Source organism: Rathayibacter sp. AY1B4 (assembly GCF_002932815.1).
Classification (GTDB): Bacteria; Actinomycetota; Actinomycetes; order Actinomycetales; family Microbacteriaceae; genus Rathayibacter.
The window spans coordinates 1-55,765 of record NZ_PSWN01000020.1 but is presented as its reverse complement, the minus strand read 5'-3'; the positions used below and the strand labels follow the sequence as shown (position 1 = coordinate 55,765).

Sequence of the window (55,765 nt, the reverse complement as noted above, 5' to 3'; positions counted from 1 at the left end):
GGCGATCGCGGCGATCACCGGACTCAGGGGTCCCTTCCGAGCGACGTCAACCACGCAGTGCACACTATCCGCGCGTCGCTAAGCCCCCCCTGCGAGCGGGCCGCTCGTCGTCCGGCATGGAGACGCCCTGCCGGACGCCCGCTGGACCATCCCCATACGGGACGCGCACAAGGCGCTCGGGTTCGCGAGACTGAACTGATGTCGGGGTTGCTGGTCATCGATCTCGTGTCGCGCGTGATCAGAGCCCGCTGCGGCCGAGCCGCGGCGCATGAGAGGTGACGCGCCCGACGTCGGGAATCAGCACGCCTCATGATTCACGGCGACGGAGAACAGGACATCAACCGGCCGATCTGCGGCGTCGGCTCAGTGCCCAGACGAGCGCGCCCGCGAGGAGCACCCCGCAGGTCAGCCCGGCGACGTGCAGGCCCAGCGACGGCACTCCGTTCTCGGGGAGCAGGAAGCCGTACGGCACCCACCCGTCGGTCGCTCCGCGGACGAGCACGACGACGACCCAGACGATCGGGTAGGGCAGGACCACCCACAGCCGGCGCCAGGAGAGCGGTCCGCGGTCGGCGACGACTATCCAGTCGAGGAGGACGAGCGCGGGGAGCACCACGTGCAGGACGGCGCTGACCCAGGGCGGAGCCGTCCCGGTACCGGGAACGAGGGTGTTGTAGATCACGGCGACGACGATCGAGTAGGCCGTCGCCGCGCCGCGGACGTAGCTCAGCCACACCGGCGTCGGACGGCGGGCGAGCGCGACCGATCCGGCGACGATGAGCACCGCGCTCGCGAGGAGGCTGGTCTGGTTCGTGAAGTAGCCGAAGTAGTCGAACGGATTCGGGTCGCCGGCCACGATGCTCAGCGCGTAGGTGTGGAGGATCACCGCGACCGCGGCTGCACCGACCGCGATGCGCGCAGCGCCCACGAGTGGGCGGGTCGATGCCGGGGAACTCATCGGGTCAGCCTAGGAGCCGTGGGGCTTCCTGATGGCCCGCGACAGACGCTCCCCCTTCGGAACGGTGCTGAGCATTTCAGGCCGAGACGCGACCACGAGGAAAGCGGTGACGTCACTTAACCTGAGCCGGTGGGGACGTTCTCGAAAGTGCGCAACACGGTCGCGGTCGCGGCATGCCTGGCGGTCGTGACGGGATGCACGGCGCAGCCTGCACCACCGACTCCGCCACCGGCGACGAACACGGACGACGGCTTCACCTCCCCGCTGACCGGCGATCTAGGCGTGGCGACGTTCACCGGGAGCGACGGGACCACCGGCGCCGTCCAGTTGAGCGCGGCGGACGGCCGGCTGGCCCTGACATCCGACGAGCTCGTCATCCCCGCCGCGTCCTCCGGTTCCGACGATTCGGCATGACGGCCGACGACCTGTTCTACCTCAACCCGTTCCGGTTCCCCTCGGACGAGATCCTCCGCGTCGGTGAGGACCTGAATCTCACCGTTGCCGCCCGATGACCGCGAGCCAGACGGTCGCCCTCGACGGAGGAGCGTGATGGTCGCCGTATCGGCCGCGGCGCTCTTCCTGCCCCAGCTGCGGATGCTGCCGCGGCCCGTCATCGACCAGGAGCACCCGTGTTTCTAGCGTTCCTCGCTGGCGCTCCGGCCGTCATCGGAATCCTGTGGCTCGTCAACCTCTCAGGCGACGGGTCCCAAGAGAAGGTGCGGCGGGACACCTGCATCGGCGCTCTCGTCGTCAGCCTGCTGTTCATCGTCGGAGCCGTCGTCTACTGGTTCGTGCCGGTGGAGACGAGCAACGATGCTCAGGGATCGTTCGGCGGTTCCGCCTTCGCCGTCGCTGCGCTGGTCGTCAGCGGCATCCTCGGCCTCCTCCTCACCTTCATCCTCTGGCTCACGATGCCAAGAGGGACAGGGGTGGAGCGCGACTGATGTCCGGCGCTGCTCGCACGACGATGTGATCGACAGGCGTTCACACCACTGACCCCGCGGAGACACTTCGACAGGGCGATGAGAATCGCGCCCTGCGTAGGCTGAGCGACAGTCCGACGGACGGAGCAGCGCACACCATGACAGACACGAACGCGATCGGCCGGCTATCCGTCATGGCCGCTGCGACCGGGCTCGTTCTGGCCCTGGCCGGGTGCACGGCACCCCTCGATGGAACCGCCGTCGCCAGCCCCTCGGCGACGTCCGCCGCTCCCAGCCTTCCTACGAACAGCCCCACGGATGACTTTGATGCAACGGACGCTCCCGCCGCCCAGTCGCTTCTGGAGCAGCTGCCCATCCGCACGTCGCTCGAGAGCGTGTCCAACGATGCGAGCGGCGATCTCCTGATCGAGGAGCGAGAGGACGGGACAGTGTGGCTGTCCTTCAGCGGGCTGAACCTGACCGGAGCAGTGGAACCGCGAGTCCTTCTCACGAGCGCTCCACTCGAGGACAACGACGGCGAGTTGAGGTTCCCTGCGGACGTCGGAAGCGAGGTCGGCTCGCTGACAGCGGATGCTGATCCGGAATTGCAGATCATCGATCCCGACACGATCGGCAGCATCGAGAGCGTCCTCATCCTGGGTGTCGGTGATCCCGGCACCCGTCAGCTCGCAGCCGCTCGAGTGCCGCCCTCCAGCACGGAACAGTGACGCCGCTGCGCCGCGAACGGGCATCGCCAGGCATCGCTGCCAGCACCCGCGTCGCCCCAGGAGCATCACGAGCGCCCCGACTCGTCGTGGAACGCGCACGAGCTCTCATGGTGTTCTCCGCGTGAATCACCGGTCATCGATTCGGAAGGAACGCGATCCGCGCACTCCGGTTGCGATGCTCGCTGTGGCCGCCGTCGGCGTGCATCTAGTTCCCGGCTTCCTACTCGTCCACGCGTTCCACATCGGGCTCTTCGGAATCGACATCGGAGCAGGAGCCGCCTACCCGAGCAGTCACGACGTTCCCCGAGCCCGCTTTGAAGCAGACCTGGACCACGTTCTTCGCTGGCCGAGTGAACGCACGCGAAGCGTGGGCCGGCTCGTCGGCGCACTCCGGCAGCCTTTTCGAGAGGAACGCCTGACACGCTGAACGTCCGCACCCGGTAGACCATCCCCTACTGGGACGGCGACTCGCCGCGCGATGGCGTCCCGACGTCATCGCGGCCGACGCCGGAGTCGGGGACAGTCAGCGTGTCGGAAGCGAGTTCGATGGCTTGCTCGCGGGTGAGGTGCTGCGGGAAGTTCACGTGAGCGAACCGGCCCGTGGGATCGTCGGAAGAGGACGGCATCGAGACACTGCTTCCCTGGAGGAACGTCACGATCGCGTCCTGGGTGTGGTCGGTGGTGACTCGGCCCAGCCTGTCGCGCAGTTCGAGGAGCACCTTCTGGCCTGGCGCCGACACCTCGAGGACGACCTGTTTCGACCGACCGGTCTCGATCCTCCGTGCCGTGGTGAACGACGCGAAGGGCGTGACCCGCGAGCGCACGCGAACCGTCTCGGCTGACAGGTCGGCGTACGGTGCAGGTTGGCGAATCGCGTGCACGACGAGCGGCAGAACGTTCAACACGACGAGCGCACCGACGAGTACCGCCAGGCGAGCAGCAAGGTGAACGGCGTCCGGGTCCAGTGCGTCGAAGATGACGTTGCCGCCGATGATCGCAACGACAGTGACTCCGATGAGAACACGCTCCGTCGGCGCTCCTGCGCGACTGAACCAGTTCCATTGAGTGAGTCGCACCTCGGACGCCGAGCGTCCACTTGTGAACCCTGCCGCCATCGCTCACCCCTTCGGTTTCGTTCAGCCTGTCCTACGGCCTGCGGTACTGGCCACTGGACGCTCAACCCCGACCGACGATCCTCAATCGAGACGGCGTTCTGTTGCCATGAAGCTCGAAGGGCCTCGTGACTCGCACCGACGAGCAGGTGCGAGAAGGTCACTCATGAGCACTGACGAGGAGCGGTGGAACCACACGGGGCTGATTCGAGTGTTCACCATCACCGCGTGCGCCTCTCTCGCCGCCGCCATCGCGTTCATGATCCTCGAGCTCACGACGGACCTCGACGCCGCGACGGGCGCGTTCATCTTCCTGACGCTGTTTGTCCTGAATGTCGGGCTGATTCTCGCCCGGCGACGACAGGAGGTTGCAACGGACACACCGGTCGTTCCCTTCTGAAGCGCATTGCTCCGTATGGGGATCCTTCAGCGGAACGATCAGGCGTTCGGTGCGGGTGCGAGTGTTGCGCTTCCGGAGACGACCATCCAGCGCCCGGCGATTCGTCGCCATGCGCGGACGTAGTGAAGCCGAGCCTCGATCCGTGTGCCGTGGTCGATCACAACGACGTCTACGACGGACGTGGTCTGGGCGCCGCCGGCAGAGGCCAGCGTGCTGCGACTGATTTCATCGATCGACTCGAACTTCGTTGTGCCCGACGAATGTGCTCCGAGATCTTCGTCCCGGCTGATGATCGAGCCTTCGGGTGTCGTGAAGATCAGCTCGGGTGCGAGCAGTCGACCAAGCGCATCGACGTCACTTGCGCGCATCGCGTCCAGCAATCGATCCTCGGCAGCATCGACGGTTTCGTGGAGCATGGATGGGAACGACATCCGGAAAGAGTATCTCTGCTCGTTGCGCGGCCTGCGTCCGTAGGGGGATCAGGTGCCGGGACCCTCTTCTCTCAGGCAGGAGTGTCGGAGCTCGATACTGATGTCATGGCATCACCGCTCGTCTCCGACGTCGCTCACTCCGGTCTCACCGTGGCCGACCTCGACGATGCGCTGGTGCTGTGGTGCTCCGGTCTCGGGTTCGTGCTCGAGCGCACCTTCACGCTCGACGTGGACGTCACGGCGGCGACCACCGGCGTCCGTGGAGCCGTGATCCGGGCAGCGACGGTGACCCTCGGCCCCCACCGGGTGGAGCTGCTGCAGTACGACCCGCCCCGACAGCTCGAGTCCGTCGGCTCGCCCGCACAGATCGGCACGGTGCACATCGCGCTCACGGTCTCGAACCTCGATCGTGTCCTCGAGCTCTGCGCTGGACACGGCTGGAGACCGGTCGGGACGCCTCACCGGATGACCGGTGGCGCCCGAGCCGGCACACGCATCATCTACCTCGAAGGTGCCCTCGGTGGATTCCTCGAACTGATCGCGCCCCCACAGCTCCCGTAGTCCGCGTCGGCCGATCGCGTCGCGCGCCCGACCTCTCAGCCCGCCAGCCTCCCCATCCACTCCTCCACCGCGTCGGGCGTGCGCGGCATCGCCGCCGAGAGCAGGATCGACGACGTCTCCGTGACCACGAGGTCGTCCTCGATCCGGATGCCCAGGCCCCGCAGCTCGGCGGGGACCGTCAGGTCGCCCGGCTGGAAGTAGAGGCCCGGCTCCACGGTGAGGGTGTGGCCGGCCGCGAGCACTCCGCCGAGATACGTCTCGTGCGGAGCGTGGTTGCAGTCGTGCACGTCCATCCCGAGCATGTGCCCGGCGCGGGAGATGCTCCACCGGCGGTGGTACGACGCGGACGGGGCCATGGCCTCGTCGACCGAGCAGCGGATCAGGCCGAGGTCGATCAGCCCCTCGGTGAGGGCTCGCCCGCACGCGTCCTGGTAGTCCTGGAAGCGCACTCCCGCGCGCAGGGAGTCGATGCCGGCCTGCTGCGCGCGCAGCACGATCGAGTACACGTCCCGCTGCAGCGGAGTGAACTCTCCGCTGACCGGGAAGGTGCGGGTGATGTCGGCGGCGTAGAGCGAGGGCAGCTCGACGCCCATGTCCATCAGGACGAGGTCGCCGTCGGCGAGGGGCCCGGTGTTCCGCGTGTAGTGCAGGGTCGTGGCGTGCGCTCCCGAGGCGACGACCGATCCGTAGGCCGGCCCCTGCCCCTCGACCAGGGCGCGGCGGGCGAAGGTGCCCTCGAGGTAGCGCTCGCCGCGCGGCATCCCGCGGGCGACCGGCCACGCCTCGAGGCAGTCGTCGAAGCCCCGCGCCGTGCCGTCGACGGCGAGCTGCAGCCGTCCGATCTCCCAGTCGTTCTTGATCAGGCGCAGCTCGTCGAGCGTCGCCTTGAGCACGAGGTGCGGTCCGAGCTCCGGCCCGCAGATGCTCCGCACCAGCTCGTCGACGCTCTCGTCGAGGGTGGGCAGCACGCGGATGCGCCGGGCCCGCCGCGCGGCCCGCTCCACGTCGCGCGTGAAGTCGGCCAGCGGCCGGGTCTCGACGCCCAGCGCCGCCTGCGTCTCGGCGAGCGACGGCCGCGGCCCGACCCAGAGGTCGCCGAGGGCGTCGTTCTGCCAGAACTCGTCGCCGTCGCGGCCCGAGGGAGCCCGCAGGTACAGGATCGAGCCGGCCTCCCCTCCCGTCGTGTCGACGACGAGCACGCTCTCGGCGACTCCGTTGCCCGTCAGCCACACGTGGTCGGTGCCCGGGCGGAAGCGGTGGTCGCTGTCGTTCGAGCGCACCCGCGGCAGGCCGGCGGGGATGATCAGCAGCTCGGCGGGCAGCGCCTGCGCCAGTCGCGACCGGCGCTCCGCGGTGTAGGCGAGCACCGGGTCGTCGGGGTCGATCACCGGCTCCGGATCGGCCCAGCCGGCGGTCATGAACGCGCCGTCCCCGGGGAGCGGGCTGCGGTTCACGGCCCTCGGCATGCTCCAGAGTGCGGACTCCCCTGCCCGGGCCTCCTCCACCGCGCTCACGCGCCCGTCCGCTCCAGCGCGTCGGGCAGCTCCTCGAGCCAGGCCGCCCGGTCGGCGTCGAGTGGAGCCAGCGGCAGCCGCCCCAGCCCGTCCGGCAGCGGGATCGCCGCGAGCAGCGCCCGCGTGTACGGGTGCAGCGGGCTCTGCCACACCGTCTCGGTGTCCCCCGACTCCACGACCCGGCCGCGGTACATCACGAGCACCCGGTCGGCGATGCGCCGCACCACTGAGAGATCGTGCGAGATGAACAGCATGCCCGCGCCGGCCTCGACGCTGAGCGAGCGCATCAGCGCGGCGACGCTCGTCTGGGTCGAGGCGTCGAGGGCCGAGATCGGCTCGTCGGCCACGAGCATCCGCGGCCGCGCGGCGAGGGCCCGCGCGATGGCGATGCGCTGCTTCTGGCCGCCGGAGAACTCGTGCGGGAACCGGCTCGCCATCGCCGGGTCGAGCCCGACGCGGCGCAGCCAGTCGGCCGGATCCGAGCCCTCGGCGCCCCGGGCGAGAGCCGCCCGGACGCCGTCGCCGATCTGCTCGCCGATGCGGCGACGGGGGTTCAGCGAGGAGTTCGGGTCCTGGAAGACCATCTGCATGCCGGTCATCACCGGAGTGCGCCGGCGGAGTCCGAGCGCGGGCACGTCGACGCCGTTCAGGCGCACGTCCCCGCCGCGGCCCTTCTCGATGCCGACCACCGCGCGTGCGAGGCTCGACTTCCCGCAGCCGCTCTCGCCGACCAGCGCGACGACCTCGCCCGCCGCCACCCGGAAGCCGACCCCGTCGACGGCACGCAGCGGCGGTCTCCGCCCGTACTCGACCACGATGCCGTCGGCCTCGAGAACCACTCCCGCGCTCATCGCGCACCCCTCTCGACGTCGCCTGCCGTGGCCGCGCCCGGATCGTCCGCGGCGGCGGCCCTCTCGTGCCCCTCGACGAGCTCGGCGACCAGCTCCTCCGGGCTCTCCTCGAAGCTCGAGCCGGGCAGAGCCGCGAGCAGCGCCCGGGTGTACTCGTCCTCGGGCGCGGTGAACAGCCGCTCCCGCGGAGCCGACTCGACGACGAGCCCCTGGCGCATCACCGTCACCTCGTCGGCCACGGCGCTCATCACGCCGAGATCGTGGGTGACGAGCAGGATGCTCAGCCCGCCGTCGTCGACCAGCTCCCGCAGCAGCTGCAGCACTCCGGCCTGCACGGTCACGTCGAGCGCGGTCGTCGGCTCGTCTGCGAGCAGCACCGAGGGCTCGCACGCGAGAGCCACCGCGATCGCGATGCGCTGCCGCTGACCCCCGGAGAACTGGTGGGGATAGCGCCCGAGGGAGGCCCGGGCGTCCGGGACCCGCACCCGCTCGAGCAGGGCCTCGGCCCTGGACCGCGCGGCCTCCTTGCCGAGACCGAGGTGGTGGCGCAGGTGGTCGGTGAGCTGGCGGCCCACGGTGAGCTGCGGGTGCAGGCTCGTCGACGGGTCCTGGAAGACCATGGCGACCCGGCGTCCGCGCACCGCGCCGAGCACCTGCCGGGACGCGCCGACGAGCTCCGTCGTGCCGTCGCCGGTGTCGTCGGCGAGGCGGATGCTCCCGCTGGCCGTCATCGCTCCGGGCAGCAGTCCGAGCACCGCCAGGGCGGTCATGGTCTTGCCCGAGCCCGACTCGCCGGCGAGACCGTGGATGCCGCCGCGGCGCAGCGCCAGATCGATGCCGTCGACGACGGCGTGGCTGCGGGTGCGGATGCGCAGCCCGCTGATGGTCAGTGCGTCGCTCACAGCGTGGCGCCTCCTCCGCGGATCGTCTGCGACCGCGGGTCCAGGGCGTCGCGCAGGGCGTCGCCGACGAAGTTGAACGCGATGACGACGGTGAGGATGGCCAGGCCCGGGAAGACCCCGATCCACCACGCGTCGAAGTTCTGGATGGCGTCCGACACCATCGAGCCCCACTCGGCGGTCGGCGGCTTCGCGCCGAGCCCGAGGAACGACAGGCCCGACAGCAGGAGGATGGCCGTGCCGATGTCGAGGCTCGCCAGGACGAGCACCGGGCCGACGATGTTGGGCGCGATGTCGCGGACGAGGGAGCGCAGCGGCGAGAAGCCGAGCAGCTGGCCAGACACGACGTAGTTCGACGAGCGGAGGCCGAGCACGAGACCGCGGGTCAGCCGGGCGTAGGACGGCCACGACACGATCAGCGCCGCGAGCACCGCGTTCAGGAGCGAGGCTCCGAGCGCGGCCGCGATCACCATCGCCAGGATGACCGTGGGGAACGCCATCACGAGGTCGGTGATGCGCATCGCGACCTCGTCGACCGCACGGCCGAGGAATCCGGCGACGGATCCGACGATCGCGCCGATCAGCACCGACATCACGACGAGCAGCAGGGCGAGCGGGATGGTGACCCGGGCACCCCAGATCACGCGCGAGAACACGTCCCGGCCGAGCGCGTCGGTCCCCATCAGCGTGCCCTCGCCGGGCGCCTGGAGGAGGGGCAGGTCCTGCGCGAGCGGATCGTGCGGAGCGATGACGGGGGCGAGCACGGCGATGAGGATCCAGAGCACGCCGACGGCGGCGCCGAGGAGTCCGAGCGGCGCCGACCAGCGGCCCAGGCGCAGGCGGGGGCGGCGCAGGCGGAGGCCGGGGGCGGCGACCGGGTCGAGGACTCCGGCACCGACGCCGTCGCGCGGACCGGCCGGAGCGCCGTCGCGCGGGTCGGACCGGGTGGTTCGCGGATCCGTCACGAGGCCAGCCTCACTCTCGGGTCGAGCACGCCGTACAGCAGGTCGACGATCAGGTTCACGAGCAGGTACATCACGCCGATGAGCAGGCCGACGCCCATGATGCCGCGCAGGTCGAGGTGCGACGCGGCCTGGTAGGCGTAGGAGCCGATCCCGGGCCAGCCGAAGACCGCCTCGACGAGCACGGTGCCGCTGAGCAGGCTGCCGAAGGCGAGGCCCACGACGGTGAGGATCGGGATGCTCGCCCCGCGCAGCACGTAGGAGAAGGTGACCGCGCGGTTCGGCAGCCCCTTCGCGCGGGCGGCCCGCACGTAGTCCTGGTCGAGGATCTCGAGCACCGCGGTGCGCACGAACCGGGTCAGCAGGCCCACCGTGTAGAGCGTCAGGACGAGCACGGGGAGGAAGAGGTGCGACGCCGCGTCGAGGAAGGTGTCGAGCTGGCCGGCGAGCAGGGCGTCGACCGTGTAGAGGCCCGTCACCGTCGGCGGCGTGGTGAAGTCGCTGCTCAGCCGACCGGATCCCGGCGCGATCCGCAGCTGGAAGTAGAGGACGTAGTAGAGGACCAGCGCGAGCCAGAAGGTCGGCACGCTGAGGCCGGCCAGCGACACGACGCGCAGAACGTGGTCGGAGGCCCTGCCGCGCCGGTAGGCGGCGACGGTGCCGAACAGCACGCCGACGATCACGCTGAGCACGATGGCGCCGAAGGCGATCTCGAGGGTGGCCGGCAGCGCCTTCGCCAGGTCGGCGACCACCGGGTTGTGCGTGGTGGTGGAGACGCCGAGGTCGCCGTGCAGCAGGTTGCCGAGGTAGGTGAAGTACTGCACGACGAGCGGCTGGTCGAGACCGTACTGGGCGCGGAACTGCGCGACGATCTCCGGATCCTCCGCAGCGCGCTGGCCGAGGGCGGCCGCCACGGGGTCGCCCGGCACGAGGTTGGTCAGGATGAAGGTGACGAGGGTCACGCCCACCACCAGCAGCAGCGAGGTGAGCACGCGGCGGAGCGCGTAGCGGAGGAACGGGTGGGCCGCCCGGCCCCCGCGCTGACGCGGGGTCCGGACGGCCGTCGTGGTGGTGGACACGGGCTACTGCGCGGTGAGGGCCGCGATGTCGATGGTCCACACCGCGTTGTAGACGACACCCGAGACGTCCTTCGCCGCGGCGATGTTGTTGCCGGGCTGGAGCAGCGGGATGAAGGGGCCGTCGGCGTTCAGCGCGGTCTGCAGCTCCTCGAAGCGCGACTGGCGCTCGTCGTCGCTGCCGCCGGTGGCCGCGGCGTCGGCCAGCGCCGAGATCGCGGGGGCCGCACCGTCGGTCCAGCCGGAGCGGAGGCCCACGACGTCGCCCGGGGTGAAGACGAGGTAGTCGCTCGGGTCCGGGTAGTCCGGGCCCCAGTACCAGAGGCCCATGGTCTCGGTGCCGTTGCGGTAGGCGTCGAGCTCGGTAGCGACGGGGGCCGGGGCGAGCTCGACGGTGATGCCGGCGTCCTTCAGCTGCGACTGGATGCGCTGCGCGATGGTCGGGAAGTCGATGCCGTTCAGGCTGATGTCGCTCGGGAAGTTGAGCGTCACGGACTCGCCGGCGTAGCCGCTCTTCGCGAGGTCCGCCTTCGCGGCGTCGAGGTCCTGGGTGAGCGCGCCGCTCTCGGGCAGGGCGCCGAGCAGCATGCTCGGGATGACGCCGGACGCCTGGGCGGTGCCGTTGCCGGCGATCGAGACGAGGTCGTCGTAGTCGACGGCCTCCTTCACGGCCTTCACGAAGTCGGGGTTCGACGTGATCGCCGAGACGCTCGGGTTCTGGTTGAGCAGCAGGAAGATCACGTTCGCCGACGGGTCGCTGGTCACCGCGACCGAGTCGCCGAGCGCCTCCGCCTGAGTGCCCGAGAGGTCCAGCGCCACATCGGCGCTGCCGCCCTCGACGTTGATCTTCTGGGTCGCACCCTCGACGTTCTGGATGACCACGCGGCCGTAGCCCGGGGCGTCGCCGTCGTAGTTCTCGTTCGCGGTCAGCACGACCTGCGAGGCGAGGTCGAGCGTGTCGAGCACGTACGGGCCGGAGCCGGCGGAGGTGGTGTTGAGGAACGTCTCGGCGGTGTCGGTCTCGTCGGTGGTGCCGCCGTTCTCCTTCACGACCTTCGAGTTCAGGATGCCGAGCGCCGGGTTCGCCAGGATCGCCGGCAGGGCGGGCGTGGGGTTCTCGGTGGTCAGCACCACCGTCGTGTCGTCCTTCTTCGTGACGGTGACGCCGTCGAGGAGGAACGAGGGGTTGCCCTTGAGGCCGATCACGCGCTGCAGCGAGAACACCACGTCGTCGGCGGTCATCGCGGTGCCGTCCGAGAAGGTGTGCTCGCCGTTCAGGGTGAGGGTGAAGGTCTTCGCGTCGTCGGACTGCTCGAGGCTCGCGAGGCCGTCGACGACCTGCGAGACGTCGCCGCCCTCGAAGGTGAGGAGGGTCTCGTAGAGCGCCTTGTCGACCATCTGGCCGGTCGGCTCGTACATGCGGCCCGGGTCGGCGGTCTTGAGGTCGAACGCCTTGTTGATGGTGAGCGTCGCGCTGCTGCCGTCGGCGGTGTCGACGCGGCCCGAGGAGCAGCCCGCCACCAGAAGGGCGAGGGAGACCGCCGCAGCGGCGATCACCACTCGCGTCGGGGCGGAGCGCGGGGTGCGGGTGGAGCGGACAACCATGGAGGCCTCCTGGCGAGGGTTCGGCTGGACGTGTTGCGAAACGATGGCACATCGCGACGCACTCCGTTTCCAGAGGGCCGCTATCGTGGACGAACTGCCGCCCGCAGCGACGAAGGAGCAGATTATGTCGATCACCGATCCGGCCGCCGGTGCGGTCGCTGGACAAAGCGCGGGCGGGCTCGACGACCTCAATCTGCGCATCCTCGCCGTCCTGCGCGAGAACGGGCGCATCTCGATGTCCGCCCTGGCCGAGCGGGTGAACGTCTCGCGGGCGAGCGTCTACAACCGGGTCGAGCAGCTCACCGCATCCGGCGTCATCACCGGATTCTCGGCCCTGGTCGATCCCGGCAAGGTGGGGCTCGACGTCTGCGCCCTGGTGTTCGTGACGGTGCACCCGCAGTCGTGGCACCGGTTCCGCGAGGGCATCCTCCAGATGCCCGACGTCGAGTACTGCTGCATCACGACCGGCGAGCACGACGCGATGCTCCTGGTCCGCTCGCTCGACATCGGCGGCGTGCACGACTTCGTCACCGGCGTGGTCGCGGCCCGGCCCGAGGTGAAGTCGGTGGTCTCGGTCGTCGTGCTCGACGAGGTGGTGCGCAAGGCCTACCTGCTGCCCTCCGACATCCCCGACCGCTCCGGATCGACGAACCGGCTCGGCATGACGCGGTTCACCACCGCGGGGAACGGCCGCGACGCGGCGCGCTGAGCGTCAGACCTCGACGCAGATGCTGACGTGGTCGTCGCCGTCGATCTCGAACTCCTCGACGAGCCGCAGCAGGCCCTCGCCGTCGAGCTCGACGCGGCTGCCGCCGGTGCCACTGACCACGGTCCCGCCGTCGATCAGCTGGTGCACGAACGAGACCTGCAGGGCGTCGCCGGTGCGCGTGCCCACGAACCGGCCGAAGGTCACGGTGTCGCCGACGTAGTCGCCCCAGACCACTCCGTCGCGCTCGGAGTAGTGGAACCGCGACGGCGACTCGGGATCGACCGCACTGTTGGTCGAGGAGGTCATCACGAACTCGCGGCCGTCGAGACTGGGGGCGGTGGTGGCGTCGTTCACGTCATGGAGTATGCCGGAGAGGTCGAGGTGTCCTGGCCGCACGCCGGATTCGTCTCGTCCTTCGGGTCCGCGGCCCCAATGGCTGGACGAAAGCGCCGTCCGCACGTCCCTCGACGGTCCATTCGTCTGCGATCCGACGCCGTCCGTCCCGATCGACCGAGCGACTCCGGGATCGGACGGGCGATGTCCGCGGACAGGCGGCTGCGAGGCGTCCGGACTTCCCTTGCCGCCTCGATACTCCATCGACTCGTCCGTGATCGGAAACTTTCCCGTACTCTCAGGACCCGTACGGGGAATGAACCGGGGGCTCATTCGCATCCGGTTCGAATTCGACATCTTGGGGGCGCAATGGATCCGCAGCAATCGGTGAACAGTGATCGCGCCGTGTGCGCCCACGCGAGGAGCGGCGGATGACCGGGTCGAGTGCGACCGGCGCCGTGGTGAAGCGCCCCGAGTCGCGGGAGTGGATCGACTTCGCCAAGGGCGTCGCGATCAGCCTCGTCGTGCTCTACCACTCGTCGTTGTTCCTCGGATTCTTCGACCTCGCGGGGTACGTCCCGAAGCTCCGGACCGTGCTCCTCTACTTCCCCATGCCCGTGTTCTTCTTCATCGCGGGCCTCACGGCCGCCCGGATGCTGACGTGGACGTTCGCCGAACTGTGGCGCCGCCGAGTGCTCGCGCTGGTGTACCTCTACCTGCTGTGGTCGTTCATCCGGGTCGTCTTCTACCTCATCGTCCCGTTCTCACGGTCGGAGGCGACCTCGCCGACGGACCCGCTCAACGTGCTGGTGCTCCCCATCCTGCCGTCGAGCAGCTACTGGTTCATCTGGGCTCTCGCGATCTTCAGCATCCTCGCCTGGCTGATCCGCAAGGTGCCCCGATGGATCCAGCTCTCGGTGGCCGGGCTGCTGGCCGTCGCGGCGACGACCACCGGCCTGCTCGACACCGACAACATCGGCTGGGACCGGGTGCTCCAGAACTTCATCTTCTTCCTCGTGGCGATGTTCATCCCCCGCACGTTCTACCGCTTCGCCGCTCGCGTGAAGCTCTGGCAGGCGCTCGCGCTCGCGGTGGCCTACCTCGGCATCATCGCGGTGATCGTCGCCTTCGACGCCAACCGCATTCCGGGCGTCATCCTGATCGCCAGTTCGGTCGCGATCATCGCGGGCATCGCCGGCTCCCAGTACCTCGTCAAGGTCCGCGCACTGAAGATCTTCGTCACCATGGGGCAGCAGAGCTTCCAGATCTATCTCCTGCACCTCTTCGTGATCGCGGTCGTCGTCGCATTCGTCCCCCTGCTCGGCGAGACGAATGTCCCACCCCTTCCGGCGACGGTCTTCCCGGTCGCCCTGACGGTGTTCTCCCTCTGGGCGTCGCTGTTCATCTTCCAGTCGCTGCGGCGCTTCTCCTGGCTGTGGGTGAGCCCGTTCAGCACCGGCAAGTCCCAGAAGAAGCGCCTCGCCGCCAGGAATGCGAGATCAGCCGAGGTCCAGCCCACCGCGGTCGAGTCCGCAGCTCCTGTCGCCCCGGCCGATGAGCCCGCTGACGCGGGGACTGCGGGCAGACCGGAGAAGGACTGACCGGCGAGCACCTCCCGGGCGACTCCCCGGGCGACCCTTCTGCAGGCCCGAGTCGTCTCGGGCGCTGGTGAGTCCGCCTCAGACCGGGCCGGCCCGCGCTGCTCGGTCTCGGGCGAGCCGAGGGAGCAGTCGGACGAGGACGACCATGCCGACGAGTTCCACGAGAGTCTGCGTGACGACGACGACGGGCGCGAGCGACAGCGGTGCCGGGAGCGCGAGTGCGAGGGGCAGCACGACGAGCGAGTTGCGGGTCGCGCCGCTGAACACGAGGGCGCGCGTCGCGGGCACGTCGAGCCGGAAGACGCGTCCAGCACCCAGCCCCAGAGCGGTCATGACCACGAGGAATCCCGCGTAGAGCGGGACGAGGACGAGAAGCCGGCCGGCCGAGGCGCCCACGGCGCCGGCCTGGGAGGCGACGACGGTGAAGAGCGTGGCCGTCATGAGCGGCACCATGAGCCCGAGCATCGTGGACTCGACGATCCGGCCGGACACGTGTCGGCGCGCCAGGGCCTGCACCAGCCCAGCCGCAGACAACGGCACCACGATCAGCAGCAGGAACGCCCGCGCGAACGGACCGGCGTCGACCACCGCCACCCCCGCAGGACCGATGAAGAGCAGCAGATACACGGGGAGGAGGAGGATCTGCGCGAGCATCAGCAGCGGTGCGGCGGCGAGCAGCCGGTCGGACGCCCCTCCGGCGAGCCCGGCGAACACGATCACGTAGTCGATGCACGGCGTCAGGAGCACCAGGAGGACCCCGAACAGCAGCACCGGAGTGTCGGCGACGAATCGGGACAGCCCGTAGGCGACGAGCGGCACGACGACGAAGTTCAGCACCCCGACCGCGGCGAGGAAGCGGCCGTCGCGCAGAGACCGTCCGATCGCGGCGAACGGGACCCCGAGGAACGTGGCGAACAGCAGCAGCGCGAGCACCGGTTCGATCGCGACCTCGAGGTGGTGCGCGGCGGGCAGCAGCAGTCCGAGAGCGGCGCCGGCGGCGATCGCGGCGAGGTAGAGCGGGATCTGGCGGTGCTCGAGCCAGGCGACGAGTGCTCTCACGACAGCAGGTCGGCGAGAAGGAGGGGCACGGGTGCAACGGTAGAGGTCCGAACCGCTTGAGGGTCGCGGCTCTGCCGCTCGTCGCGGCGGAGGGGCTTCTCCCTCGACCCCGCCCCGGTGAACGGTCCGGGCCGAGACCTTGGACGATGCGGCCCAGCCAGGATCCGCTCCCGCACGGTCCTCCCCGTGAGACGCGCCCAGGACGAGACGCCGTCGACAGCTCTTTCCTGCGTCACTCGACGGTCCTCATAAGCTTTCGCAACTTCTGGTGCAGAGGTGTCGGAAAGATACGAACGCATCATGTCGCATCAGGCGCGAAAGGCTCGAAGAGCTCAGAGGTATTGAGGCCTCGGCCAGTTAATGCTTTAATCCACATCGAACCGGTTCGATGATCTATGCAGCACTGTGCGGACAGGTTCGACCAATCGCTCGATCAATGGAGATACAGCAGATGAACAGATCCATCGCTCTACGCGAGACGCCTCCCACGGATGCCGACCGGCGACAGCGCCGTCGGATCCGCGGGCGTCGTGTCCTCGCAGCAGTCGTCTCAGCGGCGGTCGTCGCAGCGGGGAGCGTCCTCGCCGTGGGCGCTCCCGCGGAAGCGGCACCCGGAGCCGCAGCCACGCTCGTCGTGGAGGCCGACCAGCCCTTCCGTCCCGTCACTCACATGGCCAGCGGGTCCCTGTACGGACTGGCGAGCGCCGGCGTCCCGTCCCTCGACAAGATCCTCCCCATCAAGCCGCACACCTTCGTGCAGAAGCCCGAGGGGGGCACCCAGCAGCCGACCGGTGACGCCCTGTCGGTCGCCGACACCGCGAAGTCGGCCGGTGCGGGCGTCGTCGTCCGCCTGGTGGACTACCTGCCCGGCTGGCCCTATCGATACGACAAGGCCTCCTGGCTCCCGGCCGTCGAGAAGATGGTCGAGGACACGCAGGCATCCGGCAAGACGAACATCGTCGCCTATGCCATCTGGAACGAGCCCGACATCACCTGGCAGGCGTCGAACGGCTCCTTCTTCGATCTCTGGACCGAGACCTACCGTCTGATCCGCACCCTCGACCCCGAGATGCCGATCCAGGGCCCTGCCTACTCCGACAACATCACGAACATGCGCGCGTTCTACGAGCACGCGAAGGCGACCGACACCCTCCCGGACGTCCTCGAGTGGCACGAGCTGATCCGCTCCTCGAAGATCAAGGGCGACGTCGAGAAGGTCCGGGCGATCCTCGACGACCTCGACCTCCCCGAGCCGCCCATCGACATCACCGAGTACGCGGCACCCGCCGAGGTCGGCCTGTCCGGCCCGCTGGTCGGGTACATCGCGAAGCTCGAGCGCTACGGGATCACCCGCGCCGAGCTCCCGTTCTGGAACCAGTCGGGCGCCCTGGGCGACCTCCTCACCGGACGGAACGGCGACCCCAACGGCGCGTACTGGCTCTACACCTGGTACGCCCAGATGAGCGGCCAGATGGTGACCACCACGCCGCCGTCGAACGAGAGCCCGCTCGACGGCGCCGCCTCCGTCAGCGACGAGGGCGACGAAGTGCGCGTCATCGCCGGTGGCAACACCGGAGCCACGTCCATCAAGGTCAACGGGCTCGACGAGCTGTCGCTCGGCTCGAAGGTCGACGTCCAGGTGGACTTCACCGCCTCCTACGGCCGCACGGTGAAGACCGACGGCCCGGTCACCATCTCGAACACGACCTACGAGGTCGCCGCCGACGGATCGATCACGGTGCCCATCGTGATGAACCCGACCTACGGCTACCAGGTGATCGTCACCCCGGAGAAGAGCCCGACCAGCCTGGCGGGCGACTACACCGTGGGCAACGCGAACTCCGGTCTGCAGCTCGCCACGCAGGGCGGCGCGACCGCGAACGGGACGCCGGTCGTCCAGGCCGACACCGCGACCGCGACCGGACAGGCGTGGAGGATCACGGCAGCGGGCCAGGGCCTCTACCGCGTCGTCCACACGCCCAGCGGACGCGCCCTGACCATCGCCGGCGCCGCGACGTCCAACGGCGCAGCCGCGGTGATCGCCGACGCGAACGGCGGAGACGAGCAGCTCTGGCAGCTCATCCCCGACGGGAAGGGGAAGGTCCGCCTCGCGAACTACGCGACGGGCAAGACGCTCGGGGTCCTCAATCTGAGCAAGGACGCGGGCGCTGCGGTCATCCAGTGGTCCGACGGCGCACCGACCTCCAACTGCCAGGTCAGCGGAGCCCGCCAGCCGGGCAGGTTCGGCACGGCACTGGACTTCTGCAAGACGGCGTCGTACGGGTCGCTCCCCAACGGAATCGTCAGCGGACTCACCGGCGACTGGTCCGTCTCGACCTGGATCAAGCCGGCGTCGCTGACGAACTACTCCCGCGTCTTCGACTTCGGCACGGGCCAGAACGTCAACATGTTCCTCACTCTCAACGCCGGGGGTGCCGGACCGCGGTTCGCCATCACGAACACCGGCGCCGGAGGCGAGCAGCGACTGACCTACGGCGGTCAGAACTTCCCGCTCAACCAGTGGTCGAACGTGGTCGTCACCGTCTCGGGCACGCAGGGCACGATGTACCTCAACGGCACGGTCGTCGCCACGAACCCGAACATGACGGTGAAGCCGTCGGCTCTCGGGAACACCAACCGGAACTACCTGGGCAAGTCGCAGTACGGGGACCCGGCCTACGACGGCGCGATCGACGACTTCGCCGTCTACGACCGGGCGCTGTCCGCGGCCGACGTGGCCGCTCTGGCCGGCGGCCGGGCGGCGGCGGGCACCGTCGCGCAGTACGCGTTCGACGAGGCGTCCGGAGCCGCGCTCCAGGACTCCTCGGGGAACAACCGGAACGGGACCATCGTGCTCGGAACCGACGGGGCCACGACCAGCACCGCGACCGACGCCCAGACCGCCGACCGGTTCTGGACGCTCACGCCGGTCGCCGTCGCCGACACGACCAAGCCGGCGGTCACACTGGTGTCGCCCACCACGGCGGGCCCCTTCTCCGCACTGGCCGTCCAGGTCGACGCGACGGACGACCGCGGACTGAAGCGCATCGTGGCCAACATCTACAAGGACGGCAAGCTCGTCAAGAGCACGCAGTCCCCGGTCGCCGGTGGAGCGAGGACCGGATCGCACTCGGCCACGGTGCAGCTGCCCGACGGGAACTACACCGTCAAGTACAACGCGGAGGATCTCGCGGGCAACATCGCGCCCACGAAGACCTTCGCGGTGACGCTGGACAGCACGGCGCCGACGGCCACGGTCAAGACCGAGCCCTCCTTCACCACCGGTGAGAAGGGCGTCTACGACCAGGTGAGCTTCAAGCTGTACGACGCGGGCAGGATCGACAGGGCGGTCATCAACGGTCGCGTGAAGGATCTCACCGACAACGCGTGGTCAGACGTGAACTTCATCAAGCCGGGTGTCTTCGGCGCGGTCAAGGGTGCCAACACCATGGTCGTCCACGACGTCGCCGGGAACACCACCACCGTCCAGTTCACCCTGAACTGACCCGGACCTCGAGGCGCCCCGTATCCGTACGGGGCGCCTCGAGCGTGTGCGGGGCATGCCACGGCAGGCTGGGCGCAGGTGGGGCGCCCCCCACCCGGACCGGCAGCGGCCCCTGGATGCAGGAGCATGAGGTGCGACCGCCGCGTGCTCTCCTGCACCTGAGCGGAGAGCCGGCAGCAGTCCGACCGGTCCTCGCCGTCCGACAGCCTCCGAGGAGAACGACAGTGGCCACCATCGCAGACGTCGCCCGCGAAGCGGGCGTCTCCCGCAGCACCGCGTCCTACGCGTTCTCGGGCAACCGCCCGATCTCGGCCGAGGTGCGCCGGCGAGTGCTCGCTGCGGCTCGTCGCCTGGAGTTCACGCCCAACGCGGGCGCGCGATCGCTGGCGACCTCGCAGACCCGGGTCATCGGCCTGCTGGCGCAGTTCCTCGAGGACGAGTTCGCCCCCGCGATGCTGCAGTACACCCTCGGCGTCTCGAACATGGCCCGCGAGCTCGGATACGACATCCTGCTGGTCACCGACGCCGACGGCACGAGCGCACTGCGACGCATCAGCGACTCGCGCATGGTCGACGGGATCGTCCTGCTCAACGTCGCCGTGGACGATCCGCGGCTGGACATCCTGCGCAACGCCCGGCAGCCGGGCGCCCTCGTCGGCCTGCCGAGGGACTGCTCCGGCGTCGACGTCTTCGACCTCGACTTCGAGGAGACCGGTCGCGCGATGATCGAGCACTTCCACGCCCTCGGGCATCGGGAGCTCGTGCTCGTCTCCCCGCCCCAGCACGTCGTCGATCGCGGCGGCGCCTACGTCTGGCGCCTGCAGGACGCCGCTCTCGAGGCCGCCGATGCCCACGGCATCCGACTGCACACGTCGTTCGCGCCCTCCACGCAGCCGGACGTCGGCCGGGCGCTCGGAGATCTGCTCGACGCGCACCCGCGGGCGACGGGGCTGCTCGTCAACAACGAAGCGGCCGCAGCGGCACTTCCGAGCGTTCTGGGAGCGCGGAGCACGAGGAGCCCGGAGGACGTCTCCGTGCTCGGCCGGTTCTCGGAGGAGTTCGCGCGCACCTTCTCGCTCCCCTACTCCTTCGTGGAGAGCGCACCCGACCGGCTCGGGAGCATGGCGGTGCGTCAGCTCGTCCGCCGGATCGAAGGCGCGACCGACACCGAGGAGGCGTACGTCGTGCGCCTCCTCGGCCCTGAGATCGTCGAACGCGGCAGCACGGCGCCTCCGCGTCCGGCTCCCGCGACCTGAGCGGACGACCTCGCCCAGGGGCCCTCCATCCACCCGGGACCACGACCACGAGGCGCACGACGGTGGCCTTCGCCGCCGCTGCTGTCGTGACGGCAGCCGCCGGAATCACCCGCCGCCAGAAGTCGCCGAATGATCGGCTGTCGGCACGGTCGTCCGGTTCGTAGTGTCGGACGTATGGATCCGCGACCGCTTCCCGCCGTCGGCGCCCCGGCCACCCGTGCGCTCGAGGACGCGGGCGTGCACGATGTGGACGACGTGAGGCGGGTGGGCCTCGACCGTCTCGCAACCCTCCACGGAGTCGGGCCGAAGGCGCTCCGGCTCCTCCAGCAGGCCCTCGACGCGGACGATCCCGCTCCGTAGCGATCCCTTCCCCGCACGGTCGCCTCGACCCGGAATGGTCGGAGACTCGGCGCGCCGGTTCCCGGGGGCGATCCGACCGCGGAGGCGGCCGCCGGGGGAACGGTGGTCGGATGGACCAGGAGGCGCGATGAAGGTCATGCTCGTGATGCGGTCCGACGGCAGCTACGCCGGGGGCGATACCCCCGAGGACTACGCGGCCTGGGCGGACTACGACGCGTCGCTGAAGGCGGACGGCGTCCTCGTCGACTCCGGACGCTTCGCCGACGCCTCCGGGGACGTCTCCGTCGAGACGGATCTGACCGCGGCGCGAAGAGAAGGCGGCACTCCGGCCCCTTCCCGAGCGGAGGAGCGGTCCGCCCTCGTCGGCTACTACCTGCTCGACTGCCCGACCCGGGACGACGCCGTGCGGTACGCCCGCCGCGCCCCCCTCTACGGCTCGGTCGAGGTGCACGAGCCGGCGCAGTACTGAGCCGCGGTCGCCGGTCGGGCGGCTGTCCCGGTCACCGCCGAGCGGGACCGACCGCTTCACCCGAGGGATGCGAATCGGGCGTCCGGGATCGGGGCGGCGGGAGGGAAGTGGTGTACCGTCATCGCCTGACCGATTCTCATCGGAGTGGTCGACCCGTCTCACCGGCGGTGTCGATCCGGGGCTGAAAACCTCCGGCGTCCTCGAAGCCCGGAGGTCCTCCCATGTCAGTGTCCCCACGAAGCACCACCGTCGACGGTGACGCGTCCCCCTTCGTCGTCGTGGTCAGCGCAGAAGCGCACCCGAGCGGCGCGGGGTCGAAACGGTCCGATCCGGCCACCTCGCCGGCAGCGCTCGCACGTCCGAGGACGGGGTACGGCGGAGCGATCCGGCTGGCGCAGGGCCGCGTGCTCGGCCCGCCCTCCTCCCCCGGCACCGAGCTCCTCTTAGGGCTGCTCTTCTGGCGCAGCCGCCGCGACGCCGAGGATTTCGCGGCGGAACTGAGCCGCGCTGAATCGTCGTGGGTCGTGGACGAGGGGATCTACCGGTTCACCACCTCGGCGACGGCGAGCCCGGACGACGCGACTCCCGTCGATCCGGTGCGCGCTGCCCCGACGGCGGCCCACGAGATCATCCGACTGGCGCCCGTCGCGGGCAAGCAGGCATGGATGGCCGAGTACAACGAGAGCGAGACGCGCGGTCACATCAGAACGCTCGAGGGCTTCGTCTCGACGAGCTTCTTCCGCGACCTCCGGAGCGATCGGATCATCGAGTACGTGCAGTGGCGCTCGGCCGACGACCTGACAGCGGCGTTCGGGGACGAGCGCTTCGCCGAGCACTTGAGCGTGAACAGCCATTACTCCGACGGCGAGGCCTTCCTCTTCGGAGAACGGTCGACCGATGCGGCACCCGCCGATGAACCGCCCGACGGCTCGTCCACCCCCTCCGGGACCGACGGTCCTGCCGCCGCTCAGAGCCCCGAGGCCCGACCGTGACTCGACTCGAGACCGTTCACGAGATCCTCGGGCCCTGGTCGTTGGCCACCACCCAGCGGTTCTGGGAGGGCTTCACCCCGAACCGGCTCGCGTCGCAGCCGCAGGCCGCGGGCATCCGCTCCGCCCTCCTCTGCGATGCCGACTGGCAGCGAGTGGACGTCGTGGTCACCCAGGACGGGCCGTCCGCCCGCATCGTGGTCGAGGGCCCGGGCGACCTGGACGCCGCGACCGAGCAGGTCCGTCGGCTGCTGTCCATCGACATCGACGGGCGCAGCTGGCCCGACGTCGCGGCGCGCGACGAGGTCATCGCGGACGCGCAGGCTCGGCTCCCCGGGTTCCGGCCGTGCGGCTTCTTCTCGCCCTACGAGGCGGCGGTCTGGACGGTCCTGTCGCGTCGGCTGCAGATCCGGCAGGCGGCGGTGGTCAGGACGCGTCTCGCGCAGCAGCTCGGTGATGACGGAGCCTTCCCGTCCCCGGCCGTCCTGCGTGCGGCGTCCCTCGACCTGCCCGACCGCAAGGCGGAGTACCTGCAGGCGATCGCCGAGGCCGCCCTCGACGGACAGCTCTCCGGCTCCCACCTGCGCTCGCTCCAGCCGGCCGAGGCCTTCGTCCAGGTGCAGAGCATCCTGGGGATGGGGCCGTTCTCGGCCGAGCTCGTCGTGATCCGCGGCGCGAACTTCCCCGACGTCCTGCCGCGCAACGAGGGCAGGCTGAGCGACGAAGTCGCGAAGCGCTACTGCGACGACCGGTCGATCGACGAGATCTCCGAGACGTGGACGCCGTTCCGCTCCTGGGCGGCGGTGCACCTGCGCGCGCTCGCGGAGTAGACGGGCGACTCCCAGGGCGGCCCACCGTCAGGACGGCTCCTCCCGCAGGCGCCCCGCGGCGGCCGCTGCCGCGGAGATCTCTCCGCAGTGAGTCCGGCGACGGACGCCACCCCGAAGGCCCGGGCGGATGATGGTCGGGTGAACCGCACCGATCGTCTGTACGGGCTCGTCGAGGAGTTGCGGGCGGTCTCGCCCCGGCCGCGGAGCGCGCGCCGTCTCGCCGAGCGGTTCGAGGTGTCGGTGCGGACCATCGAGCGGGACCTGTCCGCGCTGCAGCAGGCGGGTCTGCCGATCTGGGCGGAGCCCGGCCGCACGGGCGGCTACGTCATCGACGCGTCCGCGACCCTCGGTCCGGCCGGGTTCACGGTGGAGGAGGCCGTTGCGGTGCTGATCGGCCTCAGCGCGCTGCAGCGCAGTCCGTTCCGGCAGGCGGCCCTGACCGCCGCCCGGAAGACGCTCGCGGTCCTGCCGGACGACGTGGCCGCCCGCGCCGGCGCGGTCGCATCCCGGGTGCACTTCCTCGAGAGCGAGGAGGAGGCGGTCGTCCCGGCGGAGTTCGCGACGGCCTTCCGACCGGATCGTGTCGTCCGGCTGCGCTACCGCGACAGCAGCGGCGCGGAGTCGGTCCGCGACGTCGAACCGCTCGGCTCGATCGGGAAGGAGGAGCACTGGTACCTGATCGCGTGGTGCCGGCTGCGGGAGGGGGTCCGGGCGTTCCGCGGCGACCGGATGCTGTCGGTCGAGGTGACCGACGAGCGGCCTCCGCAGCGCACCCTGCGAGCCGAGGACCTCGCGCTCCAGTACGGACGGCTGCGGTCCGTCGTCGACGACTGACCCGCTCCGGGGACGGCCGCCGCGGACCTCGCGGAGTCCCGGACGATCTTCGGAAACACCGACAGGACGGTGTCGCGACGACCGGCGAGCCTGGTGCCATCACCTCATCCCGGCCCTGAAGGAGCCCCATGTCGTTCACCTCCCTCCGCATCGTCACCGACGACCTCGACGGCCTCGTCGCCTTCTACGAGCAGGTCGTCGGCCGACCGGCCGAGCGCCCGGCGCCGGTCTTCGCGCAGTTCACGGAAGCGGGTGCGACCCTCGCGATCGCCCGCACCTCGACGGTCGCGATGCTCGACGGCGCCGTCGTCCCCGCGTCGAACCGCTCCGTCCTGCTCGAGTTCGAGGTGGCCGACGTCGACCGCGCCTTCGCCGAGCTCGCACCCCGGAGCGAGGACGTGGTGCTCCCGCCGAGCACCATGCCGTGGGGCAACCGCTCCACCCTCGTCCGCGACCCGGACGGGAACGTCGTCAATCTGTTCAGCAGGCCCGCCGGCTGATCGGGCGCACTCCGTCGGTCCGAGCACGCCCATGCCTGGCCGGTGGGACCCGACGGGGATCGCGGAGACCACCGGGGATCCTCTCTCTCGCGACGCGATCCTCCCGAGCGGGCGTGGCGTCGGGCCGAGCGCGACCGGTCTGCGGTTCGCAGGCGGGAGCACGGCGACTCCGTCCAGCGTGACGTCCCGACCGCACTCCGACCGGCGAGACGGCCACCCGCCGCCGGTGTCCTCGGCGGTACCCTCGCGGCATGACCTTCGTGAACGTCGGCACCCTCGGGGCCGTCCCCGGCAGACGCGACGAGCTCGTCGCCGTCCTCACCGAGCACAACGACGACCTCGTCGACGCCGGCTGCCTGCTCTACGAGGTCGGGGTCGACGACGAGCAGCCCGACACCGTCTTCGTCGTCGAGCTGTGGGAGAGCGCCGAGGCGCATCGGGCCTCCCTCGCCCTCCCCCGGGTCCAGGCCGCGATCGCGACGGCGCGCCCGCTGCTCAGCGGCGCCTTCGGCGGCTACCGCTTCGACGCAGCAGGCTCTCCCCTCCGGAGCTGACTCGCGCCGAAGGCCTGCCGGCCGTCGGCACAGGCCGACCTGGAGTGAGCGGGCCGTCCGTCAACGGAAGACCTCTTCCTCTCCCGCCACCCCGACACCTCGAAGCGGAGCACCGTGATCAGCACGTTCCTCGTCGACCACGCCGCGCTCGTCCCGATCGCCTTCTGGATCGCGGTCGCGGTGGTCACGGCGATCGCCTGGCTGCTGCACCGGCGCGGCGCGGGAAGGTCTCTTCTCGTCCTCGCCGCGCTCGCCTTCGTCGTGGGGATCGCGCTGACCGTGTATCCGCCCGACGGGACGCCGCGGGTCTTCTGCACCGTGCAGTTCTCGGTGCCGTTCGACGGCATCGAGACCCTCGCGAACATCGCGCTCCTGCTCCCCGGGGCCCTGCTGCTCGCGGTCGCGGTCGGCCGGCCCCTGCTCGTCGCCGCCGCCGTCTCCGGCCTGTCCGCCCTGATCGAGCTGGTCCAGGCGGGCGTTCCGGCGATCGGCCGCTCCTGCGACACGAACGACTGGTTCATGAACACCATCGGCGCACTCCTCGCCGCGCTCCTCGCCGCCCTGATCCTCACAGGGGAGAAGCGGCGCGGGCGTCGGCGAATGGTCCGCTGACACCGCCTGTCACGTCGCCCTGCTCTCGGCCGGGTGTCTCGGCGGCCGACATCAGCCCGGGTCCGTCGATCCACGTCCCTGTGACGCGGACCTGCTCAGAGGACGGCCGACGCCACGGGTGCCGTCTCGGCGACGCCGAGGACGACCGGGCGCGACCGGGCGTCACCGGGTGCCGCGGTCGCGTCTGTCGACCGCCCCAGGAGCTGTCAAGTCTCTCCCCCGTCGGCGCCGGCGCTGCGCACGCTGGGGGCATGAAGCATCTCCTCTTCGCGAACAAGACGATGCTGGTCGGAGACGACGCGGCGGACGCTCTGATCGAGTACGGCGTCGCCCTCGCCGTGAGCAGCACGGCGGACCGTGTGGAGTACACCGGCATCGGCGGCGACGGCGGCACCGTGCAGGCGGTGTTCCTGCTCAACGCCGGCGCCGCCCTGGTCGCCGAGACCACTCCCTCCGATCTCCCGGAGCCGGACAACACGGCCGAGGTCGCCCGCATCCGCGAACGCACCAGGACGCTCACGGGAGTGTTCCCCGTGCAGCCGAGCGAGGACGACGTCACCTTCGACGTCGAGCTCGAGCACGGCTTCGGGTACTGACCGGCCCGCCCATGCCCTCCCTCCACGCCTCCTGGCCGACGCTCTGACCGAGGACACGGACGACGCCGAGGTCCGTCGCTGGGCGGCGTCCCGCGCCCCGCTCACGCCGGGGACGATCGCCGTGCTGCAGGCCGTCGGCTTCATCAGCGCAGCGCAGCGGGTCCCCGCCGACACGGCCCTCGCTCTCCTGCTGACGGCGGCGGAGGACGACCGGCGCGATCCGCCCGACGTGGCTCGCGATGTCCTCGCGCGCCGCCATCCCCTGGCCGATCCCGGTGACGATCGCGGCGCGTCGGGGACCCCGTGATCACCGCCCTTCGGGAGCCGTGGTCGGTCCGCCGTCGGCGGCGCTGTCTCCCGCGTCCGCGACGTGAAGCGCACCTCGCGCCGCCCGCCCCGCCCGCTGGATGCGCGCCCGCACCAGCCGCTGCAGCAGCGCGGGGTAGAGCTGGACGGCGATCGTGGACCCGAGCAGCCAGGCCGCGCCGCCCGTCGCACCCGTGACCGTCGCGAAGAGGGCGAGCGCGACTCCGACGGCCGTGCACGCGAGATGCACCGCCTCGGAGCGGCGGGTGTGCTGATCGAGAGCGGTCAGTCCCGCGCGCGTGCCGTCGAAGCCGCGCTCGCGGGTGACGAGGCGGTTCCACCCGACGATGTCGAGCAGCCGGCCGAAGACGCCGACCCCGAGCGCCCGCAGCAGCGCCGGCTCGCGGCGACCCACGTCGAACCAGGGCTGCTCGAGCGGACGCGTGCGCGCACCGAAGGTCAGGGCCGCCCAGCTGGTGAGGACCATCTGCGCGACCGCGGCGAAGACCGGATGCGAGGGTCCGATCGCGGTCCAGCCGGCCGCGAGGAGGGCGGCCGCGAGGACGGTGGGAACGAGGGTCCGGATCATCTCCGCTCCCTCCTGCTCGTGCTGCGGTGCTCGAGGCCAGTCCAGCAGATCCGCGGCATCCGTGCGCCGCGTCCTCCTCCGGACGCCCCGCGCCGGGCATCCACCGCCTTCTCGACGGCGCTTCCTTGACACCGCCGCCGGCCGGTCATCATCATGCAGTCACGACCGGCGGCGGCGCGCCACCGGCGTCCCGACAGGAACGGTGCTCCGATGCCCACCATGCTCTTCGTCAACCTGGCCGTCGCCGATCTCGCCCGGGCGAGGGCCTTCTACGAGTCGCTCGGCTACTCGATCAACGAGGGCTTCAGCGACGAGAACGCCGTCAGCGTGGTGATCAGCGACACCATCACCGCGATGCTGCTCACGAGGGAGTTCTTCGCCGAGTTCACCAGCAAGCCGATCATCGACGCCACCACCTCGACCGAGGTGCAGCTCGCCCTCAGCGCCGACAGCAGGGAGGAGGTCGACACCCTCCACGGGAAGGCCCTCGCCGCGGGCGCGACCCCGGCCGGCGAGCAGGACCACGGGTTCATGTACTCGAAGAGCTTCGACGACCTCGACGGCCACCACTGGGACTTCGTCTGGATGGACCCGGCGGCCGCGGCAGGCGGTGCGCCGGAGCTGTCCGTCGAGGAGATCCGGGCGAACACGACGCACAGCTGAGTCACGACCCGCGGACTCCGAGCGGTCGACGTCCACGACCCGCGACGGCGCGCCCTCGCAGTCACACTCCGTCACGATCCGACGCGCACTCCCCTCGGCCTGACAGGCTCCCGGCATCCGCCTTCCGGGCGTCTGGACAGGAGCACACCGTGACGATCACTGCACCGGCGACCACCGCGACCACTGCTGCGGCGAGCGCCGCGACCACGACCGCGGCGCCCGCACCCCGTGCCTCCGCGGCGGCAGGCTTCACCACGCGCCAGGTGCACGCCGGTGCCGCGCCCGACGGCGCCCACGGGGCGCGCGTCACTCCCGTGCACCTCAGCGCCGGCTTCGTGTTCGACAGCTTCGAGCACGCCCGCGAGAGGTTCGCCGGGGAGGACGAGGGCTACTTGTACACCCGCAACGGGAACCCGACCACCGAGGAGGTCGAGCGCCGGCTCGCCGATCTCGAGGGCGGTGCCGAGGCGATCCTGGTGGCGAGCGGCCAGGCGGCCACCGCCTCCGCTCTCCTGGGGATCCTGCAGGCCGGTGACCGGGTGCTCTCGTCGCGCCGCTTGTACGAGGGCAACCGCGGGCTGCTGGTGCAGAACTTCGGACGGCTCGGGATCGGCGTGGACTTCGTCGACGACGCGTCGGACCTCGGCGAGTGGGAACGGCGGATCGGGCCCGACACCCGGGTCCTCTTCGGCGAGCCGATCCCGAACCCGAAGAACGATCTGCTGGACCTCCCGGCGCTGGCCGCGATCGCGCACCGGCACGGGCTGCCGTTCGTGGTCGACAACACGCTCGCGACCCCGTACCTCCTCCGCCCGATCGAGCACGGGGCCGACGTGGTCGTGCACTCGACCAGCAAGTTCCTCGCCGGACACGGCTCCGCCCTCGGCGGCGTGATCGTCGACGCCGGCACGTTCGACTGGGCGGCGCGCCCCGCGCTCTTCCCGCACCTCAACCAGGAGGAGCGGTCGTTCGGCGGGCGCAGCTGGACCGAGCAGCACGGCCGGCGCGCCTTCGTCTCGTACACGCGGGACATCGTGGTCTCCCGCCTGGGACCGACGCCGTCACCGTTGAACTCCTTCCTGCTGCGGCAGGGCGTCGAGACGCTGTCGCTCCGGGTCGAGCGGCACTCGGCGAACGCCCTCGCCGTCGCCCGCTTCCTCGAGGAGCGGCCCGAGGTCGTGTCGGTCGACTACTCCGGCCTGGAGTCGAGCCCGTCGTTCGCCCTCGCGCAGCGGCTGCTCCCCCGCGGGCAGGGCTCCGTCTTCTCCTTCACCGTGGCCGGAGGCGAGGCGGGCGCGGCCGCCTTCATCGACGCCGTCGAGCTGTTCAGCCACATGACTCACCTCGGCGACGTGCGCTCCCTGGTGCTGCACCCCGCGTCGACCACCCACGCCGGACGCACCCCCGCCGAGCGCGCCGCCGCCGGGATCCACCCCGGGCTCCTCCGGCTGTCGATCGGGATCGAGGACGTCGACGACCTCCTCCGCGACCTCGAGCGCGGGCTCGCCGCGGTGCGCGCACGCGCCCTGCCCGTGCTCGCGGAGGTGTGAGCGTGGCGCGCCGTCAGCACTTCGGCTGGTTCTTCTCCCGCGGCTTCGGACCGCAGGGCTGGGGGCACCCCTACCGGGAGTGGAACCACGACTGGACGAAGCCCGGCCTCTACCAGCAGTCGGCCCGCGAGCTGGAGCAGGCCGGCTTCGAGCTGATCGTGATGGAGGACGCCGTCTCGCTCGGCTCCCCGGAGACGCTCGACCTGCGGGTGCGGGGAGCGTACGGCGGGCCGAAGCACGATCCGCTCCTCCTGGCGCCGTACCTGTTCGCGGCGACCGAGCGGATCGGGCTGGCCCCGACGATCAACGCCGGCATCACGCCCCCGTACCTCGCCGCCCGGCAGGCGGCGACGCTGCAGCACCTCAGCTCCGACCGCTTCGGGATCAACCTGGTCACCGACGTCGGCAGCGCCCGTCACGTGGGCCTGGAGCCGCTGTCGCACGACGCGGCCTACGACCGAGCCGACGAGTGGATGGCGGTCGTCCGCCGGCTCTGGCACAGCTGGGGCGAGGGCGCGCTGGTCGCCGACCCCGAGTCGGGCCGCTACGCCGATGGCACCCGGATCGACGCGTTCCGCCACCGCGGGGAGCACTTCCGCGTGGACGGACCCCTGAACGCCGTCCCCTTCGAGAACGGCGACCCGATCGTCGTCTCCCCCGGCGGGTCTCCGCGCGGCCTGGCCTTCGCCGGCACGCAGTCGGACGTGCAGCTCGCCCTCGCGCCGCTGGAGGCCCGGGCGGTCCGCGACTACCGGGCGCGCGTGCTCGCCGCGGCCGAGCAGCACGGGCGGACGGCGGACGACCTCCGCGTGCTCTTCGTCGTGAAGCCCGAGATCGTGTCGAGCCCGGAGGAGGCCGCGCGCGTCGTCGAGGCGTCGCGCCACCCCGACGAGGACGCGCTGCGGCGGATCGCGCTCGGCTGGTCGAGCGACCTGGAGACCGACCTCACCGGGCTGGACCTGGACCTCCCCGTCCCGCGGTCGGTGTTCGGCGAGCACGTCTCGCACGGCACCATCGCCGGCCTGTACGGCGGCACGGAGGACGCTCCGCTGCGGGAGCTGCTGACCAGGAAGGCGCGCAAGGGCCGCGTCGCCGAGCGCGCCGGCTTCGTCGGCACCGCGGAGGAGTTCGCCGACTTCGTCGAGGAGCTCGGCGACGACGGCGGCAGCGACGGGCTCCTCCTCTCCGGGGACCTGCACCCGGTCACCCTGCACCGGATGCTCGACGACCTCGTCCCCGTCCTGCGCCGCCGCGGGATCCTCCGCGACGAGCTCGCTCCCGGCGGGACCCGCGCCAACCTCTTCGGGACGTAGGGGACCCGCCCCGCCCCAGTCCCTCCTACCGATCGGCCGATCATGACGAACGAACCCGCCTTCAGCATCACCCTCACCCCCTTCGACGAGGACTACTCGCCGGCCCGGAGCTCCCGGATCACCACCAACTTCGCGAATCTTGCCCGCGGCGAGCGCCGCCGGGAGAACCTCCGGACCGCGCTGCGGATGATCGACGACCGGTTGAACGATCTCGTGCCGGGCGACGATCCGAGCCGCGGCCGCTACACGGTCGGGCTCGACATCGTCTCCGTCGGGCTGCGGCTCACCACGGACGGCGAGGACCGGGAGTTCCCCCTGCTGGAGGTCCTGCGCACCCGGATCCTCGACCGCCGCACCGGCCGATGTCAGCCGGGGACACTGGGGAACAACTTCTCCTCCTACCTCCGCGACCACGACTTCAGCGTGCGGCTGCCGGCGGTCAACGCCGCGCAGGCCGGCTTCACCGTCCCCGACGACTTCGGCGTCCTGCACGGCGCGCTCTTCCAGCACTTCCGGGACTCCGCGCAGTACGCGGAGCTCTCGTCGACGCCGCCCGTCATCTGCATCAGCGTCTCGACGAGCAGGACGTACCGGCGCACCGGGACCCTCCATCCGATCCTCGGCGTCGAGTACCGGCAGGACGAGCTCTCGCTGACCGACCGGTACTTCGCGGAGATGGGCCTCGGGGTCCGCTTCTTCATGCCGCCCGGCAGCACGGCGCCGCTCGCGTTCTACTGCGGCGGCGACCTGCTGGAGGACTACTCGGACCTCCAGCTCATCGCCACGATCAGCACGATGGAGACGTTCCAGAGGATCTACCGGCCCGAGATCTACGGCGCGCGCTCGGCCGCCGCCGACGTCTACCGGCCGGACCTGGAGCAGCAGGACTACGTGCGGCCCGCGGTCTCCTACGACCGCGAGGAGCGCGGCCGGCTCGCGGTCGAGCAGGGGCGGTTCGCGGAGGAGCACCTCATGAAGCCGCACGGGGAGCGGCTGCGGCAGTGGGCCGCCGGGTACGCGGGAGCGGTCCGATGAGCGCGCGCGGAGCCTCGACGTCCCTCCCGCTCCTGCCCACCTCGATCGCCGGCAGCCTGCCGAAGCCGTCGTGGCTCGCGCAGCCGGAGACCCTGTGGTCCCCGTGGCGGCTGACCGGCGACGCCCTGGCCGAAGGCAAGCAGGACGCCCTGCGCGCCGCCGTCCACGAGCAGCACCACCGGGGCCTGGACATCGTCAGCGACGGGGAGCAGACCCGCCAGCACTTCGTCACGACGTTCATCGAGCACCTCACGGGCGTCGACTTCGAGCGGCGCGAGACGGTCCGCATCCGCGACCGGTACGACGCGAGCGTGCCGACCGTCGTCGGCGCCGTGGGCCTCGAGAGGCCCGTGTTCGCCGACGACGCCCGGTTCCTGCGCGAGCAGACCGATCAGCCCATCAAGTGGGCGCTGCCCGGCCCGATGACGATGATCGACACCCTCTCCGACCGGCACTACGGGAGCCGCGAGAAGCTGGCGTGGGAGTTCGCGACCATCCTCAACGAGGAGGCGCGAGCCCTCCAGGACGCCGGAGTCGACATCGTCCAGTTCGACGAGCCCGCCTTCACCGTCTTCTTCGACGAGGTGCACGACTGGGGTGTGGCCGCGCTGGAGAGGGCGGCGCAGGGACTCCGCATCGAGACCGCGGTGCACATCTGCTACGGCTACGGGATCAAGGCGAACACCGACTGGAAGGCGACCCTCGGGTCGGAGTGGCGGCAGTACGAGGAGTCGTTGCCGCTCCTCCAGCAGTCCTCTCTCGACATCGTCTCGCTGGAGAGCCACCACTCCCATGTGCCGATGGAGCTGATCGAGCTCGTCCGCGGCAAGAAGGTCATGCTCGGAGCGATCGACGTGGCGAGCGGGACCGTCGAGACGCCCGAGGAGGTCGCCGACACCCTGCGCCGCGCCCTCCGGTTCGTCGACGCGGACCTGCTCCTCCCGAGCACGAACTGCGGCATGGCACCGCTGCCCCGCGACCTCGCCTGGGGGAAGCTCAGCGCGCTGAGCGCGGGAGCAGCGATCGTCCGCGAGGAGCTCGCGCCCTGACCGGCCTCCGGGGGAGACGGGTCACGGCCGGCCCGTCTCCCCGGAGGTCCCGCCCGCCTCACCCCTCCGCTCGCGCCTCCTGCGCCGCGATGTCCTTCATCGCCAGGTCCGCCCGGCGGAACTGGTCCGTCTCCGGGAGCGCGAGGTGCAGTCCGGCGACGGTCGTGAGCGAGACCGTCACCTCGGCCACGGTCACGTCGAGGACGTGCCCGCCCTTCTCGCGGGCGTCGTCGACGTAGTGCAGGTGGTACCCGGGGACCGACACGGCCTGCTCGAACTGCGGAGTGCGGAAGCCCGCGATCGTGCCGCGGGTGTCGGCGATGCCGGTGACGCTCTGGTGGGCGGTCGCCTCGATCAGGGGCGGGTACGGCTCCGTCTGCTCGCCGACGGTCCGGGTGCGGACCTCGGTGAACCGGCCGTCGATCCGCAGGGCGACGGGGATGTTCCCGCCGTCGACCGCGTCGTCGATCAGCCGGGTGAGTCCGGCGAGACCGGTCGGCTCCTCGACCGTGAACGTCGTGGTCGCGTGGAAGGGCAGCACGGCCGCGAAGGGCGTCCGGTCGTCGCCGTCCGCGACCTGGACGGAGCCGTCGCTGCGCAGGTGGTAGCAGACGCCGTCGACGATCACCATCTCGCCGTCCAGGTGGTTGAAGGTGCCCAGCCCGAGGTCGCCGTGGGTGAGCAGCTCGCGGATCGTCAGGTCCCCGTCATACACCCCGGCCAGCAGCGCGGCCATGGTCGAGCTCTGGTAGATCGCGTAGTCGTCGGTCGAGTCGACCGTGTGCGTGCTCATTCGAAGGCGTCCTCGACCAGGTGAGCGGCGATGTCGACGTTGCGGCTGTAGTCCACCGCGACGTCGATGATCGAGACGCCCGGCTCGGCCAGGGACGCCCGGAACGCCTCCTCGAACTCGGCGAGGCCGCTCACCCGCCTGCCCGTGGCGCCGAACGCCGCCGCGAACTTCTCGATGTCGTAGTCGCCGAGCTGGACCCCGGACTTGCGGCCGTACTTCAGCAGCTGCTGGAAGCCGACCATGTCGTAGGTGTCGTCCCGCATGATCACGTGCGTGAACGAGAGGCCGAGCCGCGTCGCCGTCTCGATCTCCGTCGCGGAGAACAGGAACCCTCCGTCACCCGAGACGGAGACCACCGGGGTCCCGGGGCGCAGGAGGCTCGCCGCCATGCCCCACGGGAAGGAGACGCCGAGGGTCTGCTGCCCGTTCGAGAAGAGCAGGTGCTTGGGCTCGTACACCCGGAAGTGCCGGGCCATGAAGATGTAGTTCGAGCCGATGTCGCAGGCCACGGTGGCGTCGTCCGAGAGCAGGTCGCGCATCAGGAGCACGAGGCGGGCGGGATCGACGGTCCCGGGAGCCGCCTCGGCCGTCCGCGCCGCGTCGTCGATCCGCTCCAGCTCGCTCCGGTGCCGGGCGACCCGGTCGGCCGCGTCCTCGTCGAGCTGCAGGCCGGAGACGAGGGGCGTGAGGGCCGCGACCGTCTGCGCGAGATCGCCCTTCAGCTCCAGCGCCGGCAGGTAGTGGTTGTCCAGCGGGGCGTCGACGGAGTCGATGTGGACGATCCGGCGGTCGACGTCGCTGTTCCAGATCACCGGGTCGTACTCGACGGCGTCGTAGCCGATCGCGACGACGAGGTCGGACTCGGCGAGGGCGAGGTCGGCGGGCTGGTTCTTGAAGAGGCCGACGCGGCCCAGGTAGTGGTCCTCGAGCTCGCGGGAGACGAGGCCGGCCGCCTGGAACGTCTCGATCACCGGCAGCTCCGTCTCGCTGATCAGGGCCCGCAGGGCCGCGACGGTCTCCGGCTCCGACGCGCGGAGGCCCACGAGGAGGACGGGCCGCTCCGCGGTGTTGATCAGGTCGGCGGCGTGCGTGAGGTCCTCGGCGCGCGCCGGACCGCTCGTCGGCCCCGTGGCCGCCCGGGTGATGACCTGCGAGGTCGGCGCGGCCATCACGCTGGCCGACAGGACGACCGCCGCGGCGCCGCGGGGCTCGGTGACCGCGGCGCGGAAGGCGTTGCTGACCGCCTCCGAGACGTCGTCCGGATCCGTCGACTCGACCGTGTACTTCGTCACGGTGGTGAGGAAGGCGGCCGCGTCCATCGACTGGTGCGTGCGCTTGAGGCGGTCGGAGAGCTGCACGGCCCCGGCGAGCGCGACGACCGGGTCCTGCTCCGTGTTGGCCGTGAGCAGGCCGGTGGCGAGGTTGGTCGTGCCGGGGCCGGAGGTCACGAGGACGACCCCCGGGCTGCCCGTGAGCCGTCCCACCGCGGCGGCCATGAAGGCGGCGTTCTGCTCGTGCCGGCAGACGATCAGCTCCGGCCCCTCGTCGGCGAGGACGTCGAAGACCGCGTCGATCTTCGCTCCCGGGATCCCGAAGACGTACTTCACGCCGTTGGCGGTCAGGGTCTCGATCACCCGCCGTGCACTGCGCGTCTCGACGTTCGGCTGCTCCATGGTCGGCTCCGCTCTCTCCTCGGTTGTACCGACGAGCGTAGGAACGGGGGCACCCGGAGCGACCCGGTCAGATGACTCGTTCCCACCGGTGCATCTCCGGCGGCGTACCGATCTCAGTGACGGAGCGCTCGGGCGGGACACGCCCGGCTCCCCCGCCGACGGTCTGCTCCGAGAGTCGTCCGACGCTCGCCGCGACGTCCTCGGCCGTGATGGACTTGCGCGCATGATGATCTCTCCGCGCGAGTCCGCGCACGACACGAAGGCAGGCGTCTGATGGCCGAGGAGCGCGCGATCCTCGCGGGCGGATGCTTCTGGGGGCTCCAGGAGCTCATCCGCGACATGCCGGGCGTCTTCAGCACCCGCGCCGGGTACGCCGGCGGCAGCACGCCGAACGCGACCTACCGCCACCACGGCGACCACGCGGAGGCGGTCGAGATCGAGTTCGATCCCGAGCATCTCTCCTACCGCGACCTGCTCGAGTTCTTCTTCCAGGTGCACGACCCGACGACGAAGAACCGTCAGGGCAACGACATCGGCACGGCCTACCGCTCCGTGATCCTCTTCCTCTCGCCTGAGCAGGAGAGGGTCGCGCGCCAGACGATCACCGAGATCGACGCGTCGGGCCGCTGGCCCGGACCGGTCGTCACCGAGGTCGAGCCCGCCGGCGAGTTCTGGGACGCCGAGGAGGAGCACCAGGACTACCTGCGCAAGCACCCCGGCGGCTACACCTGCCACTGGGTCCGGCCGAAGTGGGCGCTCGACGCCTGATCCCGGTCACGCGGGACGCGGGGCCCCGGGCTCCGCTCCCGCGGGCACGGCTCGCGCGCGGTGCGCGAAGAGAAGCACGACGGCGACCGCCGAGAGCACCAGGGCCGGCGTCGGGGCCCAGGCCGGAGCGAGCGTCACGGTCGCCGCTCCGACGACGGCCCCGCCCGCGAGGCTCGCGACGATGAGCGCCTGGAGGGTCCTCGACCCGGACGAGCGCTCGGCGAGCTCCTGCATCAGGCTCGTGAGCGTGCCCGTGACGAACGTGGTCGTCAGGCCGGCGGCGCCGGAGATGCGCTTCGCGAGCACGGTCTGCAGCCCCAGCGCCGCCGCGCTGGTCGCGATGAACGCGCAGTCCACGAGCAGCGACGTGCCGCCCTGCACCGTCGGCCAGGCGACCGCGACGGCGAGCTGCAGGACGACCCCCACGAGCGCGATCGCGCGGAGCGGACGTCTCCCGTCGCCGGTCGACGGCGTGCGCGCCCGGGTCGTGCGGAACCCGGCGTAGACCGCTCCGGCGAAGAAGACGATCGCCGTGACCGCTCCGGCCGCGGTCGTCAGCCAGGCGGAGCGGGGGTACAGCCCCAGCAGCACCAGGTTGCCCGTCATGTTCGCGGTGAAGATGCCGCCGAGCAGGAGGAACGCGAACGCGTCGGTCGCGCCCGAGGCGATGGCCAGCAGCACCAGGGCGAGCCTGAGGCGCGCGGGGCCGGTCACCGCCGTCACGCGAGGCCCTCAGCCATGGAGCTGCCGCCAGGTGACGATCTGCTCGCCGCGGAGCTCGTAGCTCCCGAAGCAGCGGAGCCAGTGGCCCTCCCCCGTGTCCGAGCGGAGGTGCAGGGCGTGCTCGGTGAGGACGACGCTGCCGGCGACGGCGATCGTGACGAGGGCGATCCGGATCTCGGTGAACGCCCGGTGGACCTCGTCGCACATCTCGAGGACCCGCGCCCGCCCCGCGATCTCCTGCGAACTCGACGCGCTGTAGACGACCTCCGGATGCAGGAACGGGATGAGCTGGCGGCTGTCGCGAGCGCCCCACACCTCGAGGAAGTCGCGCACGACCAGCTCGTTCTCGATCATCGCGACGCCCCGCACCGACGCGTCCTGCCAGCTCTCGGCCATGGGTCCTCCCGCCGTCCCCGCACCGACACTCGTCGATGGCGACGAGCCTGCCCGAGAGCGCCCCGGGCGCCTACGCGTCGGATGACCCGATCTCCCCGCCGGCGGGCTCACCGCGCGTGGGCCGTCGCCAGCTCGCCCCAGTGCGTCGTCGCCCGGAGCGAGAGGGCGTCGCGCTTCATCGTCCACACCGGCCCCGTGCGGATGCCTGCCAGCCCGAGGCCGACCGCGGACCGGCCGTGGCGCTTCGTCACGGCGTCGATGGTGGCGCCGAGGCCCTTCGTGTCGAAGGCGGTGTCGAAGATCTCGAGCAGTGCGTGGGAGTTCCGAGGCGACAGGTTCGTGAGGATGACGCCGGCCCGCACGTAGCGCGCGCCCTCCCGCAGCCGCGGGCGCAGGGTGCCGATCGCGGCCCTCACCATCGCCACCGGGTCGTCCGTGGGGACGGGGAAGCCGGCCAGGCCGCCGGCGGACTCGTAGGGCGCGTCCGCGAACGGCGACGTCGACGCGAACGCGCTCATCGTCCTGGTGACCGACTCCTGAGCGCGGAGGCGGTGGGCGGCGCGCTGCGCGTAGACGGAGAGCACCTGCTCCATGTCCGCGATCGTCGTCACGGGAGTGGCGAACGACCGGGAGAAGATCAGCTGGTCACGGACGGTGCGAGCGGCCTCGAGGGGGATGCAGTCGACGCCGCGCAGCTCGTAGACGGAGCGCTGCAGGACGACCGAGAACTTCTTGCGGATCAGCGCGGGGTCCGCGTCGCGGAGGTCGCGGACGGTGTGGATGGACAGCTCCGCGAGGCGCTTCCCGGTGCGGCCGGCGACTCCCCACAGCTCGGTGACGTGCTGGGAGGCCATCAGCGCGTCGAGCTGCTCGGGTGTGTACCAGTCGGTGTCGCAGACGCCCCCCAGGCGCGGGTGCTTCTTCGCTCCGCCCTTGTTGACGAACTTCGCGAGCGTCTTGCTCGGGCCGAAGCCGACGCAGACGGGCAGCCCGACGTTCTTCGCGACGGCCGCCCGCATCGCCCGGCCGACCTTCGCCCGCTCCGCCACGTCGCCGTCGACGCCGAGGAAGGACTCGTCGATCGAGTACACCTCCTGCCAGGCGGAGTAGCGGCCCAGCAGCTCCATCACGCGCGCGGACAGCTCGCCGTACAGCTCGTAGTTGCTGGAGCGGGCGATCACGTCCGGGAGGCGACCGGAGCGGATGAGCGGCTCGATCTGGAACCAGGGCGTGCCGTTCTCGATCCCGAGCCTCTTCACCTCGTCGGAGCGGGCGACCACGCAGCCGTCGTTGTTCGAGAGGACGACGACCGGTCGGCCCGCGAGCCTCGGATCGAACAGCCGCTCGCAGGAGACGTAGAACGAGTTCACGTCGACCAGGGCGATGCGCCGCTCAGAGCGCACGGTGCAGCCGGTGGAGGCAGACGGTGACGACGCCCCACACCTGGAGGTCGCTCAGCTCGGCGACGTGGATCGGCGGGTACTCCGGGTTCTCGTCCCGCAGGACCACTCCCCCGGAGTGCAGCTCGAGGCGCTTGACGGTCAGCTCGCCGTCGAGGATCGCGATGACGACGCTCCCGTGCGTCGGCGTGATCGACCGGTCGACCACGAGCTCGTCGCCGTCGCTGATGCCCGCGCCGACCATGCTCTCGCCCGAGACACGGACGATGAACGTCGACGTCTTGTCGCGGATCAGGTGGTCGTTGAGGTCGAGGGACCCGTCGAAGTAGTCCTGCGCCGGCGACGGGAATCCCGCCGCCACGGCCTCGCTGGTGACGAGGAAGGTGACGGCGACGGCGTCCGAGGCCGGAGTCGCGATGCGCTCCACGACAGTCACGCTCATGGTCGGCTCCCTCCTCATCGCATCGAACGTGTGTTCGAACGCGTCCGAGTGTAGGTCGGGGGCACCGACATTCGGGAGGCGCTCGGCGCCGTCCTCGACCGCTCCCGGGGACGATCACCGGCGACGCCGCTGGGCGCCCGGAGGAGTGGCGCGTCGGCCGACGCGAGTCCAGCCTCCCTGGAGCCTTCTCCGGCACGATCCGACCTCATCCCCTCGGAAGGAGCTCCTCTCATGCGCGCATCCCGTCCTCTTCCCGGCGACCCCTGGCCGTCGGAGATGGTCATCACGGTCGAGGACAACCCCGCGGCGCTGCTCGAGCTCCTCTGGATCCGCGAAGCGTGGGGCTTCACTCCGGCGGGCGACGGGCCGCCGCCGCTCGAGCGGTCCCCGGAACGGGTCGGGTCGGCGGAGCCCGGCGCCGACGAGCAGCGCGCCTGGCCTCAGCTGTGGCAGGACTGCGTCGAGCATCTGGCGGTCGAGACCGGCCCGCTCCTCCGGCAGCTCTCCAGCACCTCCGACGGATCGCTCGAGCGCGCACGCCTCCTCGACCTCGCTCGCGGGCCCGGCTGGCGCGAGCGCTTCCGCGACGACTCCCTCGGAGCCCCATTCCGCGCCTGGCACGACGAGCTGCGGTCCGCCCGGATGGACGCGCGGGACGTCCCGCTGGACGCCGCCCCGGAGCGGCGCTGCCTCGGCTCCCTCGTCCCCGCCTGGGAGGCCGGACTGAGGACGGTGGTCACCCTCCCCTGCCGCGGCGAGTACACGCGCGCCGTCTCCGGCTCGGTGCTGCTCCTGACCGACAGCGACCACCGGGACCCGGACCGCTACGCGGCCGCGCTCCGCCGGTTCGCCGACGGCTCGCCGGAGTGACGGGGCACGGATCTCCGGATCGGATGAACGCTCGCGCGCTCCGGACGGTATCCCCCTCCGAGCCGCCGATCTCCGGCGACCGCAAGTCTCGAGGAGTGCACGATGACCAGGAACATCAGAGTCGGTATCGCAGCTGTCGCCGTCGCGGGCGTGATGGCGGTGGCACCCGTGCTCGCCGGAGCGAGCAGCGTCGCTCCCGCCGCGGCGACCAGCGACTCCAGCAGCGCGTCGGACAGGAACCTGATCAACGCGGTCCGCTCCGTGGCGGCGAAGCTGCGGGTCGTCGGACTCTCCGACGGCGGCACGAAGCTCGTGCAGTTCAACCCGACCAAGCCCGGCAAGGTCACCAACCGCGTCGCCGTCAGCGGCCTCACCGGCGGCGACACCGCGCTCATCGGCATCGACTACCGGGTCCAGGACGGCGCCCTCTACGGCGTCGGGGACAACGCGGCGAGCGCCGGCGTCTACTCCATCAACCCGTCCACCGGCGCGGCCACCCAGGTGACCCGTCTCACCGTGGCGCTGAGCGGCACCTCCTTCGGCGTCGACTTCAACCCCGCCGCCAACGCGCTCCGCGTGGTCAGCGACACGGGCCAGAACCTCCGTCAGCCGTTCGCCACCGCGGGCGCCGCGACGGTCGCCGACGGCACGCTCAGCTACGCCGCGCCCGCCGTGGCCACCGGTGTCGCCGGGGCCGCGTACACGAACAACGACCTCGACGCGAACAGCGCGACCACCCTGTTCGTCCTCGACACGGCCCTCGACCAGATCGCGATCCAGTCCCCGGCCAACGCCGGCACCCTGGCGCCGACCGGGAAGCTCGGCCTCGACGCAGCGGGTGCGACCGGCTTCGACATCTACTCCGTCCTCCGCAACGGCAGCTCCATCGGCTCGGTCGGCCTCGCCGCCGTCAACGGGTCGCTCTACGAGATCGGACTGCTGAACGGCACGGCGACTCCGCTCGGCGCCATCGGCGCGAACGTCACGGACATCGCCGTCCCGCTCGTCCAGCGCTGACCCGAAAGGCTCCCGGCGACCGCGCCCCTGCCGACCGACGCTCCCGGTGAGCGCCGGTCGGCAGGACGCCGGTCGGCAGGACGCTCCGGCGGGCCGCCGGGGCCGAGAGCCCTCGTCGGAAAGTTCACTCAGCTATGCATCACCGTTCACCCACCGACGCGGCGATCAGGAGTGAGATGAGCGTGCCCCTTTCCGGGGTCTCACCTCTCAAGGAGTCCACGACGTGACACGACTGTTCCGCTCCGCGAACCGCGGACGCTCCGCTCTGGCCCTCTCGGCCGCTGCTCTGGTCTGCGCCGCCGCCCTGGCCGCACCCGGCGCCGCCACTGCCGTCGGTGCCGCCGACCTCTCCGCCACCGGCGGAGCGGCCCGCATCTCCCCGGTCGACGCCGACCTCTCCGACTCGCTGCGCGCAGCGGTGAAGGAGCAGGACGCGAAGAACGTCATCCTCCTCATCGGGGACGGCATGGGCGATTCGGAGATCACCGTCGCCCGCAACTACCAGTACGGAGCGGCCGGCCGCTTCCCCGGGATCGACGCCCTGCCGATCACCGGCCAGTACACGACCTACTCGCTCTCCCGCGCGGACGACCCGGCGACGGGCGCCGTCAAGGGCGCCCCGGACTACGTGCCCGACTCCGCCGCCACCGGCAGCGCCTGGGCCACCGGCACCAAGACCTACGACAACGCCATCTCGGTCGACATCGACCAGCAGCGCAAGGACACCCTCCTCGAGATCGCGAAGGCGAACGGCCTGAAGACCGGCAACGTCACCACCGCCGAGATCCAGGACGCCACCCCGGCCGTGCAGGCCGCTCACGTCGACGCCCGCAGCTGCTACGGACCCGACAGCGCGAGCTGCGGCGACGACGCGCTGGAGAACGGCGGACTCGGCTCGATCAGCGAGCAGATCCTCGACACCCGCGCCGACCTGACCCTCGGCGGAGGCTCGGCCAGCTTCGCGCAGGTCGCCCGCGCCGGCGACTGGAGCGGCGAGCCGCTGTTCCAGCAGGCCGCGGAGCGCGGCTTCCAGGTGCTCGGGGACGCCACGACTGCCGCCACCGCCGCGCAGCTCGACGCGCTGACCGTCGCCGACCAGGACGCGCCCGTGCTCGGACTGTTCAACTCCGGCAACCTGCCCGTCCGCTACGCGCCCACCCCGGCGACGGTCGGCGGAGCGGACGCCGCCCCGCAGACCTGCGTCGCGAACCCCGACCGTCCGGCCGAGCAGCCGACGCTCCGCTCCATGACCGAGAAGGCGATCGACCTCCTCGACACCGGCGACAAGGGCTTCTTCCTCCAGGTCGAGGGCGCGAGCATCGACAAGCAGGACCACGCCGCGAACGCGTGCGGCCAGATCGGCGAGACCGTCGACCTCGACGAGGCCGTCCAGGCCGCGCTCGCGTTCGCCGAGGCGGACGGGAACACCCTCGTCATCGTCACCGCCGACCACGCCCACTCCAGCCAGATCGTCGACTCGACCCCGCCGACCTCGCTCAGCACCGCGCTGAAGACCGCCGACGGCAGCACCATGAAGGTGTCGTACGGCACCGCCGCCGAGGGCGGATCGCAGCAGCACACCGGAACGCAGCTGCGCATCGCCGCCTACGGGCCGGGCGCGGCGAACGTCGCCGGGCTCACCGACCAGACCGACACGTTCTTCACCATCACGAACGCGCTCGGAGTGGACCGCGACATCCGCTCGATGAGCTTCGGAGCCACCGCCGAGCTCTCCGGCTCGTCGTTCGCCCCCGGAGCCGACGTCACCCTCACCGCGAAGGGCTTCAACGGGGACACGCAGCTGATCGGCTCCGCGCCCCTCTTCACGGACCGCACCGCGACCCGCGACCTCGCCGGCGGCGGCCTCACCGTCACGGCGAAGGCGCCCACCACGCCCGGCGACTACAGCGTCACGGTGACCGGCGACCAGACCGGCAAGGCGATCACCCTGCCGTTCACCGTCACCGAGCGCCCGAAGTCGAGCACCCCCATCACCGACAAGGTCAAGGACCTCGGCGGGAAGCTGATCGACAAGATCCGCCAGCACTGAGCACTCGTCGGCCCGGCTCCTCTGGAGGAGCGCGGGCCGACGGAGTCGCAGGAAGGGCCGTCCCTCGGGGCGGCCCTTCCTCGCGTCCGGAGGGATCGGCACGACCGAGCGGGCCGGGTGAGCCCGCCGTTCGATCAGGACGCGTCGGCTCCCGGCGACTCGCGACGCGGCACGGCCCCCGCGCGATGCACGATCGAGCGGATCAGCGCCTCGAGCAGGAGCGCCGCCCCGGCGAGCGCAACCGAGGCGGCGACCACCGACTCCGTCCAGGGCGTGGTGTCGTACGACTGGTAGCCGACGAGCGCGGGAGCGATCGCGAACGTCGCGACGAGGTAGCCGGGCAGCGTCGATCCGATCAGGAGGACGAAGGACGCGGCGCGGAGGGGCGACGTCCTCGCCATGAGGACCGCGAGCGCGAGAAGAGCGGTGGGCGCGACCAGTCCCAGCACGACCGCCGGGAGCATCGCCTGCAGGATCGTCGGTGCGCCGAGGATCCCGGACAGGACCGCGTGCAGGCCGAGGCAGCCGAACGCCGCGGCGACCACGATCCGCATCACCGCGACCGGGCGCCGCCGTCCCGGACCGACCGCGGCGAGGACGGCGAGAGCGACGAGGAGGTCCCCGATCCCGAGCAGCTGCGCTGCCGATCCGACGTTCTCCCACGGATCGGCGGGCCACGAGTAGTCGTACCGGTGGTCCTCGATCGCCTGCTCGCCCAGGATCGGCCCGGCGACGGCCCAGCGCTGGACGGCTGCGAGCTGCTGCAGCCCGGCCGAGGCGAGCAGCAGGGCGCCGGCCGCGATAATCCCGCTCGAGCCCCGCTCACGGGCTCCGGGACGTCCTGACTCCGCTGCTGTCATGCGGCCACGGCAGGGGCCGGGGCGTCCGGCACGGGTGGCCGGGAGGAGAACGTCTCGCCGCGATCGGTCTGCGCGAGACGCCTGCGCGCGATCCGTCGGGACCGGCCCCGGCACCGGTGGGGGATGCTCCGCGGGCCCGTTCCGAGGCCGACGCATCCTCCGCGCACCGGCCCCTGCCCTGTTGCGGACATGTCCGCTAGAGGCTGTTGTCGGCGGTGGGACCGGGTGCCACTGTTCGGAGACGGCCGCCCACGGTCGACCCGATCGAAGGCTCCAGCATGCGCTCTCCCTCCGCCTCCCGCCCGACCGACCCGGACGCCGGTACGGCCCGCTCGACCCCTGAGCGGAGGACGAGGCCTCGGCCGGCGCTCGGCCTGCTCGCACTGACGGCGACCGTCGCGCTCCTCCTCGGGACCACGGCTCCCCTGTCCGCGGTCGCCGCGGCTCCCGCTGCGACCGGTGTCGTCGGCTGGGGTGACGACTCCAGCGGGCAGGTCGCTGCGCCGGCCGGGCTCACCGACGCGACGGCGATCGCCGCGGGCGGCTCCCACAGCCTCGCCCTGCGCAGCGACGGCACCGTCGCCGCCTGGGGCGAGGACAGCAGCGGGCAGGCCACCGTGCCGACCGGTCTGGACGACGTCGTCGCCGTCGACGCCGGCGTGAACCACAGCCTCGCCCTGCGGAGGGACGGGACCGTCACCGCCTGGGGCGACGACGGCGACGGGCAGGCCACGGTGCCGGACGGGCTCGCCGGCGTCACCGCCATCGCCGCCGGCGGCTACCACAACCTCGCCCTGCACGGGGACGGGACCGTCACCGCCTGGGGATACGACTTCTCCGGACAGGCGACCGTGCCGGACGGGCTCAGCGGAGTCGTCGCCATCGCCGCCGGCCGCTTCCACGACCTCGCGCTGCACCGCGACGGCACCGTCACCGCCTGGGGAGACGACGCCTTCGGGCAGACCGACGTGCCCGCGGGACTCACCGGCGTCACCGCCGTCTCCGCCGGAGCCTCCCACAGCCTCGCGCTGCGCTCGGACGGGACCGTCGTCGCCTGGGGCAGCGACAGCGACGGCCAGTCCGACGTCCCCGACGGCCTCGCGGACGTCACCGCCGTCGCCGCCGGCGGGTACCACAGCCTCGCTGTGCGCCGCGACGGCACCGTCACCGCCTGGGGCTACGACGGCTTCGGCGAGGCCTCCGTGCCGGCGGGACTCACCGGCGCCACCGCCGTGTCCGGCGGCAGCTTCCACAGCCTCGCCCTCGGCGCTCGGCCCGTCTTCACGGCCGACGCCCCTCCGGCGACGGCGCCTCTCGGAACGCCCTTCTCCTACACGTTCGCCACCGGCGGCGCGTCGACGTTCGAGCTCGCCTCCGGGTCCCTTCCGGCCGGCCTGACCCTCACCTCCGCGGGCGTCCTCTCCGGCACCCCGACCGTCGAGGGAGCGTCCTCCTTCAGTGTGTCCGCCCGCACCACCTTCGGCACCACCACCGGCGCGCCCCACACCCTCACCGTCGGACCGGCGGCGACCGCTCCGACCCTCTCGGGGACGGCCGCGGCCGGCGTGGTCGGCTCCGCCTACGACTTCACGTACACGGCGACCGGATCCCCGGCGCCGGTCGTCACCGTCGCGTCGGGCACTCTGCCTCCCGGGCTCGCCCTCGACGGCTCAGGCCGCCTCACCGGCACCCCGACCACCGCGGGGACGTACGGCTTCACCCTCCGCGCGGTGAACCCGGCGGGCACCGTCGAGGCGGCGAGCACGCTGACCGTCTCTCCGCAGAAGGCGACCACGAGGGCCGACCTGCGCGTCGACGTCTCCGCTCCGACCACCGCGGTGAAGGGGAGGACGTTCACGTACACGCTCATCACGAAGAACGCCGGACCCTCCGCGTCGACGTCCGTCTTCTCGAAGGTGGTCCTCCCCCCGACCGTGCAGTTCGTCTCCGCCACGGGCTCGTACAGCCGCATCGGGAGCATCGTGATCTTCCCGCGCTCGAGTCTCGCGAACGGGCGGACCGTCACCGAGAGGATCACCGTCACGGCCACCGGCACCGGCACCGCGACCGCCTTCGCCGCCGCGTTCTCGGTCAGGACGCCGGACCCGTCGATCCGCAGCAACACCGACACCGCCGCGACGACCGTCCGCTGACGGCGGGCGCAGGAGGACGGCGGGCGGGCCTCCGGGATCGCCCGCCGTCTCGATCCGCGGGTACGGATGCATCCGGGGAATTCCCGCCCACCGGCGCCCGACCCGCGGAGGGGCGCGCCTAGAGCACGTCGACGATCGCGGCGAACGTCCGGTCCGGATCTTCGAGCTGCATGTCGTGGTGCACGCCCGAGAGCCGGCGCACCTGCCAGCCCCGCTGCTCGAGCCGCGCGGCCAGGGCGTCCGGCAGCACCGCCGGCGACTGGTCGGAGAGCACGATCGTCGACGGGACCGCCGGCGCCTCGACCGGGACCGGGTGGAAGGCGACGTCCCGGAACACGCCGACAGCCATCCGAGAGTCGAACCGCTTCTTCGCGTCGTCGAGGAGCGCGCGGGTCCGAGGGCTGTAGGCGGCGCGGACCGCGGCGCCCGCCCGCGCCTGTCCGAGCTGGGCGAGGCCGAGCGACAGGAGCGGCACCGCCCAGAACAGCCGTCCGGCGAGGCCGCTCGTCGGCAGCGACAGGGCGAACCCGGGATCGAGGTAGACGGCCCGGCCGGGCGCGAGTCCGGCGACGGCGCGCTGCAGCACCGCGCCGCCGAGCGAGTGGCCGACCACGCTGTCGAGTCCCGCCGGCAGCGACTCGACCAGATCGGCGGCCATGTCGTCGATCCGGTAGGACTCCGCCCGCGGGCTCGCGCCGTGCCCGCGCAGATCGACGGCCGTGACCGTGTAGCGGCCGGTCGCGACGAGCCGCTCGACGAACGGCCCCCAGGTCGTCGCCGACGCGCCGAGGCCGTGCACCAGCCCGACGTGTCGCGGTCCGGATCCGGTGGTGATCGTCTGCAGGAGCATCCCCTGATCCTGCCCGAGACGGCGGTGCCGAGTGCAGGGAGAGACGAGGCCGACCGGGACCGCGGGCCGGGCCGACGGGGACGCTCGAGCGCCTCCGCTCACTCGTCGTCGTCGACGAACGGTGGGAACGGTCCGATGTCGCCGGTGCGGAGGTTCCCGTAGTAGCTCGGCACCCAGGCCTCCTCGGGGACCCGCCCGACCACCGGCGACACGATGACGACGTGATCGAGGAACTCCTGCTCCCACACGAGGCAGTCCCGGTAGATGTGCCCGCGCAGCGGCCCGTCCACATCACGGGCCGGCAGCTCCCTCGCGTGGACGGGGAGGAAGAGCGCGTTGACCGGCGTCATCGTGATCGTGTGGTCGATGTGGGGCTGCTCCGCCTCGACCTTGTCGAGCATCGCGTCGACGAGCTGCTGAACGCCGTTGCTCACCGTGTCCTCGCTTCCTCGTCCGGGGCCCTCCGCGTCCGCGAGGCCGGCTCGCGACGACCGTACCCATCCCGCGCCGCCCGGCTGAAGCCCGTGGCGCAAGCATCGGGGGCCGCGTCGCGAACCGCTCGGACGGCGTCGACGGGCGACCGGAGGACCGGGCCGGTCGACTGCGCACCCAGCGCCGATCCTCCTTCGGAATGCCCACCGGACAGGGGCCTCCACAGGGGGTCCGCCCGGGTGCGGTCCGGGCCTACGCTCGCCCCATGCATCTCCGCACTGTCGCGATGAGGCCTGGCGCCGCCGCTCTCGGGCCGGTCGGCGCGCCCCCACGGACCGCGCTGGACGACGTGCTCGCCCACCTGGTCGCGGCGCTCGCGATCGGATCCGGCCTGCTGCTGGTGCCGGCGGGCGTCGGCGGAGTGCCGCTCCTCGCCACCGGATCGACCGGAGCGAGCGCCTTCGAGGCGTGGGCGCTGATCCGGACGACGGTGGCCCTGCAGATCGGCATCGCCGTGCTCGCGATCGGGCTCGGCGCCGTGGCGCGGACGCGCGGAGCCGCAGGGACACGAGCGGAGCGCTGGTGCGTGGTGGCCGCGGTGAGCGCCGCGATCGGCGTGGTCCTGCTGGTCGTGCCGCCGGTCTGAGGAGCCTCCGGAGAGCGACGACCACCGGCCCGTCGGAATCGCCGCGCCCGGCCGTGACCGAACCGTCACCTCGCGCCGCGCGGCGTGATCGGATCGTTGCAGGATCCGGCACAGGCTGAGGTTCCGCATAGGACACACTCGGCCACAGGGGGCGATCGTCCCCCGCTCATGGGGAAGCCGACCGCGATCAGCGGCTCGGAGAAAGCAGGAATCGTGCGTTCTGCGCGACGACGCCACGGCGTCACCATCATCACCACTGCGGCACTGCTGGGGGCGCTCGCGTTCCCGTCCGTCGCCCTGGCCACCGAGGTCGTCCCTGACGCCGCCTCGAGCCCCGCACCGGCCGAGCCGGCTCCCACCGCGGAGCCCACCGCCACTCCGGAGCCGACCGCGACTCCGGAGCCGACTCCGACCCCGGCGCCCACTCCGGCTCCGACCACCGCGCCCGTCGAGAGCGCGCAGTCGCCCCTGGCGATCGCCCTCGACCGCACCACCTACGAAGCGGGCTCGGCGTTCTCCGCGATCCCGTCGGCGGAGGGCTGGGCCGGCGGCCTGGACGTGTCCGGGACCGGTTTCCAGCCCGGCACCGTCGCCGTCGTCGTGCTCCGCGACGGCGACTCGGAGGAGGCCGTCACCACCAGCGTGATCACCGCCTCCGGCGAGCTCCGCCTCCGGGACTGGCTCCCCACCGACGCGGACGGCGTCGCGGTGGACCCCCATCTCCCGCTCCCCGGCGAGACGATCTCCGTCATCGCGGAGGGACTCGACGCCTCCGGCGCCCGTGTCGCCTCCGATGCCGTCGAGCTGACCGTGACGCAGCCCGACACGAGCGTCGTCTTCCAGAACCGGGAGGACGGCGGGGTGCTCCCGGCCGGTGCGGACATCCAGGTCGGAGAGTTCCGGATCCACGGCGTCGTCGCCTCGTTCCGCGGATTCGACCGCGGCGAGGACGTGTCCGTCACGCTCACCGCGCCCGACGGCAGCACCTCCGCCCTCGTGCCCCCCGCGCCGACCCCGCTCTCGGGCGAGGCCTTCGTCCTGCTCGACGCCGACACCATGGCGGACCAGCTGGGCACCTTCTCCGTGACCGCCACGGGAGAGACCAGCGGACGCTCCGTGACGTCGTCGCTCGAGCAGGTTCCCTCGCGCACCGCGATCCAGATCTGGCCCCAGGGGGCTTCGCCCGAGCCCGCCCCGGCGGACGGACAGCCCACCAGCGGTGGCGCTCTCCTCGGCTTCGGCGCGGACGAGACCGTCTCGATCGGCGTCTTCTCGACCTCGGGTGCGCGCCAGACGCTCACGGGCGGCGGCTCGAGCCTCGAGGTCGGCGTCGACGCGCTCGGCTGGAGCCTGATCTCCCTCGGCGAGTACCCGCTGCAGGACCCGGCGAGCGAGATCTACTGCGTCATCGCCCGCGGCACGTCGAGCGGTCTCGTGGCGAGCACCTCCTACGACTACACGCTGACGGAGGAGGACCCGATCGTCGGAGAGGCCGACTGCTCCGCCGCGGTCGCCGCCGTCACGGCGCACCCTGCCGGCGCCGGGCCCGCAGTGCACCCGGCCGGCTCCGGACCCGCTGCGCAGACGGGCGGCCACCGCCCTGTCCTCGCCTCGACCGGCGTCTCGACGACCGCGCCGCTCGCCCTGGCCGCCTTCGGCATCCTCGGTGGCCTCGCCCTGACGGTGCGCCGCCGCCGCGCGTAGACGGCCGCGCACCGCGCACGACGAAGGCGCCCGGGCACACCGCCCGGGCGCCTTCGTCGTCGCGAGACCCGTCGGGTCAGTCGGACGGCACCGCGCAGGTCTCCTCCGCCGCGGTCTGGCCAGGAGCGTCGACGGCGACGGGAGCGGGATCCGTCGGAGCCGAGCCGCCGTCCGCGGGCGCCTCCTCCGCGGGCGCCTCCTCCGCGGGCGCCTCCTCCGCCGGAGCGTCGGATGCGAGGGTCACCGGCTGGTCGTTCAGGACGCGGTTCATCAGCTCGGCCCCGACCTCGGCGTTCGGCACGACCTTGCCCGGATAGTCCGGGTCGTCGAGCGCCGGGTACTGCACGAACACCATCTTCGAGAGGTCGACGTCCTTCAGTGCGAGGGCGAGCGAGATCATCGTCGCCGGGCTCGTGAGCGACGTCGACAGGTGCACGTTCGACGAGGTCGCCTGCGCGAGTCCGTAGAGGGCGGGGATGTTCGAGAGGGTGTCGGCCGAGCGGACGGTGCGCATCAGGGAGGCCAGGTACTGCTGCTGCGACGAGATGCGGCTGAGGTCGCTCTGGTCGCCGACGCCGTGGCGGCTGCGGAGGAACGAGAGGGCCATCGACCCGGAGACGGTGGAGGTGCCGGCGGGCAGGTCGAGGCCCGAGTCGGTGTCGAGGATCGGACCCGTGAGGCAGATCGGGACGCCGCCGACGGCGTTGCTCATCTCGATGACGCCGTTGAAGGACACCCAGCCGGCGTAGGGCACCGTCAGGCCGGTGAACTGCTGCAGGGTGTCGTTGACGCAGGCGAGCCCGCCGTACTGGAACGCGGAGTTGAGCGGGACGCCGGCGGCGGCCTCGGTGACGACGCCCGTCTCGGGGTCGGTGCAGGCGGGACGGTCCAGGATCAGGTCGCGCGGGAAGCTGATCACCGTCGCGCTGCGGTGGTCGGCCGAGACGTGGAGCAGGATGTTCACATCGTTCAGCGTGTCGTCGCGGACGCCGAAGGAGTCGCCCTGCGTGGCGTCGTTGTCGGTGCCGACCACCAGGACGTCGAAGCCGCCCTCGACCGCGCCCATCTGCACGTTCCCGGCGGTGGGAGGAGCGACGCCCAGATCGACCGCGTTGTCGGCGACGTTCCGGCTGATGCTCACCGTCGCGATCGCCACGAGCGAGGTGGCGCTGACGGCGAGGACGCCGACCACCGCCGCGATCCCGACCACCACTGTCCGCACCCCGGACCGCCGCCGGAGCCGCCCGTGCCGCACCGCGCGCTCGTGAACCCTCATGCGCTCCCACCCCTCGCCCCGCCCGCCCGTTCGCGGACGCAGTCGCTCGCCAGTGTAGGCAGGCCCCCTCCGATGCGGCGCGGAACGGCCCTGCTACCGTCGTGCGCGCATCGAGGAGCGGAGGAGGAGCCGTGGAACGCCGAGTCGTCGATCCCGTCACGCAGATCGAGTGGATCGTCCCGCCGTTCGCGACCGAGGAGGACACCCTCGCCCGCGCGCGGGCCGATCGGGAGGGGCGGCTCGCCGACCTCCGCCTGTACCCGGACCACTGCGCGGAGTATCCGCTCTGGGCGGTCGACGGCCCGATCGACGATCCGGGTGCGATCGGCGTCCCGGAGGCCCTGCACGGACCACTGCTCCGCTGGCAGGAGCTCTGGGCGTCCGGATGCGACGTGTTCGAGGGCTGGAGGAGCGCCGAGGCGGAGGAGCGCTGGCTCGCCCTCGGCCGGGAGCTGCACACCGAGCTCGAGGCCGCCCTCTGGCTGACGACCCGGGTGCTCGCCTGCTTCTGAGGGCTGCTGCCCGGGCATCCGCGCAGAAGCCGCCGGCGCAACCCGTCCCCGGACCGGCCCCCGCGTGCCTACCCTGGACGGTGCGCTCTCCTCGTCTTCTGCAGCAGGTCGTCGGCAAGCTCGGCGGGCAGCGGCCCGCGGCCCCGGTGAGCCGTCGAGCGCAGCGCGCGCTCCTCGCCGAGCAGACGATCCGCGGAGTGCTCGAGCTGGCCGTGCGGCTGGGCGAGACGCTGCTCTCGCTGGGGTCCGCGGCCGCCGAGGTGACCGAGACGATCCAGCGGGTGTGCCGCGCCTACGGCATCGAGTGCCAGGTCGACCTCACCTTCACGTCGATCCTGGTCGTGCACGACGGAGGCGACGACTCCCCCAGCGTGAGCGTGCTGCGCGTCGTCCCCTCCCGCAGCGCCGACTACGAGCGGCTCGCCCGCGTGACGGCGCTCGTCACCGCCATCACCGAGGGCTCGCCGGAGGTGCGCGTCGCCGACGCCGTCGACTCCGCCGAGGCCCGCGAGGAGGCCCGCCACCAGTTCGAGGCCGCGCACGATCGGCTCGACGCGATCCTCGTCCAGCCGCACCGCTACCGCCGCGGAGTCGTCACCCTCACGCTCGCGCTGATGGCCGCGGGCGTCGCGCTCCTGCTCGGGGGCGGCCCGCTCGTCGTGCTCCTCGCCGCCGCGACGGCCGCCGCGATCGACCTGGTCAACCAGCTGCTCGCCCGCTGGGGCCTGCCCGCCTTCTTCCAGCAGATCGCCGGCGCCGCGCTGGCGACCGGAGTGGCGGTGGTGCTGCTCGCGGTCGTGCCGCGGCTGCCCGTGGAGCTGGCGGTGCTGCCGCCCGCGCTCGTCGTCGCGTCGGGGGTGGTCGTGCTCCTCGCCGGGCTCTCGTTCGTGGGAGCGGCGGACGACGCGATCAACGGGTTCCCGATCACCGCGGGCGGCCGGCTGCTCGAGGTCGGGCTGCTGACGCTGGGCATCGTCGTCGGCATCGCCGTGGTGCTCGACGGCGCGCGCTCGCTCGGGGTCGAGCTGGTGCTGGTCGACTCCTACGCCCGCCCCTGGCCGGCCGCCGTGCAGGTGCTCGGCGCCGGGGTCGCGGCCGGCGCCTGGGCGCTCTCGTCGCACACCCCGCCGCGGCCCGCGCTCATCGCCGCCCTCACCGGAGCCGGCGCGTTCCTCGTCTCCGACTCGCTGACCACCTCGGGCTTCGCGCCGCTCATGGCCAACGCCCTCCCGGCGCTGGCGATCGGCCTGCTCGGCGAGATGCTGGCCGAGCGGATGCGGGTGCCCGCCGTGGTGACGACCGCGTGCGCGATCGTCCCCCTCCTGCCCGGCCTCACCCTCTACCGCGGCGTCCTCGGCCTCACCTCGAACGCCGGCCCGAGCGCCGGGATCGAGCTCCTGCTCCAGGCGGGCATGATCGCGCTGGGCCTCGCCGGCGGAGTCACGCTCGGCCGGATCGCCTACCGCCGCCTGCGCACCCCGATCGTGCGCGCGGTGGCGCCGGTCCGCGCCCGGACCCGCCGGGACCGCGGGATCGAGCAGGCCCTCGCCGCCGACGTCCTCTATCCCGACGGCGCCGAGGCCGGGCAGGCGGACACCGCGCAGGTCGTCACGGCGCCGAGCAGCGGATCCGGCCTCACGGCGTCCGACCCGTCGGCGCCGGCCGCGGTCGACCACGCGCCGCTGCCCGATGAGCCGGCGCCGGCCGCCGAGGAGCCGTTCACCCGCACCGGGATCGTCCCGATCGTCAGCACGATCGGCGTGACGGAGCCGGTGCCGATCGTCACCGAGGAGGATCCGGCCGACCGGGGCTGACGACAGGGCCTGCTCCCGCGGTCGGCTCCTCGCCGCAGAGGCAGGCGCCGCGCCGGTCAGTCCGCGCCGCCCCGCACGACCGCGGTCCGGCGGGTGTCGATCACGATCACCGAGCCGAGCACGATCAGGGCGAGCGACACCGAGGCGAGCGTGTCGGTCAACCAGTGGTAGCCGAGGTAGAGCCGGGCGACGATCTGGCCGGCGATCATCCCGAGCGAGAGCGCGAAGCCCCCGATCATCCAGCTCCGGGAGGAGCGGCGGGAGGCGAGGAGGAACGTGGTGATCAGGAAGAAGTCGCTCACGCCGGTGACGTGGCCGGAGGGGAACGAGAACGTGCCGTCGGGCCCGAGCAGCATGTACTCGACCGGCGGGCGCATCCGCATCACGAGGTGAGCGGCCAGCTGCACGCTGAGCATCCCGACGAGCATGCCGCCGGCCAGGAGGATCGGCCGCCAGAGGTGGCGGGCGAGGACGAACCAGAGCACGAGCACCGCCAGGATGATGACCGGCAGGTAGACCGGCCCGAAGACGGTGGCGAGCGCGTCCATCACGACCGTGCCCTCGGCGGAGCGCTTCTCGCGGAACCACTCGGCGACGACCGGATCGAGGACGGTGAGGCCGGTGCCGCTCGCGACCTGCGCGGTGAAGGCCGCGAAGAGGACGACGCCGACACCGATGAGGCCGAAGCCGGCCCGGTCGAGGCCGCGGCGCTCCTCCAGGGCCATCACGCGCTCCTCCACGAGGAACCGCTGGTGGAAGCGGGCGCGGCGCGAGAGGGCGGGGGCGGTCATCCGCTCACCCTAGGGCTGCGGAGGCGCCGCCGACCGGGCCTTTCGCTCAGCGTCCTGCCGCGTAGTGCGTCTGGATCTGCTCCGGCGTGAGGACCGTCGAGTACACCGCGGCGTAGCGCAGGCTCCCGCCGAAGTACGAGGAGCCGACGTTCGGCCACTGGCCGCCCAGGCTGTCGTATCCGATCTTCCAGGTGCCCGTCGTGTTCTCGGCCGTGCGGTACGTGCTGTTCGAGGCGACCTTCACGCCGTCGACCCAGAGCGCGATGCCCGCCGTCGGCGAGAGCGTGGAGACGACGTGGTGCCAGAGCCCGTCGTTGACGGCTCGGGTGCTCGTGATGGTCTGCGCGGCGCCGTTGTAGACGCCGAAGACGAGCTTGCCGTCGGCGCCGATGTAGGTGTGGCGGTCGTACTGGCCGCCGGGAGCGGTGGCGCCTGCGCTGAAGCTGAAGAGCTTGCCGCCGGCGTTCGTGGTCTTGAACCAGATCTCGGTGCTGAAGGTGCCGGGGTTCCTGATCTCCAGCGGCGTGCTCAGGTACTGGTTGGTGCCGTTCGGCGTCCACGAGCCGCCCGCGTCGCGCGGGCAGGCCTTGGGCGTCGCGGCGGAGCTGACCATCGCGGTCGGGAAGAGGCTGGTGGAGCGGTAGGTGCCCGGGTACTGGCCGGAGTCCGTGTCGGGCGCGGTCGTCGATCCGCTCGGCTGCGCGAGCGTGTAGGCGAAGAGCGCGGCCCCGCGGTCGGCGGCGAGGGCGCCGTCGCAGGTGAAGAACGCGGCGGCGCTGCCGACCGTGTTGGTCGAGTTCAGGATCGACGCGGTGTACGCGCCGGAGGTGGCGGGGGCGGTGAGCAGCACGGCGGCCAGGGCGGCGGCGGCGAGGGCGGCGACGACAGACCTCGGGCGGGCGAGGAGGGTGCGCAGCCGCGCGGCCGGCGAGGCGGCGGAGAGGCGGTGCCGGCTCATGCCGTCTCCTCCTCGCGGGCGGCGCGGCGGCCGCGCTCGGCGGTCCGCTCCGGCTCGCCGGGGAGGCCGACGAAGACCGTGTAGAGCACCGGGATCGCGCAGAGCAGGACGAAGAGGACCCAGCCCCAGAACGGCAGGTGCAGAGCGGAGGAGAGGGCGTAGGCGTCTCCGTCGTGCGCCGGGATCTGCAGGCGGCCGACCTGTCCGGAGACCAGGTCGACGGGGTCGGCGCCCTCGGCGCTCACGCGGATGGGGAGGACGCCCGTCGAGACGAGCGTGGCGTTCGTCGTGCCGCTGTCGACCGTGGCCTCGAGGACGACGATGCCGACCAGCGGGCGGAGCACGAAGACGGTGACGGACGCGACGAGCGAGAGGCCGAGGATCCGCATCGACGCCCGCTGGGTGGGCGAGGCGATGAAGCGGGTGAGCAGCTGCACGAGGACGGCGCCGATGATCAGCAGCGGCAGGCCGCGCACGAGCCAGCCGAGCACCGGCAGCGCCGTGGTGACGACTCCGATGAGCTGGTCCTGGCCGGTGGCCCACGGATCGACGGCTCCGTTGATGTCGCCCTGGGTGCGGAGCGTGCCGTCGTCCGCGATCTCGACGACCCGGTGGGTGTAGGTCTCGTCGGGCGTGGTGGTGGGGTGGAAGCTGACCGCGTCGCCGACCCGGACGTCCTCGAGGGCCGTCGGCTCGGTGAGGACGAGGGTGCCGACCGGGGCGGCCGTGCCCATGGAGGGCGTCTGCACGATGAACCAGCGTCCGCCGGACGCGTGGAACAGGAGCGCCGCCGCGACCAGGACGGCCAGCAGAGCGGTCGTCGTCCCGATCAGGGCGGTGCGGAGGAGGGACCGGCGGACGCTGGTTCATCGTGCAGACGCCCTCCATGGGCACGGCCGCCCCGG

At 71.8% G+C, this 55,765-nt stretch carries 59 protein-coding genes (1 of these 59 cut by a window edge); 33 read left to right on the top strand and 26 right to left on the bottom strand.

The window, feature by feature from the left end:
• On the bottom strand, positions 1–54 hold the beginning of the coding sequence (locus C5D66_RS12995) for a hypothetical protein (RefSeq protein WP_146083172.1). It extends 294 nt beyond the left edge of the window; only the first 54 of its 348 coding nucleotides appear in the window; its start codon is at positions 52–54; its stop codon lies beyond the left edge, outside the window.
• A 283-nt stretch (positions 55–337) separates the two neighbouring features.
• On the bottom strand, positions 338–958 hold the full coding sequence (locus C5D66_RS12990) for a Pr6Pr family membrane protein (RefSeq protein WP_104255893.1): 621 nt from the start codon (positions 956–958) through the stop codon (positions 338–340).
• 129 nt (positions 959–1,087) lie between these two features.
• Between C5D66_RS12990 and C5D66_RS12985 the strand changes: the two genes are divergently transcribed.
• The 3 genes from C5D66_RS12985 to C5D66_RS12975 all read left to right on the top strand — a co-directional run bounded on the left by C5D66_RS12985 (position 1,088) and on the right by C5D66_RS12975 (position 2,609).
• Entirely contained in the window at positions 1,088–1,372 is a 285-nt protein-coding gene (locus C5D66_RS12985; RefSeq protein ID WP_104255894.1) for a hypothetical protein, read from the top strand.
• 215 nt (positions 1,373–1,587) lie between these two features.
• On the top strand, positions 1,588–1,902 hold the full coding sequence (locus tag C5D66_RS12980; RefSeq protein WP_104255895.1) for a hypothetical protein: 315 nt from the start codon (positions 1,588–1,590) through the stop codon (positions 1,900–1,902).
• Positions 1,903–2,039: 137 nt separating this feature from the next.
• Positions 2,040–2,609, top strand: a complete 570-nt coding sequence (locus C5D66_RS12975; protein WP_104255896.1) for a hypothetical protein — start codon at positions 2,040–2,042, stop codon at positions 2,607–2,609.
• A gap of 452 nt (positions 2,610–3,061) precedes the next feature.
• Here the strand turns inward: C5D66_RS12975 and C5D66_RS12970 are convergent, their stop codons facing one another.
• Positions 3,062–3,724 (bottom strand): hypothetical protein, encoded by a 663-nt coding sequence (locus tag C5D66_RS12970; RefSeq protein WP_104255897.1) that lies wholly within the window; start codon positions 3,722–3,724, stop codon positions 3,062–3,064.
• 163 nt (positions 3,725–3,887) lie between these two features.
• On the opposite strand from C5D66_RS12970, the gene C5D66_RS12965 reads away from it, so the two are divergent.
• Positions 3,888–4,121 carry a hypothetical protein gene (locus C5D66_RS12965; protein ID WP_104233966.1) on the top strand — a complete coding sequence of 78 codons (234 nt, stop codon included), beginning with the start codon at positions 3,888–3,890 and terminating at the stop codon, positions 4,119–4,121.
• Between the two features lie 38 nt (positions 4,122–4,159).
• On the opposite strand, the gene C5D66_RS12960 is transcribed toward C5D66_RS12965, so the two are convergent.
• Positions 4,160–4,552, bottom strand: coding sequence for a nuclear transport factor 2 family protein (locus C5D66_RS12960; RefSeq protein WP_104233967.1), 393 nt, complete (start codon positions 4,550–4,552; stop codon positions 4,160–4,162).
• Positions 4,553–4,657: 105 nt separating this feature from the next.
• On the opposite strand from C5D66_RS12960, the gene C5D66_RS12955 reads away from it, so the two are divergent.
• Complete coding sequence (locus C5D66_RS12955; protein WP_104255898.1) at positions 4,658–5,113, top strand: VOC family protein; 456 nt, start codon at positions 4,658–4,660, stop codon at positions 5,111–5,113.
• A 35-nt stretch (positions 5,114–5,148) separates the two neighbouring features.
• Here the strand turns inward: C5D66_RS12955 and C5D66_RS12950 are convergent, their stop codons facing one another.
• From C5D66_RS12950 to C5D66_RS12925, 6 genes are read right to left on the bottom strand one after another with little or no spacing between them, the layout of a single operon-like run.
• Positions 5,149–6,567 (bottom strand): aminopeptidase P family protein, encoded by a 1,419-nt coding sequence (locus tag C5D66_RS12950; protein ID WP_219815200.1) that lies wholly within the window; start codon positions 6,565–6,567, stop codon positions 5,149–5,151.
• A 56-nt stretch (positions 6,568–6,623) separates the two neighbouring features.
• Positions 6,624–7,478: an ATP-binding cassette domain-containing protein gene (locus C5D66_RS12945; protein ID WP_104326935.1), complete on the bottom strand. Its 855-nt coding sequence runs from the start codon at positions 7,476–7,478 to the stop codon at positions 6,624–6,626.
• A complete protein-coding gene (locus C5D66_RS12940) occupies positions 7,475–8,380 on the bottom strand; it encodes an ABC transporter ATP-binding protein (protein ID WP_104326934.1) in 906 nt (301 codons plus the stop codon). Before C5D66_RS12940 ends, C5D66_RS12945 begins: the two co-directional genes overlap by 4 nt.
• Positions 8,377–9,342 carry an ABC transporter permease gene (locus C5D66_RS12935; protein ID WP_258063303.1) on the bottom strand — a complete coding sequence of 322 codons (966 nt, stop codon included), beginning with the start codon at positions 9,340–9,342 and terminating at the stop codon, positions 8,377–8,379. Before C5D66_RS12935 ends, C5D66_RS12940 begins: the two co-directional genes overlap by 4 nt.
• Positions 9,339–10,418: an ABC transporter permease gene (locus C5D66_RS12930; protein ID WP_104226525.1), complete on the bottom strand. Its 1,080-nt coding sequence runs from the start codon at positions 10,416–10,418 to the stop codon at positions 9,339–9,341. The genes C5D66_RS12935 and C5D66_RS12930 overlap by 4 nt, the downstream gene beginning before the upstream one ends.
• Before the next feature lie 3 nt (positions 10,419–10,421).
• On the bottom strand, positions 10,422–12,020 hold the full coding sequence (locus tag C5D66_RS12925) for an ABC transporter substrate-binding protein (protein WP_104223258.1): 1,599 nt from the start codon (positions 12,018–12,020) through the stop codon (positions 10,422–10,424).
• Positions 12,021–12,144: 124 nt separating this feature from the next.
• On the opposite strand from C5D66_RS12925, the gene C5D66_RS12920 reads away from it, so the two are divergent.
• Positions 12,145–12,729: an Lrp/AsnC family transcriptional regulator gene (locus C5D66_RS12920; protein ID WP_104223259.1), complete on the top strand. Its 585-nt coding sequence runs from the start codon at positions 12,145–12,147 to the stop codon at positions 12,727–12,729.
• A gap of 3 nt (positions 12,730–12,732) precedes the next feature.
• Here C5D66_RS12920 and C5D66_RS12915 read toward each other — a convergent pair whose 3' ends face one another.
• Entirely contained in the window at positions 12,733–13,083 is a 351-nt protein-coding gene (locus C5D66_RS12915) for a hypothetical protein (RefSeq protein ID WP_258060307.1), read from the bottom strand.
• A 410-nt stretch (positions 13,084–13,493) separates the two neighbouring features.
• On the opposite strand from C5D66_RS12915, the gene C5D66_RS12910 reads away from it, so the two are divergent.
• Entirely contained in the window at positions 13,494–14,663 is a 1,170-nt protein-coding gene (locus C5D66_RS12910; protein ID WP_104260246.1) for an acyltransferase, read from the top strand.
• Positions 14,664–14,741: 78 nt separating this feature from the next.
• Here C5D66_RS12910 and C5D66_RS12905 read toward each other — a convergent pair whose 3' ends face one another.
• Positions 14,742–15,722 carry an arsenic resistance protein gene (locus tag C5D66_RS12905; RefSeq protein ID WP_104326933.1) on the bottom strand — a complete coding sequence of 327 codons (981 nt, stop codon included), beginning with the start codon at positions 15,720–15,722 and terminating at the stop codon, positions 14,742–14,744.
• 670 nt (positions 15,723–16,392) lie between these two features.
• On the opposite strand from C5D66_RS12905, the gene C5D66_RS12900 reads away from it, so the two are divergent.
• The 12 genes from C5D66_RS12900 to C5D66_RS12840 all read left to right on the top strand — a co-directional run bounded on the left by C5D66_RS12900 (position 16,393) and on the right by C5D66_RS12840 (position 26,534).
• A complete protein-coding gene (locus C5D66_RS12900; protein WP_219814347.1) occupies positions 16,393–19,227 on the top strand; it encodes a LamG-like jellyroll fold domain-containing protein in 2,835 nt (944 codons plus the stop codon).
• A gap of 224 nt (positions 19,228–19,451) precedes the next feature.
• Complete coding sequence (locus tag C5D66_RS12895; protein ID WP_104326931.1) at positions 19,452–20,483, top strand: LacI family DNA-binding transcriptional regulator; 1,032 nt, start codon at positions 19,452–19,454, stop codon at positions 20,481–20,483.
• A 174-nt stretch (positions 20,484–20,657) separates the two neighbouring features.
• The gene (locus tag C5D66_RS12890; protein WP_104223264.1) at positions 20,658–20,843 is read left to right on the top strand and encodes a DNA-binding protein; all 186 of its coding nucleotides are present in this window, start codon (positions 20,658–20,660) and stop codon (positions 20,841–20,843) included.
• A 127-nt stretch (positions 20,844–20,970) separates the two neighbouring features.
• Positions 20,971–21,312: a YciI family protein gene (locus tag C5D66_RS12885; protein WP_181067926.1), complete on the top strand. Its 342-nt coding sequence runs from the start codon at positions 20,971–20,973 to the stop codon at positions 21,310–21,312.
• A gap of 227 nt (positions 21,313–21,539) precedes the next feature.
• Positions 21,540–22,304 (top strand): hypothetical protein, encoded by a 765-nt coding sequence (locus C5D66_RS17240; protein WP_181028804.1) that lies wholly within the window; start codon positions 21,540–21,542, stop codon positions 22,302–22,304.
• A complete protein-coding gene (locus C5D66_RS12870; protein ID WP_104274629.1) occupies positions 22,301–23,131 on the top strand; it encodes a DNA-3-methyladenine glycosylase in 831 nt (276 codons plus the stop codon). Before C5D66_RS17240 ends, C5D66_RS12870 begins: the two co-directional genes overlap by 4 nt.
• A 138-nt stretch (positions 23,132–23,269) precedes the next feature.
• Complete coding sequence (locus C5D66_RS12865; RefSeq protein ID WP_104255909.1) at positions 23,270–23,965, top strand: YafY family protein; 696 nt, start codon at positions 23,270–23,272, stop codon at positions 23,963–23,965.
• Between the two features lie 128 nt (positions 23,966–24,093).
• Complete coding sequence (locus tag C5D66_RS12860; RefSeq protein WP_104255910.1) at positions 24,094–24,465, top strand: VOC family protein; 372 nt, start codon at positions 24,094–24,096, stop codon at positions 24,463–24,465.
• A 251-nt stretch (positions 24,466–24,716) separates the two neighbouring features.
• Positions 24,717–25,019 carry a putative quinol monooxygenase gene (locus C5D66_RS12855; RefSeq protein WP_104226533.1) on the top strand — a complete coding sequence of 101 codons (303 nt, stop codon included), beginning with the start codon at positions 24,717–24,719 and terminating at the stop codon, positions 25,017–25,019.
• 114 nt (positions 25,020–25,133) lie between these two features.
• On the top strand, positions 25,134–25,631 hold the full coding sequence (locus C5D66_RS12850; protein ID WP_104255911.1) for a VanZ family protein: 498 nt from the start codon (positions 25,134–25,136) through the stop codon (positions 25,629–25,631).
• Between the two features lie 251 nt (positions 25,632–25,882).
• A complete protein-coding gene (locus C5D66_RS12845) occupies positions 25,883–26,227 on the top strand; it encodes a hypothetical protein (protein ID WP_104255912.1) in 345 nt (114 codons plus the stop codon).
• 121 nt (positions 26,228–26,348) lie between these two features.
• On the top strand, positions 26,349–26,534 hold the full coding sequence (locus tag C5D66_RS12840; protein WP_104233977.1) for a hypothetical protein: 186 nt from the start codon (positions 26,349–26,351) through the stop codon (positions 26,532–26,534).
• Here the strand turns inward: C5D66_RS12840 and C5D66_RS17235 are convergent, their stop codons facing one another.
• Entirely contained in the window at positions 26,535–27,122 is a 588-nt protein-coding gene (locus tag C5D66_RS17235; protein ID WP_104255913.1) for a hypothetical protein, read from the bottom strand.
• Positions 27,123–27,332: 210 nt separating this feature from the next.
• Between C5D66_RS17235 and C5D66_RS12830 the strand changes: the two genes are divergently transcribed.
• The 5 genes from C5D66_RS12830 to C5D66_RS12810 all read left to right on the top strand — a co-directional run bounded on the left by C5D66_RS12830 (position 27,333) and on the right by C5D66_RS12810 (position 32,732).
• Positions 27,333–27,785, top strand: coding sequence for a VOC family protein (locus C5D66_RS12830; RefSeq protein WP_104250854.1), 453 nt, complete (start codon positions 27,333–27,335; stop codon positions 27,783–27,785).
• 149 nt (positions 27,786–27,934) lie between these two features.
• Entirely contained in the window at positions 27,935–29,335 is a 1,401-nt protein-coding gene (locus C5D66_RS12825) for an O-acetylhomoserine aminocarboxypropyltransferase/cysteine synthase family protein (RefSeq protein WP_258061345.1), read from the top strand.
• Between the two features lie 2 nt (positions 29,336–29,337).
• Complete coding sequence (locus tag C5D66_RS12820) at positions 29,338–30,648, top strand: LLM class flavin-dependent oxidoreductase (protein WP_104255914.1); 1,311 nt, start codon at positions 29,338–29,340, stop codon at positions 30,646–30,648.
• A 42-nt stretch (positions 30,649–30,690) separates the two neighbouring features.
• Positions 30,691–31,683 (top strand): putative oxygenase MesX, encoded by a 993-nt coding sequence (locus C5D66_RS12815; protein ID WP_104238886.1) that lies wholly within the window; start codon positions 30,691–30,693, stop codon positions 31,681–31,683.
• The gene (locus tag C5D66_RS12810; protein WP_104255915.1) at positions 31,680–32,732 is read left to right on the top strand and encodes a methionine synthase; all 1,053 of its coding nucleotides are present in this window, start codon (positions 31,680–31,682) and stop codon (positions 32,730–32,732) included. Before C5D66_RS12815 ends, C5D66_RS12810 begins: the two co-directional genes overlap by 4 nt.
• Positions 32,733–32,790: 58 nt before the next feature.
• Here the strand turns inward: C5D66_RS12810 and budA are convergent, their stop codons facing one another.
• Positions 32,791–33,525 carry an acetolactate decarboxylase gene (gene budA, locus C5D66_RS12805; protein ID WP_104255916.1) on the bottom strand — a complete coding sequence of 245 codons (735 nt, stop codon included), beginning with the start codon at positions 33,523–33,525 and terminating at the stop codon, positions 32,791–32,793.
• Complete coding sequence (gene alsS / locus C5D66_RS12800; protein WP_104255917.1) at positions 33,522–35,198, bottom strand: acetolactate synthase AlsS; 1,677 nt, start codon at positions 35,196–35,198, stop codon at positions 33,522–33,524. Before alsS ends, budA begins: the two co-directional genes overlap by 4 nt.
• 273 nt (positions 35,199–35,471) lie before the next feature.
• Here alsS and msrA point away from each other — a divergent pair, with 273 nt between their 5' ends.
• Entirely contained in the window at positions 35,472–35,966 is a 495-nt protein-coding gene (msrA, locus tag C5D66_RS12795) for a peptide-methionine (S)-S-oxide reductase MsrA (protein WP_104255918.1), read from the top strand.
• Positions 35,967–35,972: 6 nt separating this feature from the next.
• Here msrA and C5D66_RS12790 read toward each other — a convergent pair whose 3' ends face one another.
• The 4 genes from C5D66_RS12790 to C5D66_RS12775 form a co-directional block, all read right to left on the bottom strand.
• Complete coding sequence (locus C5D66_RS12790) at positions 35,973–36,689, bottom strand: YoaK family protein (protein WP_104274393.1); 717 nt, start codon at positions 36,687–36,689, stop codon at positions 35,973–35,975.
• A gap of 9 nt (positions 36,690–36,698) precedes the next feature.
• Complete coding sequence (locus C5D66_RS12785) at positions 36,699–37,085, bottom strand: nuclear transport factor 2 family protein (RefSeq protein WP_104255920.1); 387 nt, start codon at positions 37,083–37,085, stop codon at positions 36,699–36,701.
• Positions 37,086–37,192: 107 nt separating this feature from the next.
• Complete coding sequence (locus C5D66_RS12780; RefSeq protein ID WP_104255921.1) at positions 37,193–38,488, bottom strand: Y-family DNA polymerase; 1,296 nt, start codon at positions 38,486–38,488, stop codon at positions 37,193–37,195.
• Positions 38,478–38,927: a LexA family transcriptional regulator gene (locus C5D66_RS12775; protein WP_104255922.1), complete on the bottom strand. Its 450-nt coding sequence runs from the start codon at positions 38,925–38,927 to the stop codon at positions 38,478–38,480. Before C5D66_RS12775 ends, C5D66_RS12780 begins: the two co-directional genes overlap by 11 nt.
• 231 nt (positions 38,928–39,158) lie before the next feature.
• On the opposite strand from C5D66_RS12775, the gene C5D66_RS12770 reads away from it, so the two are divergent.
• The 3 genes from C5D66_RS12770 to phoA all read left to right on the top strand — a co-directional run bounded on the left by C5D66_RS12770 (position 39,159) and on the right by phoA (position 42,864).
• A complete protein-coding gene (locus C5D66_RS12770; protein WP_104255923.1) occupies positions 39,159–39,797 on the top strand; it encodes a hypothetical protein in 639 nt (212 codons plus the stop codon).
• A gap of 102 nt (positions 39,798–39,899) precedes the next feature.
• Positions 39,900–40,814 (top strand): DUF4394 domain-containing protein, encoded by a 915-nt coding sequence (locus C5D66_RS12765; RefSeq protein WP_219812916.1) that lies wholly within the window; start codon positions 39,900–39,902, stop codon positions 40,812–40,814.
• Positions 40,815–41,037: 223 nt separating this feature from the next.
• Positions 41,038–42,864: an alkaline phosphatase gene (phoA, locus tag C5D66_RS12760; protein ID WP_258061344.1), complete on the top strand. Its 1,827-nt coding sequence runs from the start codon at positions 41,038–41,040 to the stop codon at positions 42,862–42,864.
• Positions 42,865–42,998: 134 nt separating this feature from the next.
• Here the strand turns inward: phoA and C5D66_RS12755 are convergent, their stop codons facing one another.
• Positions 42,999–43,724, bottom strand: coding sequence for a hypothetical protein (locus C5D66_RS12755; protein WP_104255924.1), 726 nt, complete (start codon positions 43,722–43,724; stop codon positions 42,999–43,001).
• A 278-nt stretch (positions 43,725–44,002) separates the two neighbouring features.
• On the opposite strand from C5D66_RS12755, the gene C5D66_RS16855 reads away from it, so the two are divergent.
• Complete coding sequence (locus C5D66_RS16855) at positions 44,003–45,877, top strand: DUF11 domain-containing protein (protein ID WP_146079293.1); 1,875 nt, start codon at positions 44,003–44,005, stop codon at positions 45,875–45,877.
• A gap of 118 nt (positions 45,878–45,995) precedes the next feature.
• Here C5D66_RS16855 and C5D66_RS12745 read toward each other — a convergent pair whose 3' ends face one another.
• Positions 45,996–46,727: an alpha/beta fold hydrolase gene (locus tag C5D66_RS12745; RefSeq protein ID WP_104255925.1), complete on the bottom strand. Its 732-nt coding sequence runs from the start codon at positions 46,725–46,727 to the stop codon at positions 45,996–45,998.
• Positions 46,728–46,825: 98 nt separating this feature from the next.
• Positions 46,826–47,161, bottom strand: coding sequence for a hypothetical protein (locus C5D66_RS12740; RefSeq protein WP_104255926.1), 336 nt, complete (start codon positions 47,159–47,161; stop codon positions 46,826–46,828).
• A gap of 263 nt (positions 47,162–47,424) precedes the next feature.
• On the opposite strand from C5D66_RS12740, the gene C5D66_RS12735 reads away from it, so the two are divergent.
• Both C5D66_RS12735 and C5D66_RS17230 read left to right on the top strand, forming a co-directional pair.
• The gene (locus tag C5D66_RS12735; protein ID WP_146078433.1) at positions 47,425–47,805 is read left to right on the top strand and encodes a hypothetical protein; all 381 of its coding nucleotides are present in this window, start codon (positions 47,425–47,427) and stop codon (positions 47,803–47,805) included.
• A 213-nt stretch (positions 47,806–48,018) separates the two neighbouring features.
• Positions 48,019–49,509 carry a hypothetical protein gene (locus C5D66_RS17230; RefSeq protein WP_181028803.1) on the top strand — a complete coding sequence of 497 codons (1,491 nt, stop codon included), beginning with the start codon at positions 48,019–48,021 and terminating at the stop codon, positions 49,507–49,509.
• Between the two features lie 76 nt (positions 49,510–49,585).
• Here C5D66_RS17230 and C5D66_RS12725 read toward each other — a convergent pair whose 3' ends face one another.
• Positions 49,586–50,785: an LCP family protein gene (locus C5D66_RS12725; RefSeq protein ID WP_104274396.1), complete on the bottom strand. Its 1,200-nt coding sequence runs from the start codon at positions 50,783–50,785 to the stop codon at positions 49,586–49,588.
• 131 nt (positions 50,786–50,916) lie between these two features.
• Here C5D66_RS12725 and C5D66_RS17225 point away from each other — a divergent pair, with 131 nt between their 5' ends.
• Complete coding sequence (locus tag C5D66_RS17225) at positions 50,917–51,297, top strand: hypothetical protein (protein ID WP_104324363.1); 381 nt, start codon at positions 50,917–50,919, stop codon at positions 51,295–51,297.
• Positions 51,298–51,377: 80 nt separating this feature from the next.
• A complete protein-coding gene (locus C5D66_RS12720; protein WP_181125765.1) occupies positions 51,378–53,111 on the top strand; it encodes a threonine/serine exporter ThrE family protein in 1,734 nt (577 codons plus the stop codon).
• A gap of 56 nt (positions 53,112–53,167) precedes the next feature.
• On the opposite strand, the gene C5D66_RS12715 is transcribed toward C5D66_RS12720, so the two are convergent.
• From C5D66_RS12715 to C5D66_RS12705, 3 genes are read right to left on the bottom strand one after another with little or no spacing between them, the layout of a single operon-like run.
• Positions 53,168–53,902 carry a phosphatase PAP2 family protein gene (locus C5D66_RS12715; protein ID WP_104255932.1) on the bottom strand — a complete coding sequence of 245 codons (735 nt, stop codon included), beginning with the start codon at positions 53,900–53,902 and terminating at the stop codon, positions 53,168–53,170.
• A 46-nt stretch (positions 53,903–53,948) separates the two neighbouring features.
• Positions 53,949–54,860, bottom strand: coding sequence for a LamG domain-containing protein (locus C5D66_RS12710; protein ID WP_104247132.1), 912 nt, complete (start codon positions 54,858–54,860; stop codon positions 53,949–53,951).
• The gene (locus tag C5D66_RS12705) at positions 54,857–55,609 is read right to left on the bottom strand and encodes a S26 family signal peptidase (RefSeq protein ID WP_146083081.1); all 753 of its coding nucleotides are present in this window, start codon (positions 55,607–55,609) and stop codon (positions 54,857–54,859) included. Before C5D66_RS12705 ends, C5D66_RS12710 begins: the two co-directional genes overlap by 4 nt.
• Positions 55,610–55,765: the final 156 nt, after the last annotated feature.

Coding starts and splice junctions, on each gene's coding strand:
- C5D66_RS12715 (WP_104255932.1), bottom strand. CDS start 53,902: ATGACCGCCCCCGCCCTCTCGCGCCGCGCCCGCTTCCACCAGCGGTTC.
- C5D66_RS12960 (WP_104233967.1), bottom strand. CDS start 4,552: ATGTCGTTCCCATCCATGCTCCACGAAACCGTCGATGCTGCCGAGGAT.
- C5D66_RS12765 (WP_219812916.1), top strand. CDS start 39,900: ATGACCAGGAACATCAGAGTCGGTATCGCAGCTGTCGCCGTCGCGGGC.
- C5D66_RS12920 (WP_104223259.1), top strand. CDS start 12,145: ATGTCGATCACCGATCCGGCCGCCGGTGCGGTCGCTGGACAAAGCGCG.
- C5D66_RS17235 (WP_104255913.1), bottom strand. CDS start 27,122: ATGATCCGGACCCTCGTTCCCACCGTCCTCGCGGCCGCCCTCCTCGCG.
- C5D66_RS12830 (WP_104250854.1), top strand. CDS start 27,333: ATGCCCACCATGCTCTTCGTCAACCTGGCCGTCGCCGATCTCGCCCGG.
- C5D66_RS12770 (WP_104255923.1), top strand. CDS start 39,159: ATGCGCGCATCCCGTCCTCTTCCCGGCGACCCCTGGCCGTCGGAGATG.
- alsS (WP_104255917.1), bottom strand. CDS start 35,198: ATGGAGCAGCCGAACGTCGAGACGCGCAGTGCACGGCGGGTGATCGAG.
- C5D66_RS12970 (WP_104255897.1), bottom strand. CDS start 3,724: ATGGCGGCAGGGTTCACAAGTGGACGCTCGGCGTCCGAGGTGCGACTC.
- C5D66_RS12710 (WP_104247132.1), bottom strand. CDS start 54,860: ATGAGCCGGCACCGCCTCTCCGCCGCCTCGCCGGCCGCGCGGCTGCGC.
- C5D66_RS12955 (WP_104255898.1), top strand. CDS start 4,658: ATGGCATCACCGCTCGTCTCCGACGTCGCTCACTCCGGTCTCACCGTG.
- C5D66_RS12890 (WP_104223264.1), top strand. CDS start 20,658: ATGGATCCGCGACCGCTTCCCGCCGTCGGCGCCCCGGCCACCCGTGCG.
- C5D66_RS12755 (WP_104255924.1), bottom strand. CDS start 43,724: ATGACAGCAGCGGAGTCAGGACGTCCCGGAGCCCGTGAGCGGGGCTCG.
- C5D66_RS12910 (WP_104260246.1), top strand. CDS start 13,494: ATGACCGGGTCGAGTGCGACCGGCGCCGTGGTGAAGCGCCCCGAGTCG.
- C5D66_RS16855 (WP_146079293.1), top strand. CDS start 44,003: ATGCGCTCTCCCTCCGCCTCCCGCCCGACCGACCCGGACGCCGGTACG.
- C5D66_RS12845 (WP_104255912.1), top strand. CDS start 25,883: ATGAAGCATCTCCTCTTCGCGAACAAGACGATGCTGGTCGGAGACGAC.
- C5D66_RS12925 (WP_104223258.1), bottom strand. CDS start 12,020: ATGGTTGTCCGCTCCACCCGCACCCCGCGCTCCGCCCCGACGCGAGTG.
- C5D66_RS12775 (WP_104255922.1), bottom strand. CDS start 38,927: ATGAGCGTGACTGTCGTGGAGCGCATCGCGACTCCGGCCTCGGACGCC.
- C5D66_RS12860 (WP_104255910.1), top strand. CDS start 24,094: ATGTCGTTCACCTCCCTCCGCATCGTCACCGACGACCTCGACGGCCTC.
- C5D66_RS12885 (WP_181067926.1), top strand. CDS start 20,971: ATGAAGGTCATGCTCGTGATGCGGTCCGACGGCAGCTACGCCGGGGGC.
- C5D66_RS12735 (WP_146078433.1), top strand. CDS start 47,425: ATGCATCTCCGCACTGTCGCGATGAGGCCTGGCGCCGCCGCTCTCGGG.
- C5D66_RS12965 (WP_104233966.1), top strand. CDS start 3,888: ATGAGCACTGACGAGGAGCGGTGGAACCACACGGGGCTGATTCGAGTG.
- budA (WP_104255916.1), bottom strand. CDS start 33,525: ATGAGCACGCACACGGTCGACTCGACCGACGACTACGCGATCTACCAG.
- C5D66_RS12745 (WP_104255925.1), bottom strand. CDS start 46,727: ATGCTCCTGCAGACGATCACCACCGGATCCGGACCGCGACACGTCGGG.
- C5D66_RS12990 (WP_104255893.1), bottom strand. CDS start 958: ATGAGTTCCCCGGCATCGACCCGCCCACTCGTGGGCGCTGCGCGCATC.
- C5D66_RS12725 (WP_104274396.1), bottom strand. CDS start 50,785: ATGAGGGTTCACGAGCGCGCGGTGCGGCACGGGCGGCTCCGGCGGCGG.
- C5D66_RS12810 (WP_104255915.1), top strand. CDS start 31,680: ATGAGCGCGCGCGGAGCCTCGACGTCCCTCCCGCTCCTGCCCACCTCG.
- C5D66_RS12975 (WP_104255896.1), top strand. CDS start 2,040: ATGACAGACACGAACGCGATCGGCCGGCTATCCGTCATGGCCGCTGCG.
- C5D66_RS12815 (WP_104238886.1), top strand. CDS start 30,691: ATGACGAACGAACCCGCCTTCAGCATCACCCTCACCCCCTTCGACGAG.
- C5D66_RS12785 (WP_104255920.1), bottom strand. CDS start 37,085: ATGGCCGAGAGCTGGCAGGACGCGTCGGTGCGGGGCGTCGCGATGATC.
- C5D66_RS12900 (WP_219814347.1), top strand. CDS start 16,393: ATGGCCAGCGGGTCCCTGTACGGACTGGCGAGCGCCGGCGTCCCGTCC.
- C5D66_RS12945 (WP_104326935.1), bottom strand. CDS start 7,478: ATGAGCGCGGGAGTGGTTCTCGAGGCCGACGGCATCGTGGTCGAGTAC.
- msrA (WP_104255918.1), top strand. CDS start 35,472: ATGGCCGAGGAGCGCGCGATCCTCGCGGGCGGATGCTTCTGGGGGCTC.
- C5D66_RS12855 (WP_104226533.1), top strand. CDS start 24,717: ATGACCTTCGTGAACGTCGGCACCCTCGGGGCCGTCCCCGGCAGACGC.